The following is a 56379-nucleotide window of genomic DNA, read 5'->3' as shown; positions in this document are numbered from 1 at the left end:
TTGAAACTTGCGGCGGGACTCGGCGCGATCACGCTCGCGTCCGGCGATGTGCTGACCGTTGGATTTCTACAACACGGCAAAGTTGATGCGGAGTTCGGTCCCTCGCGCGGAGGCGCTTCGCTTGCGCGCCTGTTCCGCTTCCTCGAAAAGATCGAACCCGACGGCGAAACGAATCTCAACCGCGCCATGCGCGACTATTCCATCCTCCCGCGCCGCGCCGGACTCGTCATCCTCCTCTCCGACCTCTTTGCAAACGACGGCTACGAAACAGGTCTGCGCCAGCTCATGGGACGCGGGCACGAAGCCGCGCTGGTGCACGTCCTCGCGCCCGATGAACTCGATCCGCCGCTCGCGGGCGATCTTCAACTCGTGGATATCGAAACGAATCAAACACAAGACGTCTCGCTCGACGGCGGCTTGCGCGAACGCTACCGAACCCGCGCCCGCGCATGGATTCAATCCACGCAGACCGAATGCCGCAAACGCAACATCCGCTATCTCGACGCGGTCACGAATCAAACGTGGGACCACATCCTGCTCCTTGAAATGAGAAGGGCGGGGTTCGTAAAATGATTCAAACACAAAGGACACGAAGAGCACAAAGGAATTTAAAAGGAATCCTTCGTGACCGTTGTGTCCTTCGTGGTTAAAAATTCTTATGCGCCTCCTCACCCCCCTCGCCCTCACCCTCGCCGCGCTCGCCATTCCCATTATTCTTCTTTACATGCTCAAACTGCGCCGCAAGCAGGCACAGGTCTCTTCCACTTTCCTCTGGCAACAACTTCTGCGCGAACAACAAGCCAACGCGCCGTGGCAAAAACTCAAACGCAACCTGCTCCTGCTCCTGCAACTGCTCATCCTCGCCGCGCTCGTCTTTGCCCTCGCGCGCCCCGCCCTGCAAGTCCCCGTCGTCGCCAGCGGATCGGTGATCGTCCTGCTGGATGCCTCCGCTTCAATGAACGCGACGGATGGGAACCCGACTCGATTCGACTCCGCGCGTGACTCGGTCCTCGACCTCATCAACGGACTCTCCCCCGCTTCTTCCCTGACGTTGATTCTGGTCGCCGAGAAGCCCCAGACCTTGATCGCCGCCGAAACTGACAAAACCCTCCTGAGGCAAGCGCTCAATAACGCGCAAGCGACTCAAGGAGTCGCCGATTGGGAATCCGCCTTCGCGCTTGCGGCAGGCGCGGGAGGCAACTCGACCATCGTGATCGTCTCAGACGGCGGCTTGCCCGAAAGCGGACTCCCCTCCTTGCCCGGAGAGATTCGCTTCATTCCCGTCGGCGAATCGCAAAACAATCTCGCTATCACCGCATTGGCATTACGCCCCGCGCAAAAATCCCCGCAGTTGTTCGCCGAAATCACCAATTTCGATTCATCCGACCGCAATGTTTTGCTCTCCATTTATTTCAACGATCAACTCATCGATGCGCGTCAACTCTCCTTGTCTGCAAATTCTCGCGAAAGCCTCACCCTCGACGATCTCTCCAACGACAGCGGCATCTATAAAGCGACCATCACAATCCCCAATTCTTCCAATTCTCTAAATTCTCTCAATCCCTCCAACTCTCAAAGTTCCCAAAACTTCCTCGATTCGCTTCCCCTCGACAACACCGCCTTCGCCGTTTTTCAAGCCTCCAATTCTCGCCGCGTCCTGCTCGTCTCAAAAGGGAATTTGTTCCTCGAGCAGTTGCTTGCTTCACTGCCCGGCATTCAACCCTTCCGCGCATTGCCCGCCGCAGACGGGACGGTTCAGATTCCCAACGACCCGTTCGATCTCTACATCTTCGACGGCATCGTTCCTCCCGAATTGCCGAACGCGAACCTGCTGTTCATCAATCCATCGTCCAATCCGTTCTTTGAAGTCGGCGGCGCGTATAACGAATTCAAGAATATGCAAGTGACGGAACATGCGCTCACCAATTTTGTGGACTGGAGCAACGTCCACATCCTGCAAGCGAAACTTGTCGAGACCCCCGCATGGGCTGAGACGTTGATCGCATCAGACGCGGGTCCGCTCGTGTTTGCGGGCGAGACGAAAGGTCAACGCATCGCCGCGCTCGCCTTCGACTTGAAAGAAAGCGACCTCCCGCTCCAGATCGCCTACCCGATTCTCTTTTCCAATTTGATCAACTACCTCGCGCCGCCTAGCGCCTTCGACGCGACTCAATCACTGACGCCCGGCGAAAGCCTGTCCATCCTGCCGCAATCGAATGTGGACCGCATCGTCGTCGCCTCGCCGTCGAATCAGGCGTATACCCTCCCGCTCGATCAACCGACCTTCACCCAAACCGACGAACTCGGCTACTACGCGGTCAACTTCATCTCCGGCGATTCCAATCGCGTCGAATATTTCGCCGTCAATCTTTTCGACGAAAACGAATCGAACATTCAGCCGCGAGAATCGATTCAAGTCGGGCGTTCGACCGTCACGCCCACCGTCGCGCAACAGATCGGTCAACGCGAGTTGTGGACCTGGCTCGCCGCGCTCGCGTTGCTCGTGTTGATGATCGAATGGCAGGTGTTTCATAGAAAACAAATACCGTCATTGCTTATCTTTAAGAGCACTTTGGACGCAGATAAACGCTGAGGACGCTGATTTTTTGATTTGGAGGAAGAATGAATAAAAGATTGAAACCAAACGCCGCTCCTTCGACAACATGCGGAAGGAATGGTGGCTCGCCCAACACAAATCCGAATCCCAAAAATAGGATCAGCGTTTTTCAGCGTTCATCAGCGTCCCAAAAGATTTTATGAGATTCACCTCCCCTCTCTTCCTCCTCCTTCTCCTCCTCGTGCCGCTCGCGGTGTGGATGGGCAAACCAGCCCGAGGTCCGGGGTGGACGCGCGAGATCGTCTCATTAATTCTGCGCGTGGTCATCATCCTGTGTCTGATATTTTCACTCGCGGGACTCGAAATCGTCCAACGCGGCGACGCGCTGGCTGTCGTGTTTTTGGTGGACGTGTCCGACTCGATGCCGCCGCAGGCGATCACTGCCGAAGTGGGATATGTGCAAGACGCGCTCGAGGCGATGTCGCCCGACGATCGATCTGCGGTTGTGTTGTTCGGCGCGGACGCGTTGGTCGAACGGCAAATGTCGGCCGCCAAAGAATTGAGCGCGTTCACCTCCGCCCCGGTCACCAACCAGACGAATCTCGAAGAGGCGATTCAACTCGGCTTGGCGTTGTTCCCCTCGGGCTATGCCAAACGGATGGTGATTCTCTCCGACGGAGCGCAGACCAGCGGCGACGCGCTCGAAGCGGCGAAGTTCGCGGTTGCGTCCGATACGCAACTGGTCGTTGTGCCGATCGTCGCGCAACGCGGTGCGGAGGTATCGGTTCAAAACGTGGACGCGCCGACGCGCTTGCGGCCGGGCGAACAGTTCGATCTCACCGTTACTTTGCAAGCGAACGAACCGACTCGCGCCACCGTGCGCGTGTTGGGCGGAAGCGAAATTTTATATGAAGGCGCGTACGATCTTCGGCGCGGAACGCAATCGTTGAGCCTGCCGCTGGTCGCGGGCGAACCGGGTTTCGTCAATTATCAAGTGCAGATCGCCGCGACTCAAGACGGCTTCTATCAAAACAACCAACTCGACGCGTTCTCTCAAGTGGAAGGCCCGCCGCGCATTTTGCTGGTCGCGCCGCCCGCAGGCGAGACGTTGCCCGGCGGCGAGGCGAGACCCGATGAATTCTCCGCGTTATTGAGCGCGTTGGAATCGGCTGACTTTCAAGTGAACGTCGTCGCGCCGAATCGTTTGCCGTCGGACTTGCCGTCGCTGGCGCAATATGATTCGGTCGTGCTGGTGGACGTCCCAGCCCGCGCGCTCGGCAACAACCAAATGGAAAATTTGCAAAGTTATGTGCATGACCTCGGCGGCGGCTTGGTCGCTGTGGGCGGACCCACCTCCTACGGCGTGGGCGGATATTTCCAGACCCCGCTCGAAGAAACCTTGCCGGTGGACATGCAGATCAAAGACGAGAAACGCCGCCCCAATTTGGGGATCGTTTTTATCATTGACCACTCCGGCAGTATGGAGGAAACCAGCGGCGGCGTGACCAAACTCGAACTCGCCAAAGAAGCCGCGGCGCGTTCGATCGATTTCCTCTTCCCCACCGACCGCGTCGGCGTGATCGCGTTCGACGATTCCGCTTCGTGGGTTGTGCCGATGACCGAACTCAGCGACCCCGGTGCGGTTGTCAGCGCCATCGGTTCGATTCGCGGCGGCGGCGGAACGGACATCATGGCGGGTGTGCGAGCCATGTCGGAAGTTCTGCCAGACGATCCCGCCAAAGTGAAACACGTCATCCTGCTCACCGACGGCGGCGCAGACCCGACGGGCATCCCCGAACTTGTGCAAAAATTATTTGAAGAAAACAATATCACGCTTTCGACCGTCGGCGTGGGCAACGATGCCGCGCCGTTCCTCGAAGACCTCGCCGAGGCAGGCGGCGGTCGTTATCATTTCACCAACGACGCGAACAGCATCCCCAGCATCTTCACCGAGGAAGTGTCGCTCGCCACGCGCGCGTATCTTGTCGAAGAGCCGTTCTTCCCCGCGCTCGCCAACTCCTCGCCGATCCTTTCGGGCATCAATGAAATCCCGCGCCTGTATGGGTATGTGGCGTCGAGTCCGAAAGACCTCGCGCAGGTGATTCTCAAGTCCGACAAGGACGATCCGATTCTCGCGTCGTGGCAATATGGTTTGGGTCGCGCCGTCGCGTTCACCTCCGACGCCACCGGGCGCTGGGCGCGCGATTGGCTCGCGTCGGATAACTTCGCAAAGTTTTGGGTGCAGGTCGTTCGCTCCACCATCGGCAACCCAACCGACAACGCGCTCGCAACCGACATCGAACTCACCGATGGGCAGGCGCGCATCACCCTCGACGCGCAGACTCCAAGCGGCGAATTCATCAACGGCTACGCGGTGGACGCCAACATCGTGGCGCCGAACGGCGAAACCAACTCGCTGACGTTGAGGCAGGTCGCCCCCGGTCGGTACGAAGCGTTCTTCGATCCGAAAGAGGAAGGCGTCTACTTAATTCGGCTCGCGGGGATGTCGGCTAGTCAAACCGATTCCTTCGCCGAGACGACGGGCTGGGCGCTGTCGTACTCGCCCGAATACAAACGCCTCGATCCGGACCCCGACCTGCTTCTCCGTCTTGCGGCTTTATCGAACGGGGAGGTCGCCACATCGAACCCCGCGGATGTTTTTCTCCACAACCTCGACGCGACTCGCGCCTCGCGTCCGATCTGGCAATGGCTGATTCTGCTCGCCGTGTTGTTACTGCCCTTCGACATCGCCTCGCGCCGACTCATCATCACCAAACAGGATGTTTCAAACGAGCGAGCGTTGCTGATGAAGCGACTCGGTCTCGGTCAGCCGCGCATGTTGACGACTCCTCAACCATCGCCGCGCATGGAAGCCTTGCTCAAAGCCAAAGACCGCGTTGCCGAGTCTGCGAAACGCGCGGAGGCAACGCCTGTTGAATTGAAAGAAGCGCAACCTTCAGAGAAAACGATTCAATCGGTGGAACAAGTTAAAGAGATAGAAACAAAACATCCCCCGGCAGATGCCGCCGCATCCACAACCGCATCCCTGCTTGCCAGAAAAAACGCGCTCAAAAATAAACGAAAGTAAAGCTCAGTACGGCAAAGTTCACTTTGCCTTTGCGCGACAAAGTGAACTTTGTCGTACCGCGCAACTATGGCGTGAGGATTTCCTTCGCCCACTCGCGCTCAGCGTTGTACCACTCGACGAGTTTCGTCACGCCTGCGCGCATGTTGAACTGCGGTTCCCAACCGAGCAACTCGCCCGCCTTCGTCACATCGGCTTGATTCGTGAACATATCGGCAGGGTTGGGCGGACCGTATTGCACGACGGCTTTCTTGCCGATCACATCTTCCATGATTTGAATCAACTCATTGATCGTGACGACCTCATGCCCGCCGATGTTGATGATCTCGAAGCCAAGCGGCTTCAACGCAAGGATTGTGCCGCGCGCGATGTCGTCAATGTATGTGAAGCCGCGCGATTGTGTCCCGTCGCCGTTCACGCGCACGGGCTTGCCTTCGCTGATCCACTGCGCGAACCGCAGATGCGCGAGGTCGGGTCTGCCCGCGGGACCGTAGACGGTGAAAAAGCGCAGAATGCTGACATCTATCCCGTAGAGATGATGATACGCGTGGCACATCGCCTCGGCTCCCTTTTTACTCGCCGCGTACGGCTGGAGCGGTTCACTGCTGTCAGCCGATTCGGGAGTCGGGTACGGCGGGTCTTCGCCATAAATGCTCGATGTGGACGCGACGACGAATTTTTTGATCCCGTTCTGTTTGCATAACTCAAGCATGTTCAACGTGCCGATCATGTTCGTCTCGACGAACACCCAGGGGTTATCCACGCTTGCTCGCACACCAGCGCGCGCCGCGAGGTTGATGACCGCGTCGAACGTCTCGCCTTTGAATTTCTCGATAATGGACTTATCCGCCACATCCCATTTGTGGAAGGTGAATCCCTTCAGCGCCTGCAACTTCTTCAGGCGATACTCCTTGATGCGCGGATCGTACGCATCGTTCATGTTGTCCACGCCGACGACCGTGTGACCATCGTGGAGCAATAATTCCGCCGTGCGCGCGGCGATGAAGCCTGCTATGCCAGTAATCAAATATTGAGCCATGTTTACCTTTGTGCCATACGAAGTACGCAATACGCAGTACGCAATACTCCGTACTTCGTACTGCGTATTAGAGTCTTACGATCTTGTTGCTTCCTTTTGATATTTTGCTCGTCGCATTGCGGCTATCAAAAACAAACTTCGCCGCGTGGACAATCGCATCGTAATCATACGCCTTGTGATTCGTGATGATGACCACCGCATCCGCATCGTTCACCGAGGACATCACGTCCTTCACGCTGTCCATGTGCCAGCCATCGGTCTCGTGGTGGATGTGAGGAATGTACGGGTCGTGATATTCCACGTTCGCGCCTTTGTTTTGCAGTAAGCCGATCACGTCCAACGCGGGCGATTCGCGGACGTCGCTCACGTCGGGTTTGTACGCCACGCCGAGGACGAGAATCTTCGATCCCTTCAACGCTTTGCTTTTGTCGTTCAACGCGTCCATGATTCGTTCGACAACGTAACGCGGCATGTTGGTGTTGATCTCGGACGCCAACTCGATGAAACGCGCGTTGTAATTGAATGATTTCATCTTCCACGAAAGATACAGCGGATCAATCGGGATGCAGTGCCCGCCCAAGCCGGGACCTGGTGTGAACTTCATAAAGCCGAACGGTTTCGTCGCCGCCGCGTCGATCACCTCCCACACATCCACGCCGAGACGTTCGCACATCATCGCCAGTTCATTGACCAATCCGATGTTGATCATGCGAAAGGTGTTTTCCAACAATTTCGCCATCTCCGCCGCTTCAGCAGACGAGACGCGATGCACAACGTCAATCGCGCCTTCATACCAAGCCGTCGCCACTTCGCCGCACGCTTCGGTGATTCCGCCCATCACTTTGGGAGTATTTTTTGTTGTGAAATCTTGCCGACCGGGGTCAACGCGTTCAGGCGAGAACGCAAGGAAGAAATCTTCGCCCACTTTGAGTCCGTTTTCACCGCCAAGTTTTGGCAGGAGCAACTCGCGCGTCGTGCCGGGATAGGTTGTGGACTGCAACACAACCACCATGCCCTTGTGCATGTACTTCGACAACTCGTCCGCGGCGGAGATGATGAACGACATATCCGGGTCGCCCGTCTGACGGAGCGGGGTTGGCACGCAGATGCTGACCGCGTCCATTTCTTTCAACGCCGAAAAATCCGTCGTCGCAGTGAAATGACCGGACTTCACCAACGCCGCAACCGACTCGCTCTTCACGTCGGGGATGTAGGAAATGCCGCCCTTGAGCGAATCAACTTTCCCTGCGTCAGGATCGATGCCCGTCACCTTGAATCCCGCCTCGGCAAAAACAACCGCAAGCGGAAGTCCCACATAGCCGAGTCCAAGAATCGCAACGCGGGCATTCTTATTTTTTAGTTTTGTAATCAGATCATCTTTCAACATTATTTCCTCAAACTCCCCTCTCCCGCCGGGAGAGGGGCTGGGGGTGAGGTCAAAACATACTCATCTGCTTCGGCTCATCCTCTTGCGGCTCTTCCATCTTTTTCACAGGCGCGGACTTTCCCAAACCCTTGCGAGCCTGTTCCAGCAACTCAGGCAGTTTTGCAAAATCAGCTAGAATCGCGGGCTTGAGCGCGGCTTGATGCAGCGCCGCGGCGGGATGGAACATCGCGATCACATATCGGTCGCCGACTTTCTTCATCTGCCCATGCACCGCACTGATCTTCGCGCCGGAAAAAAATTTATTCATCGAAAAGCGACCGAGTGTGACGATGATGCTGGGATCGATCGCTTGAGTTTGACGTTCGAGATACTCGTTGCACGCGGCGAGTTCATCGGGTTGCGGATCGCGGTTTTCGGGCGGGCGGCATTTTACCACGTTGCCGATCCACACATCTGCGCGCGTCACCCCCGCCTGCGCGAGGAGCTGGTCGAGAAACTTCCCCGCCGCGCCCACGAACGGACGTCCCTGCTCGTTTTCGTGAAAGCCCGGTCCCTCGCCGATGAACATGATCTCGGCGGCGGCAGGTCCCTCGCCGGGCACAGACTTCTTGCGCGAATGATGTAACGCGCAGTTCGTACACACGGTCACTTCTTTGGCAATTTGAGCAAGGGTTTCTTCAGCGGTCATAAGTTCTCCGGGTTCAAGGTCTCAGGTCAAAGGTCGAAGGTCAATCGTTAGACCTTTGACTTTCGACTTTCAACTTTCAACCTGCTTTGTCTACCTGTTTACCTGTTTCCGCGTTTACGTGCAAGTTATTCAACGTCATCAAGATCGCATCCTCGCTATTATCGCGATAATAACGCGGACGGCGTCCCGACTCTTCAAAACCAAACTTGCGATACATCTCCTGTGCGGCGGCGTTGCTCTCGCGCACCTCCAACACCGATATCCGCGCGCCTTCGCTTCTCATATACTCCAATGCATGGATCAGTAACTTGCCCGCGATGCCCTGACGACGAAAATCGGGATGGGTGGCAATCGTCGCGATGTGCGCTTCGTCCACCAACAGCCACGCAACGATCGCGCCGACAACTTTTCCATCCAATTCGGCGACCCACGCGCGCGAAGCGGGATTATCCGCGATCTCAAAACGAAACGACCGTTCGGGCCACGGCAAACTGAACGAGACTTTATCGATCGCAACAACTTGCGCGAGATCGTCGAGGGTCATGCGGCGGATGTTCATGATTCAATCGGCGCGGCGGTGTGCAGATAGATCGGCGCGAGCGATGCCGCATCGTCCACATCGCCGTGTTGAAAACGCGCCCACGCGAGTTTCGCCAGCATCGCGGGCTTGCGCTGTGCATCTTCGGGCGAAGTCAACTGCGCGTTTTGATTCGATTCGATTTCTTGACGAACTTCGTCCGTGAACTCTCCGCACACTAGCGATGGACTCGCCACTTCATCCTTCAACGCCTCCGCCGACACGACTCGCGCCGGACCCTCAGCCTGCCACACACCCTCGACATTTTTATACCACCCCAGCGCATACCGCCCGCGCCCGGCTCCTATCGCCACCGCCAGCGGAAGATTCGACTCGGCTTGCGCGCGCGCGAGGATGTCGAGAGTCGGAATCCCAATGAGGGGAATATTCCGCGCAAAGACAATCCCTTTTGCCAAGGCGAGACCAACCCGCAGACTTGTAAAAGAACCGGGACCGATGGCAACGCCAAGCGCGGTAATATCTTTCATTGTTAAGTTACAACTCGCCAACAGATCTTGAATCGCCGGCGCGAGTTCAATCGTGTGATGTTGACTGCTCCGCCACGCGCGTTCACCGGGGACTTGTTCGCCGTCGTAGACCGCCAGCCCCATCCATTCATTGGATGTGTCCACAGCCAGCAACATCACTTGCCTCCGCGGATCAGATCGAGCAGGGTTTCGTATCGCTTGCCGCGCGCGATGAATTTCATTTCGCGTTCTTCTTCGCCTGATTGCGTGAACTCCACCCACAAGCGTTCGTCCGGAATGAGGCTTTGCATCCGCTCGGGCCACTCGACGATCAACGCGCCTTCCGCGAGCATCGAGTCGAGGTCGAGCTCCTCAGCCTCCCCCGTCGAGTCGAGGCGGTAGGCATCCATGTGAAAAAATAGGGGCTGGGTGATCCCGCCCACACCTTGATCCGCGCGGCGATACATGTTGACCAGAATAAACGTGGGACTGGAAACCGAATCGAGCGAACCCCATCCCTGCGCGATGCCTTGCACGAAAGTCGTTTTGCCCGCGCCGAGTTCGCCTTGCAAGCAGAGCATGTCGCCGGTTTGCAACGACTTACCCAAACGCACGCCAAGTTCGCGTGTTTGTTCCGGGCTATGGCTTTTCACTTCAAGTGTGTGTGAATCAATTGCGAACATCGGTGAGATTATACCGTGTGGAAAGTAGACAAGTAAACACGGAAACAGGTAGACACGTGTTTACTTGTCTACCTGTCTACTTCTGTACTTGCTTGATTTTCATCCCCAACATCTTGCCAATCGTTCTCGCAATCACGCGCGCCGCTTCAGGTCTTCCGGCGCGGCGGCAGTTTTCGATCACCTTCTGCTTTTCTGCGGGACGTGAGACCCAACGTGTGAGCGCACGGACGACATCTTGCGGTTTCGGCGCCCACACGCCCGCGCCTTCCTCCTCCACAAAAGTGACATTGCCATCCTCCTGCCCGGGGAGTTTGGAATATAGGATGATCGGCAATTCCGCATTGAGCGCTTCGGCGATCGTGCCGGGTCCTGCTTTCGTCACGATGAAATCGGAGGCGCGCATGAAATCGGGCATGTCGCGTGTGAAGCCGTAGATGAATGTTGGGTTCTCCCACCTCTCTGCTTCGAGAGTCGCTTTCAGGCGTTGATTCCGCCCACACACGATGACCAGCCCCACGTCCAGACCGGAAGCGTCTATCGCGCGCGCGGTCTTCGCCAGAGGTCCCATCCCCTCGCCACCGCCGACGAGTAGCACGATGGGCTTGTCGAGAGTCCAGCCGAGTTTTTTTCGCAGTGTGCTTTTACGTCCGAGCGGTTTGCAATATTTATCCGCGACGGGCAGACCCACCACGCGAACTTTTTCGGGCGGCATGTTGAAGCGGATCGCGTTTTCGTATGCCTGCTTTGTGGGGACGAGGATCAGGTCGGCGCGTTTGTCGTACCAGAGCGCGTGCGTGGTGACCATGTCGGTGACAACGTTGATGAAGGGCGGGCGGTCTTTGCCGAGCGCGCGCAAGGCGAATGTGTTTGCAAACGGATGCACGGTGACAATGAGATCGGCGGGATGTTGACGCACGAGCGCCTTTGCCCCACGGCTGGCAATGGGCCATGTGGTGGCGGTGATCACACGCGCTTGAGCGCGTCCGTCGGTGGCGTAAAAACTTGCCTGCCATAAACGCGGGGCTTTGACCATGTATGGATACATCTCGCCGACGCGGTTGAACGGAGGCGGGGCGTAATCTTTGAAAAAGTCCACCATCTCAGTGGTCACGTTGTTTTTGTATTCAAGGTGAACGGCTTCGATGATGGCTTCCGCCGCGGAGCGATGCCCGCCGCCAGTATCGGAAAAATAAAAGACGATATGCGGTTTTCTAGGATTCGGTTTTTTCGATGTCATCATGCTTTGTCAGGTTCGCTTTCATTCTCTTTGCCAGTTCGCGCCGGGTGAGCAGAACGCGCCGACCACAGCCTTTGCACTCCAAGCCAATATCCGCGCCGAGACGCGTGACTATCCATTCGTAGGAGCCGCAGGGATGTTGCTTGCGGAGTTGGAGGTGGTCGTTGAGGCGGAGGTTGGGGAGCATGGAGGGGTAATTGAGAGAGGGGAGAATTAGAGGATTAAAGAATTGAGATTGGAGATTGGGGAACATTATAAATGAATCGTGATAAACTTCGGCTGAGATTTGACTGCGGAGAATCGGATGACAAAACACGAAACCTACGCTGTAGATATTGCGGGATTAAAACGCGAACTACCCCTGTTCGAGATCAAGCCGGGGTTGAAGATCGCGATCCTCAACATCCTTGGGGATACTGAGTTGGTTCAGGCTTCCGCGAGGGAACTGGCGAAGAAGTTAGCCGATAAACAATACGATGCGCTGGTCACTGCGGAGGCGAAGTCCATTCCGCTAGCGTATGCGCTTTCGGTGGAAACAAAAAAGCCTTACGTGGTGTTACGCAAGGCGTATAAACTCTACATGGGCGACGCGCTCAAAGCCGAGACGCTATCCATCACCACCGGTCAACCGCAGACGTTGATCCTGGACGAGAAAGACCGCGAGTTGGTGAAGGGCAAGAAGGTCATTATTGTGGACGATGTGATCAGCACGGGGTCAACGCTTCAGGGGATGCGGATGATCCTCGACAAGGCTGGCTCTACCGTTGTGGCAGAGACGGCGATCCTCACCGAAGGCGACCGCGCCGAATGGATGCACATCATTTCACTGGGGCATTTGCCGTTGTTTACGGAGTAACGTACACAAGTATACAGGTAGACAAGTAAACAAGGCTGGAAGTCGCAAAGACTTCCAGCCTTGTCTTATTTCTATGTATCCGTGTTTACTTGTTTACGTATCTACGTGTTTCCTTGTTTACGCCGTCTTCCCTTTTTACCACCCACAATTAACCGCATCTTCCCCTCCCTCTTCATCTTCTTGATCGCGCGTTCGCGTTTCATGGCGGAGGTTCGATCCGCTTGTTCCTCCACGTACACCAACTTCACAGGGAGGCGCATCCGCGTATATTTCGCGCCGCGTCCTTTGTTGTGGACCGCGACGCGCTTTTCGGGGTCAATTGCCCAGCCTGTGTAATACGTCCCATCAGCGCATTCGACGATATAACAAAAACAGACGCTCACCTAACTACCCCGACACTTTCCTTTTTTGGACGCTGACCGCGAAGCGCGCTGAAAACGCTGATAAAAACTTTTTTCGCCCGTTGTTTGAACAATCAGCGTTTTTCTGCGTCCCATTTTTAAAACTGTCAGGTAGGTAGACGCTCACTTTTTATTTTTATTGCGCCCGAACAAATTGCCCATAAACAACTGGTTCATACGCGCGCCCAGCGTGACCGAATCCATGTCGGATTGTTGCGCGCCCTGCCAGTCTGCGCGCGCGCGTTCCTGGATCCAACGGTCTCGCGCCTTGACGGCGTTTTCAAGATAGGATGAAACCTCCGCTTCATTCCCATTCTGGATCTGGTCGCGCAACTTCTGCAAAGACGCCATGTACGCGTCTAACATGCGGACTGTGTTCTCGCGGTTTGACAGCGCGGCATCTCGCAGTGACTTCACTTCGTCGTGATACGCGATCCCCGAAGTGACCGACGCATACGGGCGCGCGGCTACCTTGCGCGCTTCGGTCCAGCCGGGTTGGCTCACTGTGGCATCGAGGAGCGCCGCCGCCGCCAATTGCGGCAACACGTGTGTGGATGCCAGCAACCCATCCGCCTCGACTGAATCGGTGAACATCACTTGCGCGCCTAACAGGCGGACGAGATTGCTCGCCAGGTCTAGCGCTTCGCTGGGCGTGCCGGCCGGCGCGTTGACAAGAAACAACCCATCTTTGAAGAGGTCGGCGCGGGCAGAGTCCACACCGAGTTCGATGCCGTGCAGGTAATTTGACCCCGCGGCGGGTGAAAGCCCCACGTAATAGCGTCCTTGTGGAATCAACTGTCCCACCCACGAGGCAACCTCTCCCTTGGCGGGAGCCGTATCGAGAATCACCGTCCCCTCTTGAACGTCTTGAGCGATATATCCAAGCGTGTCGCGTATTTCGCTCAGCGGCATGCTGAGCACAACGATATTCGCATTGCTGACTGAAGAGGGCAAGTTGACCTTGATTTCGTCCACCGCGCCAGCCTTTTGTGAAAGGCGCGCAATCTCGTAATCTTTATCATGCCCGACTCGTTTGATATTTTTTTGGTTGGCGAGAGCCAGCCCGATGGAACTCCCCACCTGCCCCAAACCGAGAATGGTGATTTGAACTGTCATCTTGACCTCTTGGATTGAATTCGATGGAATATTATAACGGCAGTTCCCATAGCCTGCCCGTTAAAGTGCGAGAACCGCGGACGCCGACCGCGGTTCCCTACGAAAGGAGGAGAAGAGAAATCACCTTACGGGGTCTAATTTATCATAGTCGACTCAATCGTGCTTGACGCCAAACCTACGATTACCCTACGATTACCCAACGCCAAAAAAGGGTTTGTGACGGAGGGTGCGGTCTTTTCCGTTGGCTTTTTGAGATGTTGAATCCCGCTTTTACATGTCGCGCGTTTGCTCTGCAATCGAGGAGCTCTCGAAAAGCCAGAGCAGGAATCCCTTGGAGAGAAATTTCCTCTGCAAGTTGATTTTGTACCCCTGCCCGGCAAGCGACTCCGCCGCGGCAATGAACCATTGTCTCGCCCCATACGTTTTCATCGCGGAGGTCTCCATTGCCGAGCGCTTCCATGCCTCGAAGAAATCATAGATCGGCTCGCCGGGCGCAACTCGATGGATCAAGTTTTTCGGCAGGATGGTTTGAAATTCATCCACCACGAAGCCCAAGTGAAAATTTGTGCTGAACACGAGCGCCTCGAATCTCCAGCCTCCCAATCCCCAGTCTTTGCTCCCCAATGCTCCAATTCTCCGTTTCTCTGTATTTTCCACGCGCCGCGCCACGTTCGCGCACCAAACACTCCCAAACGGATTCGACGTTCCCTCGATCATCAACCCGCCAGGCAAAACATAGCGCCCGAGTCGTTCATAAGCGGGAGCGACATCTTTTTCTTCATACTGTCGCAACACATTAAAGGCGCGGATCAAGCGAACATGCTCCCCCTCTTGCAACGGCAGGTTGAATCCGCCCAAACGAAAAAATGTCTTTTCGTCTGAGAAGGGCAATGCGGCTTCCACGCGTTTTTTGTCGATTTCCACGCCAAGGATTTTCAAGTTCGGGTTCGCGCGCCGGAAGCGCGACGCAGATTCGAGCGTGGTGCGCGCATCGAAGCCGTAGCCAAGGTCGACGAAGATCGAGTTGGCGAACCAGCCATCCGTCCGCGAAAGAAGCGAGGGTTCGTAGAGCAGGATGAAGTTATCCGCGCGGCGGAGTCGGTTGGCGGCAGTCTTCCCGCGCGTGGGAAGTCCCTCCGGTTTTTTTGAGGCGCGTTGATAGGGCATAAAAAATTGGGACACGGCGGTTGCCGTGTCCCAGGGTTGGTTAGTCAGCCGCGGAGGCGTCTGGTGAAATTTCCGCCGCCTGCGTCGCGCCGCCTTCATCAAAGGCGGGGTCTTCGCTCTTCACCGGCTCTTTGATAAAACCGGTGCCGGCGGGGATCAATTTACCGATGATCACATTCTCTTTCAAGCCGCGCAACGGGTCGCTGGTGGAGCCGATCGCCGCGCCCGCCAACACTTTGATGGTGTGCTGGAACGAGGAGGCTGAGAGGAACGAATCAGTGCTGAGCGACGCTTTTGTAACGCCGAGCAACACTTCGGAGAACTTCGCGGGCTGTTTGCCATCGGCGAGCAATTGCTCGTTGATCTTGCGGAGTTCGAGTCGTTCTACCGGGTCGCCGGGCAGAAACTTGGAATCGCCGGGGCGGGTGATCTGCACTTTGCTCAGCATCTTGCGGATAATGACCTCGAAATGTTTGTCATGGATGTTCTGCCCTTGAGAGCGGTACACCTTTTGCACTTCGGTCATCAAATACATTTGGCAGGCTTCGCGCCCTTGAATTTTCAACACGCGGTGCGGGTTGAGCGAGCCTTCGGTGAGCGGTGTGCCGGCTTCGATCTTTTCGCCGTCTTTCACGAGCAGGCGGGAGGTGGTCGGCACTTCGTTTACAGATTCTTCGCGGCGATCATACGAGACGACCACTTTGCGCTCCTTCTTTTCGACGCGCACGCGTCCGCCGTGCTGGGCGACGATCTTCGCATCGTCCAACGTTGCGAGTGTTTCGCCCGCCTTGACCTCCGCCTCATCTTTGACGACGAACTTCCACTCCTCGGGGATACCGTATTCGTCGCTGACGAGTTCGCTCTGTTCGATGATCACCTCGCGCAGGTCAGCGTATTTTTCCGATTGCCTGACGCGCACCGTGCCGCTGATCTCCGCCACCACGGCTTCGCCCTTCGGCTGTTTGCGCGCTTCGAAGAGTTCTTCCACGCGCGGCAGACCGGTGGTGATGTCTGCTCCGCCAGCGGCGACACCGCCGGTGTGGAAGGTTCTCAGTGTGAGCTGTGTGCCCGGCTCGCCGATGGATTGCGCGGCGACGATGCCCACAGCGGAACCAAGCCCCACCATCACACCGCGGCCGAGATCAAGCCCGTAACAGCTGGCGCAGATGCCATGTTGCAGTTCGCAGCTCAGCGGCGAGCGGACTTTGATCTCCTCAATTCCGGAAGCGGCGATCTTGCGCGCCATATCCTGGGTGATCACATCGTTATATTCTCCGAGCACTTCGCCGGTCTTCGGGTCGATGACTCGTTCGGCGAGCAAACGGCTAAACAAGCGACTGCTGAGCGCTTGACCTGCCACATCGTCGCGGCGGCGGATCATCACGCCGTCATGCGTGCCGCAGTCGGGTTCGTTGATGATGATGTCTTGCGCAATATCCACGAGGCGGCGGGTGAGGTACCCGGCGTCGGCGGTGCGCAGAGCGGTATCTGCCAGACCTTTGCGCGCGCCGTGGGTCGAGATAAAGTATTCCTGCGCGGTGAGTCCTTCACGGAAGTTGGACCGGATCGGCATCGGAATGATGCGCCCGGACGGATCTGCCATCAAACCACGCATGCCTGCCAACTGGCTGATGGTGGAGAACCCGCCTTTTGTCGCGCCGGAGGATGCCATGGTCGAGAGATTGCCGTCCGGATCCATCGATTTCTTGACCGCATCAGCGACCTTGTCGGTTGTGCCCTGCCAGATTTCGATCTCGCGCTCGTTCTTTTCCTGTTCGGTGAGCAAGCCGCGACGGAAATCGCGCTGCACCAGTTCGACGGCTTTGAGAGCCTCATCGATGATGCCTTTGCGTTCCGGCGGGATGGAAATGTCGGCAACCGCAAGCGTGGTGCCGGATTTCATTGCGTATTCAAAGCCGAGCGATTTGATCTTGTCGGCGACATCGGTGGTTTGTTCCTGCCCGCAAACTTCGTAGACTTCGGCGATCAAATCTTTCACGCCGCCTTTATCTAATTTTTCGTTCACGTACTGCACTTCCGGAGGAAGGATGCGGTTGAAGATGACGCGGCCCACCGTTGTGTCGATGATGCGCGTTACCGGTTCTTCAAGACGATCGCCTTTGTCGTTGTACCATGTGGTAGCAAGCAGTTTGACCTCAGAGTGGACTTCCACCTGGTCAAGCGCGTATGCCATCTCCACTTCGTCAAAACTGGAGAAGGCGCGTCCGTCGCCTTTGTGCGCGGCTTTCTGCGGCATGGTCAAATAGTACACGCCCAGCACCATATCTTTGGAAGGCGAGATGATCGGTTCGCCGTCGGCGGGCTTCAATAAATTTTTGGAGGCGAGCATCAACTCGCGCGCTTCCTTCACCGCTTTTTGCGAAAGCGGAACATGCACAGCCATTTGGTCGCCGTCGAAGTCCGCGTTGAAGGCGGTGGTGACGAGCGGATGCAGTTGGATCGCCGAGCCTTCGATCAGGATCGGTTCGAATGCCTGAATGCCCAGCCGGTGCAACGTCGGCGCGCGGTTCAACAAGACGGGGCGATCGCCGATGACGCCTTCGAGCGCTTCCCATACCTCGGGGCGGTTGCGTTCAATTAAACGACGCGCTCCCTTCACGTTCGCCGCATAGTTGCTCTGCACCAGCCGCGCGATGACGAACGGACGATAGAGTTCAAGAGCCATGCTCTTGGGAAGGCCGCATTGATAAAGTTTGAGTTGCGGACCCACCACGATCACGGAGCGACCGGAATAGTCCACGCGCTTGCCGAGCAGGTTGCGGCGGAAACGTCCCTTCTTGCCTTTGAGCATGTCGCTCAGAGATTTGAGTTCGCGTCGTCCGCGGCGGGAGAGGGCTTTGCCGCGCTGTGAATTGTCAATGAGGCTGTCTACCGCTTCCTGCAACATGCGCTTCTCGTTGCGGATGATGACATCCGGCGCGCCGAGTTCGAGCAGACGCTTCAAGCGGTTGTTGCGGTTGATGACGCGGCGATAGAGGTCGTTCAAGTCGGAGGTGGCGAATCGCCCGCCGTCGAGTTGCACCATCGGGCGTAGGTCGGGAGGAATGACCGGCAGGATGGTGAGGATCATCCATTCGGGGCGGTTGCCGGAGCGTTTGAACGCTTCAACGACTTTCAAGCGAGTCGTCGCCTTCTTGCGTTTCTGCTTGCTCTTGGTGGTCTTCACCTCGTGCCAGAGTTCTTCGGCGAGTTTGTCGAGGTCGAGGCGTTCGAGCACGTCGTAGAATGCCTCGGCGCCCATGTCTGCGCGGAAAACTTGTCCCCAGCGTTGCTTGAGTTCGCGGTAGCGAATTTCGCTCAGGAAAGTGAACGGACGCAGTTCAAGCAATTCGTCGCGCTGGCGGGAGGATTGATTCGAGGAAACCGAAGTCTGCTCTTCAAGTTGCGAGCGCAGGGCTTCCATTTTCAAGTCGGCATCGGCTTTAACGCGACCCGCGTCCATTTTGAGATTTTCCATTTCATGGGCGCGCTTGTCTTTCAATTCGTTTTCCAACGATTCGAGTTTCTTCTGGACGATCTTTTGCACCTGCGTAATGTGCTTCGCCGCGACTTTATCGCCGGCATCCAGGATCTTCTCGTCGGTTAACTCAAAGACAATGGTCTTCTTGGCGTGCTCGCCCATCTGTCCTTGCAGGAGTTTTTCGAGTTTTTGCCCTTCCTTGATGACCGGGTCGAGTTTCTCGGCGATAACTTCGTCATATCCCTGTTCAAGGTTGGCGATCTTTTGGTTAATATCCGCTACGGTATGATCTCGCTTGGTTTTGACCTCAGCGATTTTGGTATTGACGCCTGCCGCCTGTTCGCGCTCGGTGTCCGAGATTTCATCTTCAATTCGTTTCAGGGCTTTTGTGCGGGCTTCTTCATCTACGTACGTAACGATATACTGAGCGAAGTACAGCACACGATCGAGGTTGCGGCGTGAAATATCCAACAGCATGCCCAAATAAGAGGGGATGCGGCGCGTATACCAAATATGCGCCACAGGTGTGGCAAGATTGATATGCCCCATGCGCTCGCGGCGGACGGCGGCGCGCGTCACTTCGACGCCGCATTTGTCGCAGACGATTCCTTTGTAACGGGGGTTCTTGTATTTGCCGCAGTAGCATTGCCAATCGCGCTGGGGTCCGAAAATGGCTTCACAGAACAAGCCATCTTTTTCGGGGCGCAGGCGGCGGTAGTTGATGGTCTCAGGCTTCAGCACCTCACCGTACGACCACGAAAGGATCGTTTGGGGCGAGGCAAGGCTGATACGAAGTGCGGTCAGTCCCTTGGTTTCCACGTGTTTTCTCCTGAAAAAAAGTTTACGGAGTATGGCTGTCTCTATACAGCGTATAGTCGGCTGGTATCAGAGACAAACAAAGGCAAGCGCTTCCAGAGTATTTTCTGAAGCGCTTGCTGGTAAGTACTCGTTTTTTACATCCAACGACGGCAATTATACGCGTTAAAGAAGGAGAGTCAAGGCTGGGGCGTAGGAGTTACGTCAACGTTTAGGAAAGCAAGGTGCGGGCAAAGGCGAGGAATTTCTGCGCATCTTTGAAGTTGGTCATCAAACCAATGGAAATCCGCACCGCGCCGGTGGATTTGCCATCGATACAAGTGCGGAAATCGTCCAAAGACAGGCGATCCTCGTGACCCGGGCTCGTAAAACACACATCTAACTCGACGCGCGAAATTTCAAGCGCCACCTCCCCAGCCCCCGGATTGCAGAAACAGCCGGTGCGCAGAGAAATGTTGGACGCGTTGGATTGTTCTTCAATGTAACGATGATCGAGGGCATTGCCTTCTTTATCGTAGAAATTGACGGTGATCGCCCCGCCTCTTCCCGCCATTACAGTTGGTCCATAAACCCGCACCAGATTCGCCCCGTTGCTATGTTTCAACGCGGTGAGGTTATCCAACAGCCAGCCCGTCAGGCAATGGACGCGCTCATGGATCACGTCGTAGCCGATGGACTCGATGTGCTTGAGTCCGATTTCAATGGCGGGGATGTTGAGGTAATCGATCGTCCCATCCTCGAACGCGGAGGAACCGTCTGCCATGTAAAACTTGGCGCCCTGCACCGAGGCGACGGTGATCGTCCCGCCCGCGAACCACGGACGATGCAATTTCGCCAGCGCAGATTTTTTTGCGATCAATGCGCCCAGCCCGGTGGGATAGCCGAACATTTTATAAAATGAAATGGGAACGAATTCGGGTTGGACTTTGCCCAGGTCTAATTTGCTGGTGGGTACGAACGCGGCGGCGTCGAGTAAAACGTCCCAGCCGTGTTTGTGCGCCTCCTCGATCCACTCAAGCGGATGTTGCACCGAGGAGAAATTCGATTGCGCGGGGTAGGCAAAAAGGTTGTGTCCATTCTCCGATGGGCGAGCCAGTTCGAGGCGGAGTCCCGATTCGTCTGCGCGCATGTCGGGCAACGCGACCGGGATGTACGTCACCTCGGCGCCGCGCGCGTGGGCGAATTCCCGAATCCCGTTGACCGAGTTGTGATTGTCGAAGGTGAGGAGATAACGTCCCTTTGCAAAGGGATATGACTCGCCGACCAGTTTCAACGCGCCGCTGGCATTGGGAGTGAAGATGGCGAGGTATTCCTTCGGGTCCGCGTTGAAAAAATGCAGAACGTATTCGCGCGCGTGTTCGATCAGTTGCGTGGCGGCAAGCGAGGTGGGGTTGGTGGAGTGCGGGTTGCCGAAGACATGCTCGGCGAGAAGTTTGTTATGGCGTCGCAATTGCGAATCGGCATACAGCCCGCCGCCGGTGTAATCGAGGTAGACATGCCCGCCCAGGTCGAGGCGGGAGTAGTCGGTGGCGCGCAGGTCGTCGATGATCTTTGTGGTGGGGTAGGTGGGATAGGCTTTCAGGAAATTGACAAACTCAATATCGGGTTTTTCCATGTGATTTCCTCGCGGCAATTATAATACTCTCATGCCTCGTATTTGTATTTTTCCCCGCGTGGAGGGATTCGGCGGCGTCACCTCGTTCCGACTCAAATTTGAAAGCGGACTCCGCACGCGCAATGTGGACGTGACGTACGATCTGGATCAGCCAGCGGATGCCGTCCTCGTTCTCGCCGGGACGAAGAACCTGCCGCGCCTGCGTCGAGCGCGTTCAAAGGGACAGCGAATCGTCCAGCGCCTCGACGGCTTGAACTGGGTCCACCGCGTGCGCTGGGCTGGACTGCGTTACACAACCCGCGCGATCTATGGCAACTGGAATCTTTCGTTCATTCGAAAACATCTTGCGGATAAAGTGATCTATCAAAGTCACTTCGTCAAAGGCTGGTGGGAGGATTGGTACGGAAAGACGATCATTCCCTCTTCCGTGATTCTCAACGGCGTGGACTTGGATCAATACTCGCCGAACGGATCGCGCGAACGCCCAACAGATTTTTATCGCTTGCTGGTTGTTGAAGGAAGCCTCGCTGGCGGACTCGACTCCGGTTTGTTTTACGCGGTTGACCTGGCAAAGCAGTTATCGAAGAAGCATAAAATTGAATTGGTCATCGTCGGGCGCGTGGATGCGAACGCGAAAAAGAAATTGGGAGAACAAAAAGATTTCCAAATCCGTTTCATTGATTCGATGCCGCGCGAGGAGATTCCGTTTCTCGAACGTTCGTCGCATCTTCTGTTTTCCGCGGAAGTGAATCCGCCATGCCCAAATTCGGTCATCGAAGCGCTGGCGTGCGGACTGCCTGTTGTCGGTTTCGACACCGGCTCGCTTGCTGAACTTGTGCAGGGAGATGCCGGTCGGCTTGTTGCTCACGGCGCGAACCCGTGGAAGTTGGAGCGACCAGACATCCCGTCGCTGGCGGAGGCGGCGGATGAAATCTTGCGCGATAATGAACGCTTCCGCACATCCGCGCGCGCGAGGGCAGAGTCTGTTTTGGGATTGGATACAATGGTGGATGAATATTTGAAAGTGTTGTTATGAATACCTCGGTGGTTGAGTAGGGCGAGCGATAGCGAGCCCGTATCGAAACCACCAGTATGCAAAAGAAATTTTGTTACGAGAATTGCTGTATGGCGTGGTGGTTTCGATACGCCCCGCGATGCTTCGACTTCGCTATCGCTCCGCTCAGCACGCGCGGGGCTACTCAACCACCGAGGTAACCTGAAAAGGAGATTTTCATGTCCGAAGAAATCATCGCCTTCCTGAAAAAGCACTTGCAATCCATTCAGGAGAACGACATGAAGACCTACAACGAAACTACCGCCGAAGATTTGACTCTTTACGAATGGTGGATCACACCGCATCGCATTGACGGGCTTCCCTTCCATGAATTTATGATGTCGTCCAATGCCGAGCGCGGCACGGTCTTCGGCGCGGACGCGAAGGGAAAATCTGCAACGCGATTCGATCTCTCGAATTTGCATATTCAAAACTACGGCGAGACCGCGATTGCAAGTTATACATTGCTCATCAGCACAGCCTCCGCAGACGGCGTGAAGGTTGCGTCTCACAACGAAAGCCGCGTGATGGTGAAACTCAACGGCGCGTGGAAAGTTGTCCATGCGCACAAATCTCCCGCGTGGCAGGCTCCGCATATCCCATCATGAATCGATTCAATGGCAGGCTCGCCCTGCAACAACGCGTCCTCCCAAGTTATCGCGCTCCGTTCTTTGACTTGCTCGCCTCCGCCTGCGATGGCGGGATGAGTCTCTTCACCGGCTTGCCGCGTCCAAGCGAAGGAATTACGACGACAAGCGAGTTACGAGTTACGAGATACGAGTTAGGGAAAAACATACATTTGTTTGGCGGGAATTTTTATTTGTGTTATCAGCGCGGATTGACGAACTGGCTGAAAGAGTGGAATCCCGACGCGCTGATCGTGGAAGCCAACCCGCGCTATCTTTCCACTTCTTCCGCCGTGAATTGGATGCGCGAGCAAAACAAACCGGTCATCGGGTGGGGACTTGGCGCGCCCGCCGTCAGCGGATGGCGTGAACGAAGAAGAAGCGCCTTCCTCAGTCAATTCGATGCGCTGATCGCGTACAGTCAACGCGGCGCGGACGAATATGCCAACTTGGGCTTTCCCCTCGATAATATTTTCGTCGCGCATAATTCTGTCTCCCCTTCGCCAACATGGGAAATGCCAAAGCGACCAAACACGTTTAATGAAAAGCCTTACATCCTTTTCGTGGGACGATTGCAATTACGCAAAAATATAGATTTGTTACTCGGCGCGTGCGCGGAGATTCAAAATGTGCGGCTGGTCATTGTCGGTGATGGGCCCGAACGCGAGGCGTTTGAGGAACTCGCCGCAGAAATTTATCCGTCCGCGGAGTTTGTGGGCGCAAAGCATGGGGCGGAGTTAAAGGCTCACATGGAAGAGGCAGACCTCTTCGTCCTGCCGGGAACCGGGGGGCTGGCTGTCCAAGAGGTGATGAGTTACGGTCTGCCCGTCATCGTGGCGCAGGGAGACGGCACGCAGGATGATCTCGTGCGAAAAGAGAACGGTTGGCAAGTCCCGCCCGATGATTTCGACGCGCTGGTTGCCACAATGAAAGACGCGCTGTCGGATACGGCGCGTCTGCGAACGATGGGGGCAGAGTCGTTTCGGATCGTGAAAGAGGAGATCAACATCGAAAGAATGGCAGATGCGTTTGTAAGCGCGCTGAACGTGTTAACCGCCAAATGAGTTGAGCGCCTCTTCCAGATTGTTGAAGATGAGTATATTTTGCGCGAAGCCGGTAATGTTGAGGATATAGTAGATCTGCGGGTTCGAGCAGATCATTTTGAAATAGGGAGACTTGTATTGTTCTGTTTCGTGACGGCTGATCGTTTCAACATCGCGGGGCGGGGTGAACAGTTTGAACGCGCCTTGAATGCCGCGCAAACCCGCGCTGGATAATACATCCAAGCCAGAGGTATCTAACAAAAGGTGTCTTGCCCCGTCTTCATGCGCCTGTCGCGCGGCATCCAGCAACTGATGTTCGGTCGCGCCGTGCAAATGACCGGCCAGGTTCAATATCGTAACCGAAACGTTGCCTTGCACTTGCGAAGTTTGTATTGTCAGTTCGCTCATGGTTCATTCTCCTCGATTTCTCTCCACATTCACCCACATTTGCTCACCGTTCGTGGTGATCTCGATCCAGCCGTTCTGGTCGGTGCGGAGCAACTCATGATCCTTGACCGCGTCGAGCGTCTCGTCGTCTGGCATCCCGTTTTGATCGCCTGCGGAAACGTTTAGCACGATCACCTCCGGGTTGAGATTCACGATCCATTCCGGCGGGTTGGAGGGCGCATATCCCGAATCGGCGAGCGACAGCACGCTGACCGGTCCAACCGACTGACCGTCGCGCAGTTCGGCAATGGCTTCAAAACTCATGCCGATGGGCAATACCGCGCGGAAGTTCTGCCACTCAATTAATAACACCGAACCGCGCGCGCCCGTTGTGAGTATTTGCAGTGCGGCGCCGTCGCCGAGGTCGAGGGTTTGGTTGGTTTCCGCGAACGTTACGGGAATGGCTTGCAGGGTGAGGTACTCGTACAACACGCGCGAGGAAAACGATCCCTGCCGGTTGCCGCTCCACAACACGCTATCGGGCGTGTAACGTTCGAGCGCGCGCGGCAGTGACGCGACCTGTTCTTCCTCCGTGCTGGCGATGATCAGCCAATCGAGTGAGCGGTTAAAAGCAGAGACGCGCCTGCCGAGTTCGTCTGAAAGGATGGTTACGCTGGGCCCGCCGTTGACGAGGATGTTCTTGCCCGACGGCGTTTTGATGAAGACCGCATCCGCTGAGCCGACATCGAGGAAGGTGATGTGCAGGAGTCTGTCCGGGAGGGAGACAGCCGCGCGCCAGATGAGGAGCAGGGCAATGGTCAACAGGACAACCGCGCTTCCCGCGCCGAGCGCGCCTGCCTTCGCCCGTAGGGAGTGGATTCGCTCGCGAAGGGCAGACCAGCCGAAGGCGCCGCCGTGAGCCGGTCGAATGGTCAGCAACAGAAGCGCCGCGTAGAACAGGATCACGAATCCGAAAGAGAAATCTCCCAGAAAGATCGTCCCATGCGGCACGCGGTCGAAGAGTTCGACGATGCGGATGGTGTACAACGTGAACGGGTAAGCGACCCACGCCGCCAGTTGACCCAGCGGCAGCCAGATCAGGCTGAGGAGGACCGCGACGCCGCCGAGGATCATCACCGCCGGTTGCGCCGGCAGGATGAATGGGTTGGCGATGAACGAAATGAGCGAGATGCGCTGGAAGTGATATGCCATGATTGGAATGGTGGTGAGTTGCGCGGCAAAGGTGAGGAGGACGAAATCGGAAAGAGGCTGAATTATTTTTTCAGCAGTGGAAAGTGGAACATAGCGGTTGAGCGCGCGGGCGGCAAATTTGGAAAACGGTTCGGCGTAGAGGATGAGACCCAGCGTGGCGAAGAACGATAATTGAAAGCCGACATCCCAAATATACAACGGATTCCACGCGCACATCAACATTGCCACAGCAAGCAATGTGTTCAGCGCGAATTGCCTGCGCCCGATCTGCCGCGCGAACAAAGCAAACGTTCCCATGATTGCGGCGCGCACAACTGCCGCGTCGCCGCCGACCAGCAGGGTGTACAAGATAATCCCCAACACGGCAAGCGCCGAGCCCCAGCGCGGACCAACCATGCGGCTGAACATCGTAAAGAAGATCCCGGCGATGATGCTGATGTTGAAGCCCGAGATGGCAATAATGTGCGCGGTGCCGGTGTTTTTGAAGGCTTGTTGCAATTCTTTGGTGAGTCCCGTATCCACACCGAGGAGGATACCCGCCAGCAGGGACGATTCGGGGTCGGGAAAGATGCGGTAGATGTTGGCGAGCGATCGTTCTTTGAAAGCGTAGAGCGCGGCTGAGAAGATGTTGCCGCCGCGGCCGGGCAAGATCGTCACCTCCGCGCTGGAAATGTACGAGTGGACGTTTTGCGCGGCGAGGTAGTCGCGGTACGAGAAGTCTTCGTTTTCGGGCGGGGTTTTGAGTTTGCCGCGCAGGCGGATGATTTCGCCGTAGTGAAAGGGCTGGTTGGCGTCCACACGCGCAAGCAACAAGCCTTCGACTGGGAGATCGCCGTCGCCGGTGTCTACGGCTGTCACTTGTAGGCGGAGGTTGGTGTAGGAGTCGCGGTAATCGGGGGGTTCAACGAGATGACCGGTGAGTAGCAAATCGTAATTGCGGTCATTGTAGAAGGCGACGTGGAACGCGTCGAAGTTGGGGACGGAGAATTGGTAGCGGGCTGAACCGAGAAACAGAAAGAAAAAGAGAAGAAAGAAAAAAGGTTGAAATAGAAAGTGAAACGTGGGATGCGATGCCCGGAGACTTTCGAAGGGAGAAAAACGGCGAACGAAGATGGCAAGGATCATAAAGAGAACGGCAAATACCGCCCAAACCCAAACCGGCAAGGAGAGATAACTGGCAAGCGCGATCCCCGCAAGGAAGGCGAGCGAAACCCATACCAGCGGGAGGGATGTTGACAGGCGTCCTTGAACACGACTCAGCGCTGCAGTTTGCATTCTATTTGCATCATAGCATAATTTGAAAGGTGGAGGATACAATCAGCATGGTTGTCGCCGAGTCGTTGTCCAGAAAGGAACACGGCTTAACGCGAAAAGCGTATGAAACGAATCGCTCTCACGCTCGGGTTTGTTATCGTTACCCTTGGGGTTATGTTGGCGGTCGCCTGGTTTGCGCCTTTGCCCTTGGAACCCTTCCTCGATTTTCAAGTGCTCTACCGGGCAGATAGCGGACTCCTGCGCGGCATCCCGTTGTACGACCTGGCTGGGCAGGAGCAAATGGTGGCGAACGATCTTGGCGTTGCTGTTGAGCGGGTATTCGTCCTGCCTTTTCCATATCCGCCGTGGTACGCCCTGGCAACCCTGCCTATTGCCCTGCTTCCCATCTCTATTGCAGTGCGGATGTGGTTCCTGCTCAACACCGCCATGCTGATGCTCTCGGCCTGGTTAATTACCGATGGATGGACCCCCCGTTCGCGCCTGATTTCATTTGTCCTGGCTCCTTTGTTTTTCCCCAGCCTCGGCGCGTTGATGGTTGGGCAATACGTTTTCCCAACCATGCTGGGGATGGCAATGATGGTCTATGCCTTGCGCCAGAAAAATGCCGCCGTCCTGGCAGTGGGGATGGCGCTCACCACGTTCAAACCGCATGTGGGAGCATTCGCCTTGCTGGCAGTGGCTGTCCACCTTTTGCTTCGACGCGATGACTTCGGCGCGCGCGCGTTGAAGAGCGCCGCAGTGACCGGTCTATTTCTTTTTGCCATCGGATTTCTCGCGGATGGAAACTGGGTAGTCAATTACTGGGGGTCGCTCTTCGCGTTCAAGGATGCGTCTGCATGCAGACAGTGCGACAGCCTGCCGATGGCGATCACCCAACTCGTCGGCTTTGGATTCGACCGGGCGTTTCTTGTGTCGCTCGCATTGTTGATCGGTTTGGTTGCCCTGCTTGCGCGAAGCTTTCCACGCTTGCAGGATGGCAGGTTGGTGGCTCTGTTTACTTGCATGATGTTACTGGTGAACCCCTACCTGCAAAACTATGACTTCGCCTTTGTATGGATTCCGTTGATGGAGTGCGCGGGTTTTACACGCTCGCCGATCACGCAGGTTGTCGCCCTGTTGGCATTCATCCTGCCCTGGGTTGGGTTTGTCTTGTGGGGGAGCGGCGGAGGTTTTACAATGCTGGTTTTAACGGCGGCGCTGATGGTCGTATTGATGAGGAGTATCGAGCGGGGATAAAAGGCGGAGCGCCATCTGCCTCCGCATAATTAGGGTCGGTAAATGAATAACCTCCGTGTGTTTGTTCGCTCGCAGTGCAACTGCGAGCGGGATGCGGCGCAACCGCATCCCCACAGAGATTTTATATTTTTACGAACTCTTAACTCCACCGCCACGTCGTTCCGTCTTTGCTGTCTTCGATGGTCACGCCCATGGCTTTCAACTGGTCGCGGAGTTCGTCCGAACGCGCCCATTGTTTTTGTTTGCGCGCCTCCGTGCGTTCGGCGATGAGCGCAACAACCTTTGCTTCGTTCTCGCTTGAACCAGTCTTTTCTTTGAGTTGCAAGCCAAACACGCCGGTGAGTTCGCGTAAAGATTTTTGCGCGGGTTCGAGTTGAGCATCATTCGCGCCGTTATCGCGGGCGGTGTTGATGGCTTTGACGAGTTCATACAACGCGGCGAGCGCGAGCGGGGAATTGAAATCGTCGTCCATCGCATCGGTGAAGGATTTGCGAGTCGCTTCGGCGTGCGCGGCAAGTTCGGCGGCGCTCCCAGCGGAGAGTCCGCTTGACGAGGGCGAGGCAGGCCGCAGGGCAGACTTGAGGCGGTCGAGTAATTTTTCGGCGGCGTCTTGAGTCTCATCGTTGAAGATCAGCGGCGCGCGGTACGATCCCATCAGCACGAGCATCCGCATCACATCGGCGTCGCGCGTTGTCAAAAAATCTTTGATGCTGACGATGTTGCCGAGGCTCTTGGACATTTTCTCGCCGCCGAGTTGCAACATGCCGTTGTGAATCCAATAGCGCGAAAATTGTTTGCCCGTGTACGATTCGGTCTGCGCGATCTCGTTTTCGTGGTGCGGAAAGATGAGGTCGTTGCCGCCGCCGTGAATATCAATTTGTTCGCCGAGTTCGGCGAGGTTCATGGCGGAACATTCGATGTGCCAGCCGGGACGCCCCTTGCCCCATGGACTGTCCCATGAAATTTCGCCGGGCTTCGCGGCTTTCCACAACGCGAAGTCCATCGGGTGATTTTTCGCTTCGCCTACTTCGATGCGCGCGCCTGCCTGCATGTCGTCGAGCTTGCGCCCAGAGAGTTTGCCGTAATCGTTGTCGCCGATGACGCTGAAGTAGACATCGCCGTTCGACGCGGCGTACGCGGCTTCTTTTTGGATCAAGCCTTGAATGAATTCGATGATGAGCGGCATGGTCTTGCTCACCTGCGGATTCGACGTGGCGGGCAAGACATTCAAATTTTTCAGATCGTTGGCGTAATCTTCGATATAACGTTGCGACAATTTGAGCGGGTCTTCGCCGAGTTGATTGGCGCGGTTGATGATCTTGTCGTCCACATCGGTGTAGTTCATCACGTGCCGCACGCTGTAACCGCGATATTCGAGATAACGGCGGATGATGTCGAACACGATGGCAGACATGGCGTGACCGACATGCGCGTCGTTATAGACCGTCACGCCGCAGACATACATCTTGACGACGTTCGGTTCGAGCGTTTGGAATTCTTCTTTTTTGCGGGTGAGGGTGTTATAGAGACGGATCATATTGACCTTGATTTTATCCGCAGATTACGCAGATGGCGCAGATTTTAAAACCTTTTCTTCATAACCCCAGACGAGGCGCTTATATTGCAGGCTTGTTGCGCCAAAGTTGATCAACAGTCCGCGTTTTAAACCTGTGGCTTTGAGGTAGTTGAGAAGTTGAGACTCTTCCACGGTTGATAATCTGGACAAAGCCTTGAACTCCACAACGATCTCAGAGAAGCAAACAAAGTCTGCGCGATAATGAGTGGGAAGAAGAATATTTTTGTATTTGATTGGCAGTGAAACTTCCCTCTCAAACGGAACTTGCCTGAGTGGAAATTCGATCACTGCGGCTTCCTGATACACCGCTTCGAGAAACCCATGACCCAATTGGCGATGAATTTCCATCGCCGCGCCGATGATGGCATACGTCTGCGGGTCGCGTTCTTCCACGATCTTCATTTTTTATCTGCGTAATCTGCCAAATCTGCGGATTATTTTTTCTTTCGTCCATTCTCGTCTTCCACGCGCGCGAAGATCATGCGACCCGCCGCGGTTTGGAGGACTTTCGTAACGACGACTTCCTTATATTCGCCGATATAATCGTGACCGTTCTCCACCACCACCATCGTGCCGTCGTCCATGTAGCCCACGCCCTGACCGTGTTCCTTGCCTTCCTGGAAAATGTTCAGTGTCATGCGTTCGGCAGGCAGGACGACAGACTTGACCGCGTTCGCCAGTTCGTTGATGTTGAGGATCGTCACGCCTTGCAGTTCGGCGACCTTGTTCAAATTGTAATCATTGGTGAGGATCGGGCATTTCAACTGCTTGGCAAGCACAACAAGTTTATCGTCCACTTCGCGCACGCCTTCCGCGTTGATGTCGCTGATGCGCACGAGAATGTTCGGCAATTTTTGCAGTTCAGCCAGCGCGTCCATGCCGCGCCGCCCGCGTTGACGGCGCAAACCGTCCGGTGAATCGGCAATATATTGGAGCTCGTTCAACACAAAACGCGGGATGAGAAGCGTGCCCGGCAAAAATCCTGTTCTGGCAATATCTGTCACGCGCCCGTCAATGATCACGCTCGTATCCAGTAAGATGGTGCGGTTGAGGTTTGTCCATGAAGACGAAGAACCGCCCTCGCCGCCGCGTCCGCTCAATGTGCTGAGCAGACCCATGATATCTCCCTGCCTCATCACGAACAGCGAAATGCCCAGCCATGTAAACGCGATCACACCGACCAGCGGCATGATCTGCCCGAACGGTTTGGGAAGCAATGAAAAAGGAAATGCCAACAGCGCCGCGGTCAACAACCCAACGATCATGCCGAGCAACCCGGCGAAGAGAGTCTCTGCCGAAAGCCGTCCCAGCCTCACGCGCACCGCGCGAGCCGGGCGCGTCGTCACATAGGGCGTAAGCACCAGCCCGGTGAGCGCGCCTAACAGCCCAATGATCGAGGCATAGCGGATCGATTCTGAAAAGTTGTTCCCGCCCAAACTAAACCCCCAAACGCCTGCGATAATCCCGATAAAGATCATGCCAACAATACGAAGAATAAATTCAACACTGACGCTCATTAATAACTCCTTGATAAAGTGCGAATAACGGCAGATGATAGCACGGCAGAGATGGCTAGTCAAATAGACCTTCGGTGGAGTTGTTATAATGGACAGACGCTTCTTTCCACGGGTACGCCTGATCCTAACCCTCAACCATGAACCTCACTGACACCTTCAACCGCCCCTTGCGCGACCTGCGCATCTCAGTCACCGACCGCTGTAACTTCCGTTGCGTGTACTGCATGCCGAGAGAGATCTTCGGCTCCGATTATCCCTACCTGCCGCACAACGAAGTGCTGACCTTCGAAGAGATCGCGCGTCTGGCGCGCATTTTCGTGGGGCATGGCGTCAAAAAGATTCGCCTGACCGGCGGCGAGCCGCTCGTCCGCAAGGATGCGCATCTGCTCGTGAAAATGCTCGCGGAGATTCCCGGGCTCGACCTCACACTCACGACCAACGGCGCGTTATTGGCGAAACAGGCTCAAGCGTTGAAAAACGCGGGCTTGAAGCGCGTCACCGTGAGTTTGGATTCGCTCGACGATGAAACCTTCAAAGCGTTGAACGACGCGGATTTCCCGGTGGCGAAAGTGATCGAAGGGATGGACACAGCCGCAAGCGTCGGGTTGGAACCGATCAAAGTCAACATGGTGGTCAAGCGCGGGATGAACGAATCCAGCATTTTGCCGATGGCGCGCTTCTTCCGCGAGAAGGGATACATCCTGCGCTTCATTGAATACATGGATGTGGGTCACACCAACGGCTGGCGCATGGACGATGTTGTGTCGTCTGCGGAGATCGTCAAAATGATTTCCGCCGAGATGCCGCTCGAACCGATTGACCCGAACTATCGCGGCGAAGTTGCCGAACGCTGGCGTTACACAGACGGGAGCGGCGAGATCGGGGTCATTTCATCGGTGACGCACGCCTTCTGCCGCGATTGCAACCGCGCGCGCATCTCCGCCGAAGGGAAATTGTACACGTGCCTGTTCGCCGTCAAAGGTCACGACTTGAAATCGCTCATGCGCAACGGCGCAACTGATGATGACATTTCACAGACTATTGCCCGCATCTGGGGCAAACGCGACGACCGCTACTCGGAACTCCGCTCTGAAAATACGATTGACCTGCCCAAAGTGGAAATGTCTCACATCGGCGGATAATTTTTTACCACAAAGGACACGAAGGTCACTAAGGTTGGATAAGCAACGAGCGAATAGCCTCTCCACAGATTTTCTTTGTGTCCGTTGTGTCACTTCGATAAACTCAGTGCAAGCCTTCGTGTTTAAAAATTCTTGGAGCATCCATGTCTCTGAACGGAATCAAAGCCGTCTTCTTCGACCTCGACGGAACGCTGCGTCACAACATCCCCGGCGGAGGCGAAATTTTCTCCGAACACGTCCGCTCGCTGGGACACGAACTCAGCGACGATGATCTTCAACGCGCCATGCGCTGGGAATTCGCGTATTGGGCAAACTCTGCCGACCTGCTCGATGATTTCAAAAAGCACGAGGGCGAGAACGAGAAGTTTTGGGTCAACTACAGTTATCGCCGCCTCGTTGCATTGAACATCCCTCTCAAAAAATCAAAGTCTCTCGCGCCGAAAGTCTCCGCGTACATGCAAGAGTTTTACACGCCCAAAAGCATCGTCCCCGACGATGTGAAGAATACCCTGATCGAATTGAAACAACATGGATACGTCATGGCGGTCATTTCCAACCGCGACAAACCATTCAGCGAGGAACTCAAATCACACGGCATAAGCACTTTCTTCGATTTCTCACTTGCCGGTGGCGAAGTGGACTCGTTCAAGCCCGAGCCTGAAATTTTTCATCACGCGCTCAAACGTGTCGCGGGACTCTCCGCGCAAGAAACGATCTACGTCGGCGACAATTACTACGCGGATGTGATCGGTTCGCGCCGCGCGGGACTTCAACCTGTCCTCTACGACCCCAGCGGATTCTTCCCCGAAGCAGATTGCGCCATCATCAAATCGTTCGATGAATTGATTCCAGCGATCAAGAATTTGTAGAGCCAGTATCCGCGCTGAGCGGAGGTCTGAGCGAAGCGATAGCGGAGACGAAGACCGAAGTCGAAGCGCCGCCCTTACATTAAACTTTATCAGCGTTAATCTGCGTTCATCTGCGTCCCAATTTTATTTATCCGCGATCAACTCCTTCAACGTAACCCCCAACCTCGCAATCCCCTCACGGATGGTCTCCGGCGAGGAATAGGAAAAATTCAACCGCATCGTGTTCCTGCCTCCACCCAAGGGATGGAATGCTTCGCCCGGCACGAACGCGACCTTCTTTTCCACCGCGCGTTTCAACACCTCCGCCGAGTCCATGCCTTCGGGCAAAATGCTCCACAGGAACATGCCGCCTTTCGGCTTTCGCCACGTCACACCGGCGGGGAACATCTCTTCCATCATTTCGATCATCACATCGCGCCGTTCTTTATATGTGGCGCGGATCACTTTCACATGCTCGTCGAGGAATCCGCCCTTCGCCGCCTCGAACGCGATATATTGATTGAACGAAGACGTGTGCAAATCCGCCGCTTGTTTGCTCATCACCAGTTTCTGGATCACTTCCGATGGCGCGATCACCCATCCCAGCCGCAGACCCGGCGCGAGCAACTTCGAGAACGTGCTGAGGTAGATCACATTGCCGCTGTAATGTCCGCCGTTCGGACCGCGATACTCGCTGTCCAACGCCACAATGGACGGGATATGCTCGCCTTCATAACGTAACTGACCATACGGATCATCCTCGATGATCGGCACGCCGTATTTATCCGCGATCCTGATGAGTTGCTGCCTCCGCTCGAGGCTCAGCGTGGACCCGCTCGGGTTTTGGAAATTCGGAAGGACGTAGATAAATTTAGGTCCGACGCGCAGAGCCGCTTCCAATTCATCCACGATCATCCCGTGTTCATCCGCTCGCACAGGGATGTATTGCGCGCCGTACGCGTTCCACGCCTGCAACGCGCCGAGATACGTCGGCGATTCGACCACGATGTAGTCGCCGCGGTTGACGAACAGCCGCCCGACAAAATCCAACGCCTGCTGCGAGCCGGACGTGATGAGGACGTTATCCGCGCTCACCTCCGAACTGAAGCGCGAAATGTGCCGCGCGATCATCTCACGCAGAGGGCGGTGTCCCTCGGTCGTGCTGTATTGCAATGACTGGGGACCGAAATTCTCCAGCACGGTATTGCTCGCCTCGCGGAACCGCTCCAGCGGGAAAACCTCCGGCGCCGGCAGACCACCCGCAAATGAAATGATCTCCGGCAGTTCGGTGAGTTTCAGCAATTCGCGGATAACCGAACTCGACATTTGTTGAGTGCGAAAAGCGTAGCGATATTCCCAGGGTGTTTGCATTCAGGCTCCTATACGGATTGCGGATTTCAATCCGCAATTTTTCTATTGTGCGAGGATCAACATCGAACCGCGAAGTTCGCAAAGATCGCGAAGAAGACTATTAAATCTTTGCGTTCTTAGCGCGCTTTGCGGTAAATAATTTAGGAATGAACGACAAAGAATCGATGGTTTGAAAATAAAAAGCCCGGCAGGTACGTTTGTACCCGTCAGGCTTTTGCTTGGCATTGCATGGATGATCCAAAGGTAAAGTATTCGAATTCGTCTCATCTCGCCTCAATCTTAGCACGAATTTCCCTGAAAGATTAGCGTAAATTCGCGGGGATTAGCGGAATCTCAACTTTCAACTGCGTTACAATGGGGCAATGCCCCGCGCCTCACGCCTCCCCTCCGGTCTGCTCCCCTTCCAACAGGGCGGTCTCGACTCGCTGTGCGGGCTGTACAGCATCATCAACGCCGAACGCATCGTCAACCACTCCTCCGATGAAGAAACTCAGCAACTTTTCAACGACCTAATCCGCTTCTTATCGCGGCGCCGGCTGTTGCGCAAACTCCTCATCAACGGCATCATCCATACGGAAATGCTGTTGATCCTCGATAAAGTCGTCGGCAAGCAAAGGATCTCCGACGTCGAAATCCCGTGGCGCGGCGTGCCAAACCCCGACCTGACCACCTTTTGGAAATCCATGCAAACGTTTCTCGACGGCACGCCCGGACGCGCCATCATCCTCGGCTTGCAGGGCTACCACGATCACTGGACAGTGATCGAAGCCATCACCAACCGTTCCATTCTTTTGTACGACTCATCGAAGATCAAACGACTGCCGCGTCCGCACTGCACCACCGTCTACGCCACATGGACGCGCAAGCATTTGCTCCTCCCCGCGCAAACCTATTTCCTTTCCAACGAGAGCGAAGATGAAGAGTGATCTCGCCAGCGAGGAATTTTGCTATCTCACCACCACAGGTCGCGTCACTGGCAACCCGCACGAGATCGAAATCTGGTTCGGGATGAAAGGCGACACGCTCTACATCCTCTCCGGCGGCGGTCACAAATCGGATTGGGTGAAGAACCTGATGAAGAGTCCCAACGTCACCGTGCGGATCGGGACAAGCCGCTTCACCTCGACGGGCACGCTGGTCCAGTCTTCGGAGGAAGAATCGTCCGCCCGAGCCCTGCTCGCCGACAAATACAACGAACGCGAATCCGACGGCTCGCTCAGCGAATGGGCGCAGACCGCGCTGGTGGTAGCGTTGGAAATTAAGTAGGCGGGAATCGTGTTATACTTTTTCTTGAAAAGGTATAACCAAGGAGCCGCCGATGGAATTGACAATTTCCAACAAGGGCTGGGTTGTGATCCCTGCCGAGTATCGCAAGAAATACAACCTGCGCGCCGGCGCCAAAGTGGTCATTGTAGATTACGGCGGTGTGCTTGCCATTGTTCCCGCTGTCAAAGATCCGATCAAAAAAGGGTATGGATTTCTAAAAGAAACGCCGCCACTGTACGATGCCGTGAAGAAAGACCGTGAAATGGAAAAAAAGAGAGAAGAAAGATTCGCGAATGGCTGATCTGCCAATCTATGTTCTCGACGCGTTCGCGCTGATGGCATATCTGAAAGGCGAGCCATCTGCCCAGCGTATCCGCGATCTTTTGAGCGACGCCGAACATAGGAAATGCCAACTCTACATGTCCATCATCAATTTAGGAGAAGTCCTATACAATCTGGAGCGAAACAATGGGCTGAATAAAGCCCGCGAAGCGCTCACGATCATCCAAAGCCTGCCTCTTGAGATTCTTCCCGCCGATCCTCAAACTGTCTTTGCCGCCGCGCACATCAAGGCAAACCATCCCATCTCGTACGCGGATGCCTTTGCGATTACCGCGGCGCTCCAACTGAATGGCGGCGTATTGACCGGCGACCCGGAGTTCAACGATGTGGCAGACTCCGTCGAGGTGGAATGGCTGGCGAGGAATCGATAGAGGGTGAGAATGTCGAGGGTGGGGAACCAAAAAGAATAGGCGAAGGAGGCGTGCTATAATCCAAAAACCGAACCAACATGCCCGATCCCAAAATCTTTTTTGAAACTGAACAAGTAAAGATCATTCACGACGATGTTGTCGCCACCGATCGCGTGGACGATTCGAGCGTTGACCTGATCGTCACCTCGCCGCCGTACAATGTGGACATCGCCTACAACTCGCACAAAGATGATATTTCGTACGCGGAGTATCTTGAGTTCAGCCAACAATGGATGACGCGTTGTCATCAATGGTTGAAAGACGACGGGCGTTTTTGCTTGAACATTCCGCTCGATAAAAATAAAGGCGGGCAACAAAGCGTGGGCGCCGATTTGACCACGCTCGCAAAACAGATCGGCTTTGGTTATCACTCCACCATCATTTGGAACGAGGGCAACATCTCGCGCCGCACCGCCTGGGGCTCATGGATGAGCGCCAGCGCGCCGTTCGTCATCGCGCCGGTGGAATTGATCCTTGTGCTGTATAAAAGCAAGTGGAAGAAAACGGGCGGAAGCAAAGTTTCTGATGTGACGCGCGACGAATTCATGGAATGGACCAACGGCGTGTGGACGTTCAACGGAGAAAGCAAAAAGAAGATCGGTCACCCCGCGCCGTTTCCGCTTGAATTGCCGCGCCGCTGTGTCAAACTGTTCAGCTATGTAGGCGACACTGTGTTAGACCCGTTCAGCGGCAGCGGCTCGACCATCATCGCGGCAGTGACGAATGGACGCAAAGCCATCGGCGTCGAAGTGGATGCAAAGTATTGCGAGTTATCGAGGAAAAGGGTTGTCGCGGCGATGGAGGTGATATCATCGCCTTGACTGCGATTTGCAGAAAATGAAAACCGATAAAATCGTTCCTCGTTCCACGTTCTTCGACGAAGTCCGCTCCATTCTGGCGCAAGCCCGTCAGAAGGCGTACGCGGCGGTCAACTTTGCCATGGTCGAAGCCTACTGGGAGATCGGCCGCCGCATTGTGGAGGAGGAACAGCAGGGCAAAGATCGGGCTGAATATGGCGCGGCTCTTATCAAGGAACTCTCCAAACAGTTGACTGGAGAGTTCGGCAAGGGGTTTACCATTGCCAACCTCAAGAATTTTCGGCTGTTTTATCTCACCTTCCCCGACTTTCAAAAAAGCTACGCAGTGCGTAGCCTTTTAAGCTGGTCTCACTACCGCCTCATCATGCGCGTGGAAGGCGAGCCCGCCCGCAAGTATTACATCCGCGAGGCGGCGGAGCAAAATTGGAGCACGCGCCAGTTGGAACGGAATATCAACACTCACTATTTTGAGCGACTATTGAAATCGCCAGACAAGAAATCGGCAACTCCAGAGAACGATTCGAGCAAGCCGACCTTCGCCGACTTCATCAAAGATCCCTACGTGCTTGAGTTTTTGCAGATCCCAGAATCGCCCGATGCTTCAGAACGGGAAATAGAAACCGCCATCATTGACAACCTGCAACAATTCCTGCTCGAAATGGGCAAAGGATTTTCCTTTGTCGGCAGGCAATTCCGCATCAGCGCCGAAACCAGTCATTTCTACATTGACCTTGTGTTTTATAACTATCTGCTCAAGTGTTTCGTGCTGATCGATCTGAAGAACGAAAAGTTGACGCATCAAGACATCGGGCAAATGGATATGTACGTGCGGATGTTCGACGACCTGAAACGCGGTGACGATGACAACCCAACCGTTGGGATCATCTTCTGCGCGGCAAAGGACGAGACGGTGGTGAAATATTCAGTCTTGAAAGACAGCGAGCAAATTTTCGCTTCCAAGTACAGGCTGATATTGCCAACCGAAGAAGAACTGGCAAGAGAGATCGAACGCGAGCGGCGCATGATTATGGAACAACGCGCTCGTTACGAAGTCAATCGTGAACGTTGAAATGGAGAATTCATTATGGGCGTGATGATGCAAGCCTTCTACTGGGACTGTCCGCGATTGGAAAACGAAGAATTCCAATGGTGGAACACGATCCGCGAGCAAATCCCCGCGCTGGCGAAGGTAGGATTCACGGCGTTGTGGCTTCCGCCCGCGCATAAAGCCGCGAATCTGGCGGGACCCTCAATGGGCTACGACCCGTACGATTATTACGACCTTGGCGAGTTCGACCAGAAGGGAACAATACCCACGTGGTTCGGTCCGCGCGCGGAGTTGGAATCCCTCATCCAAGCCGCGCACAGCCACAAGGTCAGCGTGATCGCGGATATGGTCTTCAATCACAACAGCGGGGCAGACGCGCAGGAGTTGAATCCGCTGATCAATCAAATGCGCTGGACGTTGTTCCATCCGAAGAGCGGAAAGTTCCCGCGCAATTGGGAATGTTTTCATCCGTGCATGTACGAAAGTTGGGACAACATGACCTTCGGCGACATGCCCGACCTCGCGCATCGCAATCCGTATGTGTATGCCGAACTGCTCAAGTTGGCGCGCTGGCTCATCGAGGATGTCGGCTTCGACGGCTTTCGATACGATTTTGTAAAAGGCTACGGCGCCGACACCATCACCGCGATCCAAGAATATCGTTATCAGCGCAACGGTCAACAGTTTGTGCCGTATGGCGTGGCGGAATTTTGGGATAACGCGCACGCCATCGAAAACTGGGTGGACCTTGCCAACTTCTCCAACACGAATCCTGTGGAGGCGTTCGATTTCCCTCAGCGCGAAATGCTCAAAGCGATGTGCGACTCGTATGGTTTCAGTTTGAAGAATCTCACCACGTGGGATACGGTCGTTCGGCGCGAGGAACAGAACGCGGTTTCGTTCGTTGAAAATCACGACCTGCGCGATGAGGGGCGTCCCATCATCAACGACAAATTGCTTGCCTACAGTTACATCCTCACGCACGAGGGGTATCCGTGCGTGTTCTGGCACGATTATTTCAATTTGAATCTCGCGCTCGGCGACACGCCCAACGGCATCGTCGCGCTCGTGGACGCGCACGAAAAATACGCGGGCGGCGACACCCAAGTCTTATACGTGGACGACAACCTCTACATCATGCAGCGCGTGGGATATGGGAATCAACCGGGACTGGTCTACGTGCTGAACAATCGCGGCGACAACTGGAACGGGCGCCTCGTCACCACCAAATGGACGAACGCTTCATTCGCCCCTGTGGCTTGGTGGAGCCATAGCGACCTTTCGCGCCCCATCAACCAATCCACCGACCGCGACTGCCGCGCACAATTCTACGCCCCGCCTCGTGGATACGCGGTGTATGCGATGAAGTAGGGAAGAAGCGAGAAAATAGTTCGTACCGCAAAGTTTACTTTGCGATTGCGCATCGCACAAACCGTCGATCGGCAAGATAAATCTTGCGCTACGGGAAATGCCATTCTTATGACCGACATCCACGAACAACTCTGCGCCTTACTCGATCAAGAAGGCGCGACGTATCGCGTGATCGAACACGAGCCCGAAGGGCGGACAGAACTTATCGCCAAGATTCGCGGCAACCGCATCGAACAATCCATCAAGTCCATGACCTTGCAGGTGCGACTGACTCGCAAGGAAAATATCTACTGCCTCGCAAACGTCCCCGGCAATTGCCGCATTGACTTCGACGGGGTCAAACGTCACTTCAACGCGGATAGTGTCGCGTTCGCGTCGCGCGAAAAGGCTCAAGAGTTGACGGGATGCGTCATCGGGGCGATTCCGCCATTCACGTTTAGCGACCAGCTTCAAGTGTTGGCTGATCCGCTCATCCAGCAGAATGATGAGGTCGTGTTCAACGCGGGTCGCTTGGACCGATCCATTTTTATGAAACTCGATGATTACATCCGCATCGCCAAGCCGCAATTGGTACCAATCGCCCAACGCGGATAATCTGTTTCACTTGTAGAATTGCATACTCTCGCGTTCGTCCCGCACGATTTGCTTGGCAAATCGAACTGCGGGACGAACCTAATCTCACGGAGGCCTCCTCATGGACAACTACGAAAAGAACGTAGACAAGGTATATAACACGGTGGAGAAAGCAGGCAGGGTCGCTAATCGTTTACAGATCGGTTGTTGGATCGTCTTTGCTAATTTGTTCCTTGGCGGATTTTGTTTGTGGGGCGCGTACGTGGGATATGTCAGTTGGCAATTGGAACAGAAAGGCGAAACGGTAACAGGTATCGTGACTCGTCTCGAAGAAAGCAGCAGCAGCGAAGGCGGTTGCTGTGTGTACTCGCCTGTCATCGAGTTCGAAGCGAACGGGCAGACTTATTCTTTTGAGGGCGGCAACGCTTCGTACCCTCCCGCCTATGATGTGGGAGAGGAAGTTTCGGTGTTGTACGACCCCGCCGACCCGAACACCGCGCAGATCAACAAATGGACCGAACGCTGGCTGATGCCGATCATCCTCATCCCTGCCATGATCTTCACCGCGCTGATCCTCAACTTCTTCTTGATCCGTTCCTTTTGGCGGAATGAAGTGATGTGATGTGAGTCAAATCCATTCTTGTCTAAAAACTTGAGAAGCAATATAAACCAAACGAGGAATTATGTACGAACGTCATCGACAACCTCTCGCAAGCCCAAAAGTGTTCGCCAACCGACTTATCCGCAACGGGTTGATTGGGTTGGCGTTAATTCTTTTTTCGCTCATCATTGGGACGCTCGGCTATCATTTCATCGAACATCTTTCATGGATCGACGCCCTGCTCAACGCATCCATGATCCTCAGCGGAATGGGACCCGTCAACCCCGTGCAGACGGATGCGGGAAAGCTCTTCGCCTCCTTCTACGCGTTATATTCAGGCATTATTCCGCTCACCGCCGCCGGCGTGTTAGCCGCGCCGATCCTGCATCGCTTCCTGCATCACTTCCATCTTGCCGATGAGAAATAGCACACATAACAATTGGAGGAAAAATGAAATGCCCTGTGGACAAGACCGACACCCTTAGCCAGATCGCGCTCATTGAAGGATTACCCGCCATGCAATGTTCGAACTGCGGCGGGATTTGGGTGGACTCGAATGCCTATCTTGCCTGGCGTAAGGGAAGAGGCGAAACGGAGTCTCGCAAATCTGCTGAAATAAAAATTGACCCTGCCTGGGATGTGGACGAATTGAAACTCTGCCCCAATTCAGGTCATATCATGGGCAGATATAAAATTCTAGCGGATTCAGATTTCCATCTTGATCGTTGCGGTCATTGCAACGGCATCTGGTTCGACAAACACGAATGGGACGCGCTGATCGAACTGGGCTTGCACGACAACGTCAACGAATTTTTCACCCGTCCATGGCAGGACGAGATCCGCTCGAGCGAGGCGCGAAATCACATGGACAAACTTTACCTTGAAAAATTCGGCGCGGACGATTATGAGCATGTCAAGAAAGTCCGCGAGTGGATGAAAGATCATCCGAAGCGGGGGATGTTGCTGGCGTATCTACAAGCCAGCGATCCGTATGCAGTTTGAACGGACGTAGAAATCAAGAGTCAACTCTCAACCGATACCCCACCCCCGCCTCGGTGACAAGATACGTCGGCCTCGCCGCGTCGGGTTCGATCTTGCGCCGCAGGTTGCTGATGTTGACTCGCAGAATGTGCATATCGTCGTAGCCTTCGCCCCAAACCAGTTTCAACAATTGACGATGCGTAATGACCTTGCCCGCGTGGGTAATCAACGCTTTGAGCAGGTCATACTCCGTCGGCGTGAGCGCGATTTCCTTTTCGTTCAGAGCCACTACACGGCGGGAGACATCCATTGTCAAGGCGCCGATTTGAAAGACAGGCTCGTCCGCGTTTGTCAGTTGTCTTCTTTGCGCAACTCTCATGCGAGCCATTAATTCGCCCGTGCCGAAGGGTTTTGTCAAGTAATCGTCCGCGCCCGCATCGAGCGCGGCGATTTTGTCATTCTCCGCCTCGCGGACGGATAGAATGATGATCGGCGTTTGCGACCATTCTCTTAAGCGGCGAGTCACTTCAATGCCGTCCATATCGGGCAAGCCCAAATCTAAAATGATCATATCGGGGCGGTGAGACAACACGGCTTGAATCGCTTCATTCCCATCGCTGGCTTCATAGACCGTAAAACCTTGCGCGGTCAACGCGGCGCGTAAATACCTGCGGATGGGAGTTTCATCGTCCACAACTAAAATTCGTTGATTGGTCTGCGTCATGCCCCCAATGGTAATTCAATTTCAACGACCGTGCCATTGCCTTCACGATTCATGGCGCGGATCGTCCCTCCGTGAATCTCGACGATGCTCTTGCTGATGGAAAGCCCCAAGCCAGTTCCGCCAACATTTTGCGGATGATGCGCGCGATAAAACTTTTCAAAGATGTGAACCAGATCGTCCGCTGGGATGCCAACTCCACGGTCCGCGATTGTGAGGCGCATGGTTGAGTCCAGCGCGGATGCGGAAATTTCGATCAAAGAATTTTCAGGAGAATACTTTATCGCATTCTCCAATAAATTCACGACCACTTGCACCATCAAAGCAAAATCCATTTGCGCGAGCGGAAAATCGGCGGGGATATTTGTTTGGATCTGATGCTTGCCGACGCGCCAGCCAAGTTGCTCGATGGCTGTGCCGATCAAATCCTGTATATCTCGCGGCTCCAGGTTTAATTTAATGACGCCGCTTTCAATGCGCGTCATGTTCAATAAATTGCCAACCAGGCGGTTCAATCGGTCGGCTTCGCCGCGCGCGTTTTCGATTAATGTGTCTCGCGTTGTTTCATCCATGCCATCATAATTTTCATCCAGCGCGGTCAACGCCCCAGTGATCGAAACCAGCGGCGTGCGCAAATCGTGCGAAACGGAATTGAGCAGGGCGTTTTGCAGTTTTTCAGCCGATTGCATCAAACTGATTTTCTGCGTTTGTTCTTCCAGTAAAGCGCGTTCGATGGCTTGCGCGCCCTGATTGGCAAAGGCTTCCACCAGTCGTCTTTTTGCGGGGGCAAGGTCCATTTGAGACGAGTTCAATTTTCCGATCCCTAACACGCCCACAACGCCGCCCGCTGTTTTCAACGGCAGGTAGCGTAGTTGCGCGGCTGGCAGGGTATTTGTATAACGCCCCGCAGGTTCCGCGTGACGATAGACCCAATCTGCCACCGCGATTTCTTCATCGCTCAATTTCAGATCGTCGCTACTGATCCGTATTTCAAGTTTGTCTTCCTTTGCCAGCAATACGGCAACCGCTTTTTCAAAAGTTTGTTCGAAATGTTTTTTCAACTGTCTCAAGATCGTTTCGAGATCGGCGGAGGACGCCAGGTCGCGGCTCAGGTCGTACAACTCCGCTGTTTCCGCCTCGCGCTGACGCGCCGCCTGCGCTTGTTCGCTCGCCCAAGCCGTTAATTGGCTGATCACCATGCCCACCAAAAATAAAGCGATGAACGTAATAATGTACTGCGTATCGGAAACAGAGAACGAAAAATGCGGCGCGATAAAAAGGAAATCAAACGCCAGAATGCCCAGTATGGACGCCAGGACGGCGGGCCCGCGCCCCAAATAGACGGCGGAAACCACAACCGCCAATAAATAGACCATGACAAGGTTGGTAGGCTCAAGCCGCCAACCGATGAAACCACCCAGGAGGGTAGCCAGCGCCACCAGCACAACGCTCCAAAGATAACGCGCAAGCGGGCTGTGCAGTTTGAAAGGGTTCTCGTCCGCTGGAAAAGACGGCGTGTCGTTGCTGGCGACGACATAGACATCCACATCCCTGCTTTTGCGGATCAAGCTATCCACCAGCGAGCCGCGAATCATTTCCTGCCAGCGCGGGCGCAGAGGTTTGCCAGCCACAATTTTTGTAATATTATTTTTCCGCGCAAATTCAATGACAGTTTGTGAAATGGATTCAATGGAGGCGCCCGCGCTCACCGTATAAGACCGCGCGCCCAGATCCTCCGCGAGTTGCAAAATTTTCGCAACCCGTTCGCGTTTCGGCTCGGACATGGCAATAGATTGCGGCGTTTCAATAAATAACGCGATCCACTCCGCGTTTAGTTCTTCAGATAATCTTCTGGTTGTGCGCACCAGCCGCTCGCTCAACGGACTGGGGCTGATACAAACCAACAGTCTTTCCGTCGCCGCCCACGGACCAGGAATCGCCCGCGTTTGCATGTATGCCCGCATCTGGTTATCCACGCGTTCCGCCGCGCGGCGCAAAGACATCTCGCGCAGGGCGGTGAGATTCCCTTTGCGGAAAAATTTATCAATGGCGCGGCTGGCTTGTTCGGGGATGTAGACTTTACCTTCATTCAAACGCGCCAATAATTCATCGGGCGGTAAATCAATCAATTCGATTTCAAAGGCTTCGTCCATAACAGAATCGGGAATGGTCTCTTTCACCACCACGCCCGTCACTTGCGCCACAATATCGTTCATACTTTCAAGATGTTGAATGTTCAACGTGGTGTACACGTCAATCCCCGCGTCTAAAATTTCCTGCACGTCTTGATAACGCTTGGGGTGGCGCGAACCAGAAGCGTTGGTGTGAGCGAACTCATCCACCAGCACGATGGCGGGCTTGCGCCCCAGAACCGCGTCCACATCCATTTCAGGCAGGGTCGTGCCGCGATAATCCACTTGTTTGCGCGGCAGAACTTCCAACCCCTCAACCAACTCTTCGGTTTCTTTGCGTTTATGCGTTTCAATATAGCCGACAACAATATCAATGCCCTGCTCCCTGCGTTGATGCGCGGCTTGAAGCATGGCGTAGGTCTTCCCCACGCCCGCCGCATAGCCGAGGAAGATTTTCAACTTTCCTCGGCTATGTTCTTCTGCTTGAATATTTTTCAATAACTCATCGGGGTCTGGGCGTTGCATAAAGATATTGTATTCCTATTCTCCCTCATCCCCAACCCTTCTCCCTTTGGGAGAAGGGTGTCTGAGTCCCCTCTCCAACGGGAGAGGGCTAGGGTGAGGGGATTTATTCAATTCCATCCAAAGCCAAATTCAACAACAACACATTGACTCGCGGCTCGCCCAGAAAACCAAACTGACGACCTATGGTGTATTGATTCACCAACGCGACGACATCCGCTTCATTCACGCCTCGGCTGGTTGCCACGCGGGAAACCTGATACAACGCCGCGGCGACGCTGACGTGAGGGTCGAGTCCGCTCCCCGAAGCAGTGACCAGGTCCACAGGAATCGGAAGCGCGTTGTTGGGGTCAGCCGCTTTCAGGGCGTCAATCCGCGCCTGCACGGCTTCGATCAAAGCGGGATTCATCGGTCCGTAGTTGGAGCCAGACGAGGTGGAAGAGTCGTAATTGACCGCCGATAAACGTCCCCAAAAATATTTCGGATCGTCGAACTGTTGACCGATCAATTCGGAGCCGTAGGTTTTCCCGTCAATGACGATGAGACTGCCGTTGGCTTGATGCAGAAACGCAAGTTGGGCAATGCCCGTCACCGCCAGCGGATAGATCACGCCCGTGACGACGGTGAGCAAAATAAAAATAGTAAGCGCGGGGCGAAGTTGTGTGTTCATGAGTTAAAGGTTCCTGTAAAGTAAGCGACAAACCAGAAGATGGATGTGATGAATAACCAGGGTTGCCATGCGAGCGGTATGTTCAAAACGTTGGGCGCAATTGCGCCAGCGGCGAATATAACCGTGAGAGCCGCCAGCAAAAACGGCTTGATGATTTTTGAATACTCGCTTGGTTTCATCGAAACTTCTTTCCGAGTTGAAACAAAAGGTTTCTGCCTGATGTTTTCCAGATATGGATACGATAAATTGTGAACTGTCATCTCAGCCTCCTAGACCAATCCAAACGCTACCAATGCCATGTCAATCACTTTGATGCCGATGAACGGCACGAACAAACCGCCGAGACCGTAGATCAAAAGGTTGTCTCTCAGCAATTGCGCCGCGCCCACCGCGCGATACGGCACGCCGCGCAACGCCAATGGGATTAATGCGACGATAATCAGCGCGTTGAAAATCACTGCCGAAAGGATGGCGCTTTCAGGCGTTGCCAGCCCCATAAAGTTCAATGTTTGCAATTGCGGGTAGGTGGCGGCGAACGCGGCGGGGATGATGGCAAAATATTTCGCCACATCGTTGGCAAGGCTGAAGGTGGTCAGCGAACCGCGCGTCATCAAGAGTTGTTTGCCGATTTCAACGATCTCGATCAATTTGGTTGGGTTGCTATCGAGGTCCACCATGTTGGCGGCTTCGCGCGCGGGTTGCGTGCCAGTGTTCATCGCAACGGCAACGTCGGCTTGGGCGAGCGCGGGCGCGTCGTTTGTGCCGTCGCCCGTCATGGCAACGAGTCGTCCGCCCGTTTGATATTCGCGGATCAATTTCAACTTCGCTTCGGGCGTGGCTTGCGCGAGAAAATCATCCACGCCCGCTTCGGCGGCGATGGCGGCGGCGGTGAGCGGGTTGTCGCCTGTGATCATCACGGTTTTGATTCCCATCTTTCGCAAGTGCGCGAAGCTTTCCTTCATACCGCCTTTGACGATGTCCTTCAAATGGATCACGCCGAGGGCTTGGTTGTCGCGCGTCACAACCAGAGGCGTGCCGCCAGTTCGGGCGATTGAATCAACTGTCGGCTTGAGGTCAGAAGCGACGGCGCCTCCGTTGGACTGGATCAATTCGATCATCGTGTCGGGCGCGCCTTTTCGGATCGAAGTTCCATTGAAATTAACGCCGCTCATGCGCGTTTGCGCGGTAAATGGGACGAAGTGCATCTTCTCCATGGTTTTGCCGCGCAAGCCAAATTTTTCTTTTGCCAACACGACGATGGAACGACCTTCAGGAGTTTCATCTGCCAATGACGCGAGTTGCGCGGCTTCGGCAAGTTCTTGAACGGGAAGATTGTTGACGGGGATAAACTCAACCGCCTGACGATTGCCCAACGTGATCGTTCCCGTTTTATCGAGCAGTAACACATCCACATCGCCCGCCGCTTCCACCGCGCGACCCGACATGGCGATGACGTTGCGTTGGATCATCCTGTCCATGCCTGCAATGCCAATGGCGGAAAGCAACCCGCCGATGGTGGTTGGGATCAAACACACCAGCAAGGCAACCAACACGGTGATGGTGATCGCGCCGCCGCTGAACATTGAGAACGGCAGTAACGTGGCGCACACAACCAAAAAGATGATGGTGAAGCCCGCCAGCAAAATATTCAACGCGATTTCATTCGGCGTCTTTTGCCGTTTCGCGCCCTCGACCATGCTGATCATGCGATCTAAAAATCCATGCCCAGGGTCGGCGCTGACTTTGACAATTAACCAATCGGACAAAAGTCTCGTGCCGCCCGTGACTGCGGAACGGTCGCCGCCCGCTTCTCTCACGACGGGAGCTGATTCGCCCGTGACGGCGCTCTCGTCCACCGACGCGATTCCCGCGACGATCTCGCCGTCGGCTGGCAGAATATCTCCCACAACGACCAGATATAAATCATCTTTGCGAAGCGCGGTGGAGGAAACAATTTCATGCTTTACATTGGCGTCAAATGTTTCAGCCTTTGACGCAACTTTCTTCGCGGGCGTATCCTGCCGCGCCTTGCGAAGCGACTCGGCTTGCGCTTTGCCGCGTCCCTCGGCGACGGCTTCGGAGAAGTTTGCAAATAACACAGTGAACCACAGCCATAAGGCAATCGCGCCAATGAAACTCGTCGGCGCCTCGCCTTGACCGAAGATGGCTTGAATCCACAAGATGGTCGTCAGCGCGCTCCCCACCTCCACCACGAACATGACGGGGTTGCGGACCATCCAACGCGGGTTGAGTTTGATAAACGATTCCACAATCGCGCGGCGGTACATTTCCTGTTTCATTTGAGTTTGTTTTTTTGTTTGAGTTGTCATAGTAATTCTCTTTTCACCACAAAGGCTTGCATTGAGCCTGTCGAAATGTCACGAAGGTACACAAAGGTTTTTAAATCTTTTCCTTAGTGACACTTTGTGTCCTTCGTGGTTAAGGTCTTATTTAAATATCATCAAATGTTCCACAATCGGACCCAACGCCAGCGCGGGCAAATAACTCAACGCGCCGACGATGACGATGACGCCGATCAACCAGCCGATGAACAAAGGCGTATGCGTCGGCAAAGTGCCGTTGCTGACGGGCGTCTTCTTTTTATTCGCCAGCGAGCCTGCCACCGCCAATATCGGAACCGCCAGCCAAAACCGAACGATCAACATGGCGAGTCCCAACGCGGTGTTGTAAAACGGATTGTTCGCTCCCAGCCCCGCAAACGCCGAACCGTTGTTCGCCGCCGTGGACGAAAAGGCATACAACACTTCGCTGAACCCATGCGCCGACGGGTTGAAGATCGTGGCTCTGCCCGCTTCGCTCATCAACGCGATGGCTGTCCCAACCAACGTCACGATCACAGGCACAAGAATCACGAGCGACGCCATTTTCATTTCGTAGGCTTCGATCTTTTTGCCGAGATATTCAGGCGTGCGCCCCACCATCAACCCCGCCACAAAAACGGCAATGATGACGAACGCCAACATGCCATACAGCCCAGAGCCGACTCCGCCGAAAATGATCTCGCCGAGTTGCATCAGCCACATGGGCACGAGTCCGCCCAGCGGCATATATGAATCGAGCATCGAGTTGACCGCGCCGTTCGACACGGACGTTGTAGCAGTTGCCCACAATGCGGAGTTCACGATCCCAAAGCGGACTTCCTTACCTTCCATATTCCCGCCTGCGACTCCCAACGCCTCTATCGCAGGGTTGGCTGTTTTCTCCGACCAAACCGTCACGCCCAGTAAAGAGACGAACACAATCGTCATGGCGATCAGTAGCGACCACCCCTGGCGCGTGTCGCCGATCATCTTCCCGTAGGTGTAGCAAAGCGCGGCGGGAATTAATACGAGGGCGAGCATCTCCAGAAAATTTGAAAACGGCGTCGCGTTCTCAAGCGGATGCGCGGAGTTGGTGTTGAAGAATCCGCCGCCGTTTGTGCCGAGTTGTTTGATTGCGATCTGCGAAGCGGCGGGACCGACCGCAATGGTCTGCTCGCCCGATTGAAGCGACACGGCGGTTTGTGATTCGTTGAAAGTTTGCACAACGCCTTGCGAAACTAAAGCCAGCGATAGCGCCAGCGCAAGCGGCACAAGGATATACAAAGCGCTTCTGGTTAAATCCACCCAGAAGTTGCCAATCTCTTTCGTGGTGTGTCGGACGATTCCGCGAATCAACGCGACCAAGACCGCCATGCCCGTCGCGGCAGAGACGAAGTTTTGCACGGTCATTGCCAGCATTTGGGTCAGGTAACTCATCGTTGTTTCGCCGCCGTAGCCCTGCCAATTGGTATTGGTGACAAAGCTGGTGGCTGTGTTCCATGAAGAATCAGGCGTGACCGCGCCGAATCCCTGCGGATTCAATGGCAACAAAAACTGAACTCTTTGCAGAAAATAGACAGCCAGCAAGCCAATTGCATTGAACAGCAACATCGCAACGGCGTATGTTTTCCAATTCATCTCCGTTTTTGAGTCCACACCTGAAGCGCGGTAAATGAATCGTTCAACGGGATCAAGTATCGGGTCGAGAACGACGCGCTCGTTTTGGTAGACGCGCGCCATATATCCGCCCAGCGGTTTGACCAAAGCGAACAAAACGGTCAGGTAGAAAAGAATTTGAAGCCAATCGTAGATGTTCATGTTATCCAAACCATTCTGGTTTCAACAAGGCTAAAACGAGATAGCCAAACAAAATTAAAGTAAGTACGCCTGCGATCACATACAAGGCGTTCATTTGTTCTCCATCAGGCGGTCACAAATGGCGAGCAAGCCAAAAGTGAGCGCGAAAAACAAAAGGGTCAATCCAACAAAGAGAATGTCATTCATGCGTGCCTCCATTGGATGCAGTGTATTCAGTTGCGCGTCAAATTGGGGTTAAGGAAACAAGCGCGAAGGTCAAGAAAGTATCAAGACTTGTGCGATAATCAAGATATGGAATTCACCCCGCTTCATTTTTTAGATCATCCGATTGAAGTCATCTTCGATTCCCCTCCCGCGCTCGAGAAGAGTCCCACCTGCCCAAATGGATTTGTCTGGGAAGGCAAAACGTATCGCGTGATCGAAATGCTCTCGGCATGGACAGATTTCAAGCGGCGCGGAAAGATGGCGCGCAATATGCAGCCTGAGCACGCGGCTGTGGCATCCAATCGCGGGTCGTTGAATGTGGGCAGGTTTTATTTTCGCGTACGTGTTTCCGTTCATCCCGCAAACCGCGTTCATCCAGCAGTTCAACTGCTGGATGAACGAACTCAAGAACAAATCTTCGATATTTACTATGACCGCGCGATGAAAAACGTAGATGACCGCAAAGGTCAATGGGTTGTTTATAGAGAGGTAGGAGAAGGCTGATGGAAGAGAATCAGGTTGAGGTCAGGCAAGAAGCGCGGGAAGTCCCATGGTCGATCCTCGATACGTGGCTCGGCGTCGTATTGTTGATACTGATCAGCGTCGGCATACTCGTGGTCGGGTTCCTGTTTCAAGAGGAAGCGAAGCAGTTTGCGCGCGGCGCGGGAGTCATGTTTGCCGAAATGATCTATCTCGTGCCGGTGCTGGTCATTTTTGCGTGGAAGCGCATCCGCCCCGGGCTTCTCGGCTTCGTCAAATTCGATTCGCTTACGATGGGCTTGGGGTGCGGATTATTGATCGTCGCCTACGGCATCGTCATCGCGCATAACGTTCTGCTGACGCTTCTTGGCGTGGATACGCAAGGCGAGGCGGTGATGAAGATGTTTTCCGAACTCGATTCGCCTCTCTGGCTGTTTCTCACCGGCGTGATCATTGCCCCGCTTGTGGAGGAAATTTTCTTTAGGGGATTTTTATTTCAAGGATTTCGACAACGCTACGGCTGGATTGCGGCGCTCCTGCTGAGCTCTGGAATTTTTGCCGCTTCGCATCTCGATCCCGTTTCGTTCATCCCGACGTTCGTGCTGGGCGCGGTGTTGGGATACGTGTATCACCGCTCCAATTCATTGTGGCCCAGCATCATCCTGCATTTCCTCAACAACGGGTTTGCCATGTGCCTAATGCTTGCCGCCATTCGCTTCCCGGAGATATTTCCTTCGTGATCTCACGTTGCCAATCACGCTTAGTTACTGCGGCAGTTGAACTGCCGCAGTAACGGAACCATCATCAATACCTCGTGATCAACCTCACCTGATTATCGTAAAAGAAATAATCCCACGCCCAGTTGATCATCACCACGAGTCGGTTGCGAAAACCGATGATGCGATAAATGTGCAAGCCCACCCAGATCACCCATGCAATGAATCCGCTGAACGAGAGCCCCCAAATCCGCGCGACCGCCGCGTTCCGCCCGATGGTGGCGAGCAAGCCCGGGTCCTTGTAACGAAACGCGCGCTGACTCTGCCCCTTGATCGCGCGCCGAATATTATCCGCCGCAACATTCCCCTGCTGGATCGCCACCGTCGAAAGCATCGGCAGGGGCTGATGATTTTCATCTTCGAGATACGCCGCGTCGCCGATGACGTAAACTTCGGGATGATTCGGCAATTGCAAGGTCGCCTCGGTTCTCACCCGACCTGAACCTGCCCGCGCCGCCTCAAGCGACTCGACTACTTCAGCCGTCTGCACGCCCGCCGTCCAGATCAGCGTGTTTGCTTCAATACCTGTTCCATCGGCAAGCGAAATTCTTTGACCGTTGAAATCGGTCAACCGCGCATTGAAAATCACTTCCACATTTTTCTTTTGCAACAAACGAAGCGTTGCCCTTCGCAACTGATCGGGATAACTTGCAATCAACGCGCCGCCCGCTTCGAGCAACAACACACGCGCCTCGCGCACATCGAGTTCGGGATATTCCTTCCTCATCACATGCGAGATCAACTCCGCCAACGCGCCCGCCACTTCCACGCCCGTCGGTCCGCCGCCGATGATGGCGAACGTGAGCATGGCGCGGCGTTTGTCGGCGTCCGCTTCATGGCTGGCGCGCTCGAACATGGACAGTAAATGATTCCGCGTGCGGATCGCGCTTTCAATGTTCTTGATGTAGAGCGCGTTCTGTTCCACCGATTCAATGCCGAAGAAATTCATCCGTCCGCCCGCGGCGACGATGAGATGATCGTACGCGATGACCGAACCGTCCAGTTTGACGAACTTTTCATCGAGGTTGATCTCGTTCACTTCGCCCATCTGGAACGTCAGATTTTTCTGGTCGCGGAAGATCGTCCGCACGGGGAAGGCGACCTGCGACGGCACCAGCGCGGCAATCGCCACCTGATATAGCAACGGCTGAAACAAGTGGTAGTTATTTCTGTCAATCAGAGTGATGCGCACAGGCGCGTTCCTCAACTTCTTGGCGGCGGTCAACCCGCCGAAGCCTGCGCCGAGAATGACCACGTGGGGGATTGTATGGGTGTCCATATCACACTCCTTAATTGTGATAATTTTCACAATTATAACCAAAGGGGTCTGATTTGTAAAGTACCTCCCTGCTTTTCATACAACCTTCTAACTCAACCGCCGAGGTGGCTATCCCTCATATCCATGCGGGTGCGACTTGTGCCACTCCCACGCGCTGGAGATGATCTCGCGCAAGTCATCGTGCTGAGGCTTCCAACCGAGTTCGCGTTTTATTTTTTCGGATGAGGCGACCAGCCGCGCAGAGTCGCCGGGGCGGCGGGGATGCTCGATGGACTGAATCAACTGTCCCGTGACTTGACGCGCGGTGTCGATCACTTCGCGCACCGAGTAGCCATGTCCGCTTCCGAGGTTGTAGATCAGGCGGTCGCGTTCGGAGAGTCCGCTTAAGGCGAGGATGTGCGCGTCGGCGAGGTCGGCGATGTGAACATAGTCGCGGATGCACGTGCCGTCGGGCGTTGGATAATCGGCGCCGAAAATTTTGATCGCATCGCTTTGCCCGAGCGCCACGCGCAACACCAGTGGGATGAGGTGCGACTCGGGCTGGTGCGCCTCGCCTCGATTGGGCAACGCGCCGCAGGCGTTGAAGTAGCGAAGCGCGGCAAAATGCAAGCCGTGAATTTCACGATACCAATCGAGCGCCTGTTCGACCATGAGTTTGGTATGCCCATACACGTTCGTTGGACCGAGCGGAGAGTCTTCGTTGAGCGGCTCTTCACTGGATTTGAACACCGCCGCCGTAGACGATAACACAAACCGCTTCACTCCCGCCCGTACGGCTGTTTCTATCAGCGTGAGCGCGTTCGTGAAGTTGTTTTGATAAAAGCGACCGGGGTCTTTCATGCTTTCGCCCGCTTCGATAAACGCCGCAAAGTGCATCACCGCGTCGAATTTTTTTTTCGTGAAAGTTTCTATCAGTGTATGGCTATCCGCCAGATCGGCTTCAATGAAGTTTGCTCCCTCCGGCGCTGCGGCGCGATGACCGGTGACGAGCGAGTCGTAGACGCTGACAGAATGCCCCCCTTTGATCAATGCTTCTGCGGTGACCGAGCCGATGTAGCCCGCTCCGCCGGTGACGAGGATGTTCATAAAGTCTCCTGAATGAAAGGATTATAAACGTGATGAATGTTCATTAGTTGTTCCATTGGCTTGCATACCAGCGGATATATTCCTCCACGTGCGCCGACCAGTATTCTTCGGTATGCTCGCCGGTGTAGATGTGCCATTCATGCGGAACATCGAATTGGGCGAAGATGGCTTCGACCTGGGTGGCGGAGGCAAGTTCCTGATCGTTGTCGCCAATGTCCATGAAGATGGTGGGGCGCGAGGCGAGGGGCGCGGACTGGATCCACCCCGCCACTTTGGATGCGTCGCGTTGAAAGACGGCGAGGGAGTGCAAGCCGATAATACTGAACAGTTCGGGGTGGGTTAATCCAAGATTCAACGCCCAACCTGCGCCGCGCGACATGCCGCCAATGGCGCGGTAGCGAGGATCGGGGATGACGCGGTAGGTTTCGTCGATGAAGGGGATCAACTCGTCGGTGAGGCGCGCGCCAAAGGTTGTCCCTGCGGGGGTGTACCAGTAATGGTCGTCTGGGAACACGATGATGAAGGGCATCGCCTCGCCGCTCATGATGAGGCGGTCGAGAACGCCTGCCGCGCCGAGGCGGATCCATTGATCGGCGGTGTAGGTTTGTCCGTGCAGAAGGTAGAGGACGGGGTAGCGTTTGTCGGCGCGTTCATCGTAGCACGGGGGCAGGTAAACGATGAACTCTTGCGGAGGATTGGAGGATTTGAGAATTGAATCTTCCAACCTTCCGGGTTTGGCGAGGCAGGCAATGGGCGTGGACGTGGGAGTGGCTGTGGAAGGGGCAAAAGTAGGGAGCGGCGTGAGGGTTGAAGTTGCCGTCGCTGGAACAATTGTGGGAGTTGGTAGCGCTTGGGCAGTGGAGCAGGCAGAAAGGAAGAAAAGAAACGCGAGAGGAATCGCTATCCGTTTTATTGCTTGACGGCTGTTCATCCGACGCATTATACTCGTCGCACTTGATACAGTTCGAGGCGTGGCGCAGTCCGGTTAGCGCGTGGCGCATGTGCGCCAAGGCCGGAGTGCGCATCCCCCACCATTTCGTTTCGGGGCGTGGCGCAGTCCGGTTAGCGCGCTTGCTTTGGGAGCAAGAGGCCGTAGGTTCGAATCCTATCGCCCCGACTTGTTTTATATTTATATCATCCACAGCCAAAGCCGACAAAGATATTATGTTGGTTCAACGGAATCTCTTGAAAGGCGCCTGCAAGAGCATAATGTGGGAAAATCAAAGTCAACACGCGCAGGCGTTCCATGGCAACTTGTCCATAGAGAAGATTTCGAGACGCGTTCAGAAGCCATGGCGCAAGAGAAAAAGGTTAAAGCGCGAGGAATTGAACGTTATCTATCCGACCTTCAAAAGTCCGGCTAGCGCGTGGCGCAATGGAGCCAAGGCACCGGGTTCGAATCCCGGCGCCCCGACACGTTCCGTGGGCAGTTGATCTGCCGACGGAACTTTTTTTGTTCGATTGTTTAATGCTACAATACGCGCGGAGTTGATATTCTATGGCAAAGAAACAAGATGGCGTGGTTGAAGCAGTCCGTTACAAGAACGGGCAAATTGTAGCCGTGCGGGCTTATGAACGGCGCGGGTCATCGTATTCGGACCGGGTGTTGATCGACCGTAAAGACCTGCTGGAGCGAATCAAAAAAGGGAAACTGCTGGTGGTCGGTACGCGCAAGGAATTGCTGGCGAGCACGTTCGAAGCCGGTAAATCACTGCGGGTTGTCAGCCGGGATGGGAAGGAATTTATCGCCACGCTGGATTCGGCCGAGCGCGATCTACTGGAACAGGCGCCGGTCTTTTAGACTCCCATGAAGATCATCGACCAAACCCCTCTGATCGACGAGAAAGGCAACCTTGGGTTCAGCCAGCGAATTCAGGGCATGTTGAAGTTTGGCTTTAACTGGCCCACTGAATTGCTGGCTCAGAAAGCGATCATCACGTACTTCGATCGAAACCTCGAAAAGGGATACACCCTGATCCGTAACCAGATCCTCGGGCAAAGCGCCATTATGATTCCGCTCATCTTGATCGGGCCGGCGGGGATGTTCGCCATCAACATTGCTTATGTAAAGGGCAGGTATGAGGCGAAAGGCGAGTCATGGAGTGTGGAATCGGGAAACCGCTTCAAGCCCGCGCCGGTGAACCTGGTCCAGTCCACGGCGCGGATGGCGCGGGCGTTGACCGCATTCATTGAGCGACAGGGGACGAGGGTGCCGGAGCCGATTGAATCGGTGTTGATCGCGGCAGACCCAGGCTTGCACGTGGAAACGGATAAGCCCGCCGTTCGTGTTTTGATGGTGGATGGGATCAAACCGTTCGTGACGGGGCTTTCCAACACCATGCCCGTATTGAGATCCGATTTGGCGCTCGACATGGTGGAGCGCATCACCAACCCGCGCCCTCCCAAGCAGAAGACGAATCCTCCCCAGCCCGCGCCGATGGTTGCGCCTCGCCAACAACCTGCGGTGGCGGCGCCGGTTGCGCCACCGCCACCGCAGGAAA

56 protein-coding genes and 1 tRNA gene (1 of these 57 only partly in view) are annotated in these 56379 nt (G+C 55.0%); 27 read left to right on the top strand and 30 right to left on the bottom strand.

Features of this window, described 5'->3' with window-relative positions; translation table 11 throughout:
• The 3 genes from AC16KF_RS17995 to AC16KF_RS17985 form a co-directional block, all read left to right on the top strand.
• Positions 1 to 573 carry the 3' portion of a DUF58 domain-containing protein gene (locus AC16KF_RS17995; RefSeq protein ID WP_484038743.1) on the top strand. Its footprint begins 309 nt before the window's first position, so only the last 573 of its 882 coding nucleotides appear in the window; its start codon lies beyond the left edge, outside the window; it ends in the stop codon at positions 571 to 573.
• 85 nt (positions 574 to 658) lie between these two features.
• The gene (locus tag AC16KF_RS17990) at positions 659 to 2593 is read left to right on the top strand and encodes a BatA domain-containing protein (protein WP_484038742.1); all 1935 of its coding nucleotides are present in this window, start codon (positions 659 to 661) and stop codon (positions 2591 to 2593) included.
• Between the two features lie 163 nt (positions 2594 to 2756).
• Entirely contained in the window at positions 2757 to 5645 is a 2889-nt protein-coding gene (locus AC16KF_RS17985) for a VWA domain-containing protein (RefSeq protein WP_484038741.1), read from the top strand.
• A 64-nt stretch (positions 5646 to 5709) separates the two neighbouring features.
• On the opposite strand, the gene AC16KF_RS17980 is transcribed toward AC16KF_RS17985, so the two are convergent.
• From AC16KF_RS17980 to AC16KF_RS17945, 8 genes are all read right to left on the bottom strand, one after another.
• Entirely contained in the window at positions 5710 to 6681 is a 972-nt protein-coding gene (locus tag AC16KF_RS17980; protein WP_484038740.1) for an NAD-dependent epimerase/dehydratase family protein, read from the bottom strand.
• A gap of 67 nt (positions 6682 to 6748) precedes the next feature.
• Complete coding sequence (locus tag AC16KF_RS17975; protein ID WP_484038739.1) at positions 6749 to 8068, bottom strand: nucleotide sugar dehydrogenase; 1320 nt, start codon at positions 8066 to 8068, stop codon at positions 6749 to 6751.
• 49 nt (positions 8069 to 8117) lie between these two features.
• On the bottom strand, positions 8118 to 8756 hold the full coding sequence (locus AC16KF_RS17970) for a uracil-DNA glycosylase family protein (RefSeq protein ID WP_484038738.1): 639 nt from the start codon (positions 8754 to 8756) through the stop codon (positions 8118 to 8120).
• A 76-nt stretch (positions 8757 to 8832) separates the two neighbouring features.
• A complete protein-coding gene (rimI, locus tag AC16KF_RS17965) occupies positions 8833 to 9315 on the bottom strand; it encodes a ribosomal protein S18-alanine N-acetyltransferase (protein ID WP_484038737.1) in 483 nt (160 codons plus the stop codon).
• A complete protein-coding gene (gene tsaB / locus AC16KF_RS17960; RefSeq protein WP_484038736.1) occupies positions 9312 to 9977 on the bottom strand; it encodes a tRNA (adenosine(37)-N6)-threonylcarbamoyltransferase complex dimerization subunit type 1 TsaB in 666 nt (221 codons plus the stop codon). Before tsaB ends, rimI begins: the two co-directional genes overlap by 4 nt.
• Positions 9977 to 10483 carry a tRNA (adenosine(37)-N6)-threonylcarbamoyltransferase complex ATPase subunit type 1 TsaE gene (gene tsaE / locus AC16KF_RS17955; RefSeq protein ID WP_484038735.1) on the bottom strand — a complete coding sequence of 169 codons (507 nt, stop codon included), beginning with the start codon at positions 10481 to 10483 and terminating at the stop codon, positions 9977 to 9979. The genes tsaB and tsaE overlap by 1 nt, the downstream gene beginning before the upstream one ends.
• Positions 10484 to 10559: 76 nt before the next feature.
• Complete coding sequence (locus AC16KF_RS17950; RefSeq protein WP_484038734.1) at positions 10560 to 11723, bottom strand: MGDG synthase family glycosyltransferase; 1164 nt, start codon at positions 11721 to 11723, stop codon at positions 10560 to 10562.
• On the bottom strand, positions 11695 to 11973 hold the full coding sequence (locus tag AC16KF_RS17945) for a DUF951 domain-containing protein (protein ID WP_484038733.1): 279 nt from the start codon (positions 11971 to 11973) through the stop codon (positions 11695 to 11697). The genes AC16KF_RS17950 and AC16KF_RS17945 overlap by 29 nt, the downstream gene beginning before the upstream one ends.
• 51 nt (positions 11974 to 12024) lie before the next feature.
• Between AC16KF_RS17945 and AC16KF_RS17940 the strand changes: the two genes are divergently transcribed.
• Positions 12025 to 12576, top strand: coding sequence for a phosphoribosyltransferase family protein (locus AC16KF_RS17940; protein WP_484038732.1), 552 nt, complete (start codon positions 12025 to 12027; stop codon positions 12574 to 12576).
• Positions 12577 to 12677: 101 nt separating this feature from the next.
• On the opposite strand, the gene AC16KF_RS17935 is transcribed toward AC16KF_RS17940, so the two are convergent.
• The 5 genes from AC16KF_RS17935 to AC16KF_RS17915 all read right to left on the bottom strand — a co-directional run bounded on the left by AC16KF_RS17935 (position 12678) and on the right by AC16KF_RS17915 (position 21172).
• Positions 12678 to 12959: a GIY-YIG nuclease family protein gene (locus AC16KF_RS17935; protein WP_484038731.1), complete on the bottom strand. Its 282-nt coding sequence runs from the start codon at positions 12957 to 12959 to the stop codon at positions 12678 to 12680.
• A gap of 141 nt (positions 12960 to 13100) precedes the next feature.
• Positions 13101 to 14093 carry a prephenate dehydrogenase gene (locus tag AC16KF_RS17930; protein ID WP_484038730.1) on the bottom strand — a complete coding sequence of 331 codons (993 nt, stop codon included), beginning with the start codon at positions 14091 to 14093 and terminating at the stop codon, positions 13101 to 13103.
• Between the two features lie 270 nt (positions 14094 to 14363).
• Positions 14364 to 15275 (bottom strand): hypothetical protein, encoded by a 912-nt coding sequence (locus AC16KF_RS17925; protein WP_484038729.1) that lies wholly within the window; start codon positions 15273 to 15275, stop codon positions 14364 to 14366.
• A gap of 25 nt (positions 15276 to 15300) precedes the next feature.
• On the bottom strand, positions 15301 to 19560 hold the full coding sequence (rpoC, locus tag AC16KF_RS17920) for a DNA-directed RNA polymerase subunit beta' (protein ID WP_484038728.1): 4260 nt from the start codon (positions 19558 to 19560) through the stop codon (positions 15301 to 15303).
• 208 nt (positions 19561 to 19768) lie between these two features.
• Positions 19769 to 21172: an aminotransferase class V-fold PLP-dependent enzyme gene (locus tag AC16KF_RS17915; RefSeq protein WP_484038727.1), complete on the bottom strand. Its 1404-nt coding sequence runs from the start codon at positions 21170 to 21172 to the stop codon at positions 19769 to 19771.
• 31 nt (positions 21173 to 21203) lie between these two features.
• On the opposite strand from AC16KF_RS17915, the gene AC16KF_RS17910 reads away from it, so the two are divergent.
• The 3 genes from AC16KF_RS17910 to AC16KF_RS17900 all read left to right on the top strand — a co-directional run bounded on the left by AC16KF_RS17910 (position 21204) and on the right by AC16KF_RS17900 (position 23916).
• The gene (locus AC16KF_RS17910; RefSeq protein WP_484038726.1) at positions 21204 to 22208 is read left to right on the top strand and encodes a glycosyltransferase family 4 protein; all 1005 of its coding nucleotides are present in this window, start codon (positions 21204 to 21206) and stop codon (positions 22206 to 22208) included.
• A gap of 197 nt (positions 22209 to 22405) precedes the next feature.
• The gene (locus AC16KF_RS17905) at positions 22406 to 22834 is read left to right on the top strand and encodes a nuclear transport factor 2 family protein (protein ID WP_484038725.1); all 429 of its coding nucleotides are present in this window, start codon (positions 22406 to 22408) and stop codon (positions 22832 to 22834) included.
• Complete coding sequence (locus AC16KF_RS17900) at positions 22831 to 23916, top strand: glycosyltransferase (RefSeq protein ID WP_484038724.1); 1086 nt, start codon at positions 22831 to 22833, stop codon at positions 23914 to 23916. The genes AC16KF_RS17905 and AC16KF_RS17900 overlap by 4 nt, the downstream gene beginning before the upstream one ends.
• On the opposite strand, the gene AC16KF_RS17895 is transcribed toward AC16KF_RS17900, so the two are convergent.
• Positions 23902 to 24303 carry an STAS domain-containing protein gene (locus AC16KF_RS17895; RefSeq protein ID WP_484038723.1) on the bottom strand — a complete coding sequence of 134 codons (402 nt, stop codon included), beginning with the start codon at positions 24301 to 24303 and terminating at the stop codon, positions 23902 to 23904. The genes AC16KF_RS17900 and AC16KF_RS17895 overlap by 15 nt on opposite strands.
• Positions 24304 to 24306: 3 nt before the next feature.
• The gene (locus AC16KF_RS17890) at positions 24307 to 26769 is read right to left on the bottom strand and encodes a ComEC/Rec2 family competence protein (RefSeq protein WP_484038722.1); all 2463 of its coding nucleotides are present in this window, start codon (positions 26767 to 26769) and stop codon (positions 24307 to 24309) included.
• A 102-nt stretch (positions 26770 to 26871) separates the two neighbouring features.
• Between AC16KF_RS17890 and AC16KF_RS17885 the strand changes: the two genes are divergently transcribed.
• On the top strand, positions 26872 to 28005 hold the full coding sequence (locus AC16KF_RS17885; RefSeq protein ID WP_484038721.1) for a glycosyltransferase family 87 protein: 1134 nt from the start codon (positions 26872 to 26874) through the stop codon (positions 28003 to 28005).
• Between the two features lie 139 nt (positions 28006 to 28144).
• Here the strand turns inward: AC16KF_RS17885 and cysS are convergent, their stop codons facing one another.
• From cysS to AC16KF_RS17870, 3 genes are read right to left on the bottom strand one after another with little or no spacing between them, the layout of a single operon-like run.
• Positions 28145 to 29542 (bottom strand): cysteine--tRNA ligase, encoded by a 1398-nt coding sequence (cysS, locus tag AC16KF_RS17880; RefSeq protein ID WP_484038720.1) that lies wholly within the window; start codon positions 29540 to 29542, stop codon positions 28145 to 28147.
• Positions 29543 to 29566: 24 nt separating this feature from the next.
• Positions 29567 to 29983 carry a GxxExxY protein gene (locus tag AC16KF_RS17875; RefSeq protein WP_484038719.1) on the bottom strand — a complete coding sequence of 139 codons (417 nt, stop codon included), beginning with the start codon at positions 29981 to 29983 and terminating at the stop codon, positions 29567 to 29569.
• A 32-nt stretch (positions 29984 to 30015) separates the two neighbouring features.
• Positions 30016 to 31098, bottom strand: coding sequence for a PIN/TRAM domain-containing protein (locus AC16KF_RS17870; RefSeq protein WP_484038718.1), 1083 nt, complete (start codon positions 31096 to 31098; stop codon positions 30016 to 30018).
• Positions 31099 to 31235: 137 nt separating this feature from the next.
• Here AC16KF_RS17870 and moaA point away from each other — a divergent pair, with 137 nt between their 5' ends.
• Both moaA and AC16KF_RS17860 read left to right on the top strand, forming a co-directional pair.
• Entirely contained in the window at positions 31236 to 32240 is a 1005-nt protein-coding gene (gene moaA, locus AC16KF_RS17865; protein ID WP_484038717.1) for a GTP 3',8-cyclase MoaA, read from the top strand.
• Between the two features lie 143 nt (positions 32241 to 32383).
• Positions 32384 to 33109 carry an HAD family hydrolase gene (locus AC16KF_RS17860; protein ID WP_484038716.1) on the top strand — a complete coding sequence of 242 codons (726 nt, stop codon included), beginning with the start codon at positions 32384 to 32386 and terminating at the stop codon, positions 33107 to 33109.
• A 123-nt stretch (positions 33110 to 33232) separates the two neighbouring features.
• Here the strand turns inward: AC16KF_RS17860 and AC16KF_RS17855 are convergent, their stop codons facing one another.
• On the bottom strand, positions 33233 to 34459 hold the full coding sequence (locus tag AC16KF_RS17855; RefSeq protein WP_484038715.1) for an aminotransferase-like domain-containing protein: 1227 nt from the start codon (positions 34457 to 34459) through the stop codon (positions 33233 to 33235).
• Positions 34460 to 34821: 362 nt separating this feature from the next.
• On the opposite strand from AC16KF_RS17855, the gene AC16KF_RS17850 reads away from it, so the two are divergent.
• From AC16KF_RS17850 to AC16KF_RS17800, 11 genes are all read left to right on the top strand, one after another.
• A complete protein-coding gene (locus AC16KF_RS17850; RefSeq protein ID WP_484038714.1) occupies positions 34822 to 35385 on the top strand; it encodes a hypothetical protein in 564 nt (187 codons plus the stop codon).
• On the top strand, positions 35375 to 35725 hold the full coding sequence (locus AC16KF_RS17845) for a nitroreductase family deazaflavin-dependent oxidoreductase (RefSeq protein WP_484038713.1): 351 nt from the start codon (positions 35375 to 35377) through the stop codon (positions 35723 to 35725). The genes AC16KF_RS17850 and AC16KF_RS17845 overlap by 11 nt, the downstream gene beginning before the upstream one ends.
• A gap of 52 nt (positions 35726 to 35777) precedes the next feature.
• Positions 35778 to 36026 carry an AbrB/MazE/SpoVT family DNA-binding domain-containing protein gene (locus AC16KF_RS17840; RefSeq protein WP_484038712.1) on the top strand — a complete coding sequence of 83 codons (249 nt, stop codon included), beginning with the start codon at positions 35778 to 35780 and terminating at the stop codon, positions 36024 to 36026.
• Positions 36019 to 36438 (top strand): PIN domain-containing protein, encoded by a 420-nt coding sequence (locus AC16KF_RS17835; RefSeq protein ID WP_484038711.1) that lies wholly within the window; start codon positions 36019 to 36021, stop codon positions 36436 to 36438. The genes AC16KF_RS17840 and AC16KF_RS17835 overlap by 8 nt, the downstream gene beginning before the upstream one ends.
• Before the next feature lie 77 nt (positions 36439 to 36515).
• On the top strand, positions 36516 to 37298 hold the full coding sequence (locus AC16KF_RS17830) for a DNA-methyltransferase (RefSeq protein ID WP_484038710.1): 783 nt from the start codon (positions 36516 to 36518) through the stop codon (positions 37296 to 37298).
• 16 nt (positions 37299 to 37314) lie between these two features.
• Positions 37315 to 38364: a PDDEXK nuclease domain-containing protein gene (locus tag AC16KF_RS17825; protein WP_484038709.1), complete on the top strand. Its 1050-nt coding sequence runs from the start codon at positions 37315 to 37317 to the stop codon at positions 38362 to 38364.
• A 15-nt stretch (positions 38365 to 38379) separates the two neighbouring features.
• Entirely contained in the window at positions 38380 to 39714 is a 1335-nt protein-coding gene (locus AC16KF_RS17820) for an alpha-amylase family glycosyl hydrolase (protein ID WP_484038708.1), read from the top strand.
• A 108-nt stretch (positions 39715 to 39822) separates the two neighbouring features.
• A complete protein-coding gene (locus AC16KF_RS17815) occupies positions 39823 to 40308 on the top strand; it encodes a YbaK/EbsC family protein (protein ID WP_484038707.1) in 486 nt (161 codons plus the stop codon).
• 100 nt (positions 40309 to 40408) lie between these two features.
• Positions 40409 to 40909, top strand: a complete 501-nt coding sequence (locus AC16KF_RS17810; protein WP_484038706.1) for a DUF3592 domain-containing protein — start codon at positions 40409 to 40411, stop codon at positions 40907 to 40909.
• Positions 40910 to 40970: 61 nt separating this feature from the next.
• Positions 40971 to 41315: an ion channel gene (locus AC16KF_RS17805; protein WP_484038705.1), complete on the top strand. Its 345-nt coding sequence runs from the start codon at positions 40971 to 40973 to the stop codon at positions 41313 to 41315.
• A gap of 23 nt (positions 41316 to 41338) precedes the next feature.
• A complete protein-coding gene (locus AC16KF_RS17800; protein WP_484038704.1) occupies positions 41339 to 41890 on the top strand; it encodes a zf-TFIIB domain-containing protein in 552 nt (183 codons plus the stop codon).
• Positions 41891 to 41903: 13 nt separating this feature from the next.
• On the opposite strand, the gene AC16KF_RS17795 is transcribed toward AC16KF_RS17800, so the two are convergent.
• The 8 genes from AC16KF_RS17795 to AC16KF_RS17760 form a co-directional block, all read right to left on the bottom strand.
• Positions 41904 to 42593: a response regulator gene (locus tag AC16KF_RS17795; RefSeq protein WP_484038703.1), complete on the bottom strand. Its 690-nt coding sequence runs from the start codon at positions 42591 to 42593 to the stop codon at positions 41904 to 41906.
• Positions 42590 to 45247, bottom strand: coding sequence for a DUF4118 domain-containing protein (locus AC16KF_RS17790; RefSeq protein WP_484038702.1), 2658 nt, complete (start codon positions 45245 to 45247; stop codon positions 42590 to 42592). Before AC16KF_RS17790 ends, AC16KF_RS17795 begins: the two co-directional genes overlap by 4 nt.
• 103 nt (positions 45248 to 45350) lie before the next feature.
• Positions 45351 to 45914, bottom strand: coding sequence for a potassium-transporting ATPase subunit KdpC (gene kdpC / locus AC16KF_RS17785; RefSeq protein ID WP_484038701.1), 564 nt, complete (start codon positions 45912 to 45914; stop codon positions 45351 to 45353).
• Complete coding sequence (locus AC16KF_RS17780; protein ID WP_484038700.1) at positions 45911 to 46174, bottom strand: hypothetical protein; 264 nt, start codon at positions 46172 to 46174, stop codon at positions 45911 to 45913. The genes kdpC and AC16KF_RS17780 overlap by 4 nt, the downstream gene beginning before the upstream one ends.
• A gap of 9 nt (positions 46175 to 46183) precedes the next feature.
• Positions 46184 to 48244, bottom strand: a complete 2061-nt coding sequence (kdpB, locus tag AC16KF_RS17775) for a potassium-transporting ATPase subunit KdpB (RefSeq protein ID WP_484038699.1) — start codon at positions 48242 to 48244, stop codon at positions 46184 to 46186.
• 117 nt (positions 48245 to 48361) lie between these two features.
• Positions 48362 to 50053, bottom strand: coding sequence for a potassium-transporting ATPase subunit KdpA (kdpA, locus tag AC16KF_RS17770; protein ID WP_484038698.1), 1692 nt, complete (start codon positions 50051 to 50053; stop codon positions 48362 to 48364).
• 1 nt (position 50054) lies between these two features.
• Entirely contained in the window at positions 50055 to 50147 is a 93-nt protein-coding gene (kdpF, locus tag AC16KF_RS17765; protein WP_484038697.1) for a K(+)-transporting ATPase subunit F, read from the bottom strand.
• On the bottom strand, positions 50144 to 50239 hold the full coding sequence (locus AC16KF_RS17760; protein ID WP_484038696.1) for a potassium ABC transporter ATPase: 96 nt from the start codon (positions 50237 to 50239) through the stop codon (positions 50144 to 50146). Before AC16KF_RS17760 ends, kdpF begins: the two co-directional genes overlap by 4 nt.
• 105 nt (positions 50240 to 50344) lie before the next feature.
• On the opposite strand from AC16KF_RS17760, the gene AC16KF_RS17755 reads away from it, so the two are divergent.
• Together AC16KF_RS17755 and AC16KF_RS17750 are read left to right on the top strand one after the other, a co-directional pair.
• Positions 50345 to 50761 carry a DUF6504 family protein gene (locus AC16KF_RS17755; RefSeq protein ID WP_484038695.1) on the top strand — a complete coding sequence of 139 codons (417 nt, stop codon included), beginning with the start codon at positions 50345 to 50347 and terminating at the stop codon, positions 50759 to 50761.
• Complete coding sequence (locus AC16KF_RS17750; protein ID WP_484038694.1) at positions 50761 to 51477, top strand: lysostaphin resistance A-like protein; 717 nt, start codon at positions 50761 to 50763, stop codon at positions 51475 to 51477. Before AC16KF_RS17755 ends, AC16KF_RS17750 begins: the two co-directional genes overlap by 1 nt.
• A 64-nt stretch (positions 51478 to 51541) precedes the next feature.
• On the opposite strand, the gene AC16KF_RS17745 is transcribed toward AC16KF_RS17750, so the two are convergent.
• The 3 genes from AC16KF_RS17745 to AC16KF_RS17735 form a co-directional block, all read right to left on the bottom strand.
• The gene (locus AC16KF_RS17745) at positions 51542 to 52792 is read right to left on the bottom strand and encodes an NAD(P)/FAD-dependent oxidoreductase (protein ID WP_484038693.1); all 1251 of its coding nucleotides are present in this window, start codon (positions 52790 to 52792) and stop codon (positions 51542 to 51544) included.
• A 108-nt stretch (positions 52793 to 52900) separates the two neighbouring features.
• Positions 52901 to 53878 (bottom strand): UDP-glucose 4-epimerase GalE, encoded by a 978-nt coding sequence (gene galE / locus AC16KF_RS17740; protein ID WP_484038692.1) that lies wholly within the window; start codon positions 53876 to 53878, stop codon positions 52901 to 52903.
• Between the two features lie 43 nt (positions 53879 to 53921).
• Positions 53922 to 54809 carry an alpha/beta hydrolase gene (locus AC16KF_RS17735; RefSeq protein WP_484038691.1) on the bottom strand — a complete coding sequence of 296 codons (888 nt, stop codon included), beginning with the start codon at positions 54807 to 54809 and terminating at the stop codon, positions 53922 to 53924.
• A 111-nt stretch (positions 54810 to 54920) separates the two neighbouring features.
• Between AC16KF_RS17735 and AC16KF_RS17730 the strand changes: the two genes are divergently transcribed.
• The 4 genes from AC16KF_RS17730 to AC16KF_RS17715 all read left to right on the top strand — a co-directional run.
• Positions 54921 to 54995 (top strand) — tRNA-Pro (locus tag AC16KF_RS17730).
• Positions 54955 to 55242, top strand: coding sequence for a GIY-YIG nuclease family protein (locus tag AC16KF_RS17725; RefSeq protein ID WP_484038755.1), 288 nt, complete (start codon positions 54955 to 54957; stop codon positions 55240 to 55242). Before AC16KF_RS17730 ends, AC16KF_RS17725 begins: the two co-directional genes overlap by 41 nt.
• 134 nt (positions 55243 to 55376) lie before the next feature.
• The gene (locus tag AC16KF_RS17720) at positions 55377 to 55679 is read left to right on the top strand and encodes a hypothetical protein (protein WP_484038690.1); all 303 of its coding nucleotides are present in this window, start codon (positions 55377 to 55379) and stop codon (positions 55677 to 55679) included.
• Positions 55680 to 55685: 6 nt separating this feature from the next.
• On the top strand, positions 55686 to 56379 hold a 694-nt coding region (locus tag AC16KF_RS17715), incomplete at its 3' end, for a nuclease-related domain-containing protein (RefSeq protein WP_484038689.1).

It is taken from the genome of Candidatus Defluviilinea gracilis, assembly GCF_057138825.1.
The sequence above is the reverse complement of the archived record's forward strand: the minus strand, read 5'-3'. Positions and strand labels throughout refer to the sequence as shown.

Bases quoted from the DNA above. Each gene is read 5' to 3' on its own strand.
- AC16KF_RS17790 (WP_484038702.1), bottom strand. From the start codon at position 45,247: ATGCAACGCCCAGACCCCGATGAGTTATTGAAAAATATTCAAGCAGAA.
- AC16KF_RS17820 (WP_484038708.1), top strand. From the start codon at position 38,380: ATGGGCGTGATGATGCAAGCCTTCTACTGGGACTGTCCGCGATTGGAA.
- AC16KF_RS17805 (WP_484038705.1), top strand. From the start codon at position 40,971: ATGTACGAACGTCATCGACAACCTCTCGCAAGCCCAAAAGTGTTCGCC.
- AC16KF_RS17815 (WP_484038707.1), top strand. From the start codon at position 39,823: ATGACCGACATCCACGAACAACTCTGCGCCTTACTCGATCAAGAAGGC.
- AC16KF_RS17745 (WP_484038693.1), bottom strand. From the start codon at position 52,792: ATGGACACCCATACAATCCCCCACGTGGTCATTCTCGGCGCAGGCTTC.
- AC16KF_RS17940 (WP_484038732.1), top strand. From the start codon at position 12,025: ATGACAAAACACGAAACCTACGCTGTAGATATTGCGGGATTAAAACGC.
- AC16KF_RS17930 (WP_484038730.1), bottom strand. From the start codon at position 14,093: ATGACAGTTCAAATCACCATTCTCGGTTTGGGGCAGGTGGGGAGTTCC.
- AC16KF_RS17840 (WP_484038712.1), top strand. From the start codon at position 35,778: ATGGAATTGACAATTTCCAACAAGGGCTGGGTTGTGATCCCTGCCGAG.
- kdpA (WP_484038698.1), bottom strand. From the start codon at position 50,053: ATGAACATCTACGATTGGCTTCAAATTCTTTTCTACCTGACCGTTTTG.
- AC16KF_RS17825 (WP_484038709.1), top strand. From the start codon at position 37,315: ATGAAAACCGATAAAATCGTTCCTCGTTCCACGTTCTTCGACGAAGTC.
- AC16KF_RS17755 (WP_484038695.1), top strand. From the start codon at position 50,345: ATGGAATTCACCCCGCTTCATTTTTTAGATCATCCGATTGAAGTCATC.
- AC16KF_RS17950 (WP_484038734.1), bottom strand. From the start codon at position 11,723: ATGATGACATCGAAAAAACCGAATCCTAGAAAACCGCATATCGTCTTT.
- AC16KF_RS17845 (WP_484038713.1), top strand. From the start codon at position 35,375: ATGAAGAGTGATCTCGCCAGCGAGGAATTTTGCTATCTCACCACCACA.
- AC16KF_RS17905 (WP_484038725.1), top strand. From the start codon at position 22,406: ATGTCCGAAGAAATCATCGCCTTCCTGAAAAAGCACTTGCAATCCATT.
- tsaB (WP_484038736.1), bottom strand. From the start codon at position 9,977: ATGTTGCTGGCTGTGGACACATCCAATGAATGGATGGGGCTGGCGGTC.
- AC16KF_RS17900 (WP_484038724.1), top strand. From the start codon at position 22,831: ATGAATCGATTCAATGGCAGGCTCGCCCTGCAACAACGCGTCCTCCCA.
- AC16KF_RS17875 (WP_484038719.1), bottom strand. From the start codon at position 29,983: ATGAAGATCGTGGAAGAACGCGACCCGCAGACGTATGCCATCATCGGC.
- AC16KF_RS17735 (WP_484038691.1), bottom strand. From the start codon at position 54,809: ATGAACAGCCGTCAAGCAATAAAACGGATAGCGATTCCTCTCGCGTTT.
- AC16KF_RS17830 (WP_484038710.1), top strand. From the start codon at position 36,516: ATGCCCGATCCCAAAATCTTTTTTGAAACTGAACAAGTAAAGATCATT.
- AC16KF_RS17975 (WP_484038739.1), bottom strand. From the start codon at position 8,068: ATGTTGAAAGATGATCTGATTACAAAACTAAAAAATAAGAATGCCCGC.
- cysS (WP_484038720.1), bottom strand. From the start codon at position 29,542: ATGATCCGTCTCTATAACACCCTCACCCGCAAAAAAGAAGAATTCCAA.
- tsaE (WP_484038735.1), bottom strand. From the start codon at position 10,483: ATGTTCGCAATTGATTCACACACACTTGAAGTGAAAAGCCATAGCCCG.
- AC16KF_RS17855 (WP_484038715.1), bottom strand. From the start codon at position 34,459: ATGCAAACACCCTGGGAATATCGCTACGCTTTTCGCACTCAACAAATG.
- AC16KF_RS17990 (WP_484038742.1), top strand. From the start codon at position 659: ATGCGCCTCCTCACCCCCCTCGCCCTCACCCTCGCCGCGCTCGCCATT.
- kdpB (WP_484038699.1), bottom strand. From the start codon at position 48,244: ATGACAACTCAAACAAAAAAACAAACTCAAATGAAACAGGAAATGTAC.
- galE (WP_484038692.1), bottom strand. From the start codon at position 53,878: ATGAACATCCTCGTCACCGGCGGAGCGGGCTACATCGGCTCGGTCACC.
- AC16KF_RS17750 (WP_484038694.1), top strand. From the start codon at position 50,761: ATGGAAGAGAATCAGGTTGAGGTCAGGCAAGAAGCGCGGGAAGTCCCA.
- AC16KF_RS17890 (WP_484038722.1), bottom strand. From the start codon at position 26,769: ATGCAAACTGCAGCGCTGAGTCGTGTTCAAGGACGCCTGTCAACATCC.
- AC16KF_RS17980 (WP_484038740.1), bottom strand. From the start codon at position 6,681: ATGGCTCAATATTTGATTACTGGCATAGCAGGCTTCATCGCCGCGCGC.
- AC16KF_RS17860 (WP_484038716.1), top strand. From the start codon at position 32,384: ATGTCTCTGAACGGAATCAAAGCCGTCTTCTTCGACCTCGACGGAACG.
- AC16KF_RS17850 (WP_484038714.1), top strand. From the start codon at position 34,822: ATGCCCCGCGCCTCACGCCTCCCCTCCGGTCTGCTCCCCTTCCAACAG.
- AC16KF_RS17780 (WP_484038700.1), bottom strand. From the start codon at position 46,174: ATGACAGTTCACAATTTATCGTATCCATATCTGGAAAACATCAGGCAG.
- AC16KF_RS17870 (WP_484038718.1), bottom strand. From the start codon at position 31,098: ATGAGCGTCAGTGTTGAATTTATTCTTCGTATTGTTGGCATGATCTTT.
- rimI (WP_484038737.1), bottom strand. From the start codon at position 9,315: ATGAACATCCGCCGCATGACCCTCGACGATCTCGCGCAAGTTGTTGCG.
- AC16KF_RS17810 (WP_484038706.1), top strand. From the start codon at position 40,409: ATGGACAACTACGAAAAGAACGTAGACAAGGTATATAACACGGTGGAG.
- AC16KF_RS17895 (WP_484038723.1), bottom strand. From the start codon at position 24,303: ATGAGCGAACTGACAATACAAACTTCGCAAGTGCAAGGCAACGTTTCG.
- AC16KF_RS17970 (WP_484038738.1), bottom strand. From the start codon at position 8,756: ATGACCGCTGAAGAAACCCTTGCTCAAATTGCCAAAGAAGTGACCGTG.
- AC16KF_RS17795 (WP_484038703.1), bottom strand. From the start codon at position 42,593: ATGACGCAGACCAATCAACGAATTTTAGTTGTGGACGATGAAACTCCC.
- kdpF (WP_484038697.1), bottom strand. From the start codon at position 50,147: ATGAACGCCTTGTATGTGATCGCAGGCGTACTTACTTTAATTTTGTTT.
- AC16KF_RS17800 (WP_484038704.1), top strand. From the start codon at position 41,339: ATGAAATGCCCTGTGGACAAGACCGACACCCTTAGCCAGATCGCGCTC.
- AC16KF_RS17915 (WP_484038727.1), bottom strand. From the start codon at position 21,172: ATGGAAAAACCCGATATTGAGTTTGTCAATTTCCTGAAAGCCTATCCC.
- AC16KF_RS17885 (WP_484038721.1), top strand. From the start codon at position 26,872: ATGAAACGAATCGCTCTCACGCTCGGGTTTGTTATCGTTACCCTTGGG.
- AC16KF_RS17835 (WP_484038711.1), top strand. From the start codon at position 36,019: ATGGCTGATCTGCCAATCTATGTTCTCGACGCGTTCGCGCTGATGGCA.
- AC16KF_RS17985 (WP_484038741.1), top strand. From the start codon at position 2,757: ATGAGATTCACCTCCCCTCTCTTCCTCCTCCTTCTCCTCCTCGTGCCG.
- AC16KF_RS17910 (WP_484038726.1), top strand. From the start codon at position 21,204: ATGCCTCGTATTTGTATTTTTCCCCGCGTGGAGGGATTCGGCGGCGTC.
- AC16KF_RS17945 (WP_484038733.1), bottom strand. From the start codon at position 11,973: ATGTTCCCCAATCTCCAATCTCAATTCTTTAATCCTCTAATTCTCCCC.
- AC16KF_RS17760 (WP_484038696.1), bottom strand. From the start codon at position 50,239: ATGAATGACATTCTCTTTGTTGGATTGACCCTTTTGTTTTTCGCGCTC.
- AC16KF_RS17720 (WP_484038690.1), top strand. From the start codon at position 55,377: ATGGCAAAGAAACAAGATGGCGTGGTTGAAGCAGTCCGTTACAAGAAC.
- kdpC (WP_484038701.1), bottom strand. From the start codon at position 45,914: ATGAACACACAACTTCGCCCCGCGCTTACTATTTTTATTTTGCTCACC.
- moaA (WP_484038717.1), top strand. From the start codon at position 31,236: ATGAACCTCACTGACACCTTCAACCGCCCCTTGCGCGACCTGCGCATC.